Origin of the sequence: Neisseria mucosa (assembly GCF_003044445.1) — a bacterium.
GTDB lineage: Bacteria > Pseudomonadota > Gammaproteobacteria > Burkholderiales > Neisseriaceae > Neisseria > Neisseria mucosa_A.
In genome coordinates, this window is record NZ_POWX01000007.1 from 1 (window position 1) to 57,671 (window position 57,671).

Sequence of the window (57,671 nt, forward strand, 5' to 3'; positions counted from 1 at the left end):
CTGCTGCTTTACCGGCTAATGCGAGATCACCGATGTCTTTATCCAAGCTGGCGATCGCATTGTTGAAGCCTTCGTTAGCTTCTTTTTGCTCTTCAAGTTTGGCAGTATTTTCAGCGATTGCCGCTTTATTGGTGTCGATGTCTTGACGGTTAGCTTCTAAAGCGTCAGCTGCTGCTTTACCGGCTAATGCGAGATCACCGATGTCTTTATCCAAGCTGGCGATCGCATTGTTGAAGCCTTCATTAGCTTCCTCTTGTCCTTTCAAAGAAGCAGTATTTTCAGCGATTGCCGCTTTATTAGCATCAATATCTTTACGATTGTCTTCTACAGCCTCTGCAGCAAGCTGCAAGCCCTTCGCCAAGTCAACGATGCCTTGTTTATTGGCATCAATATCTTTACGGTTGGCGTCCAAAGCTTTAGTCAGACCTACTACGCCTTTACTTGCTTTGTCAGCTTTATCTGCAACTGCGTCAATTTTAGAAGCAGCATCCACTGCTTTATCGGCGGCATCTTTGGCTTCTTTTACTTTGCTGTCAACATTGGCAGAAAGCGCGGTTACTTTGTCTTCGGCGGCTTTAGCAGCGGCTTTGGCATCTGCTGTGTCTTGCGCCAGGCTGTCCACACGGGTGTTTACTGCGGTTACTTCTTCGCCGATTTCGTCAAATTGGTCGGAAATGTCTTTACCCATATCGGCGACTGATTCATTCAGCTTGTTCACACCCGTGGCAACTTCAACAATATGCTTCCTATTGTCGGTAATGGCAGTTTTCAGTTTTTCGATGGTTTCGTCTTGTTCATTCAAAGCTGCGAAAGTGTCGTCCAACAGATCATCCACGCGGGCATCGACATCATTCACGCGGGCATTGACGGCGGTAAGGCGGCCTGCCAAACCCACACCTTTCAGGCTGTCGGCTTCGATATCTTCATTGGTGGCTTTACGGACGGTTTTGTTACCATTGGCATCAGTTGTGATGAAATCCGAACCGGAAGCAAAACCATTAATGGTTTGTTCTAACTCTAAGGTTTTCAAAAGCAGAGCATCGTTATCTTTTTTGAAAGTCAGCTTACCGGTATCTTTATCATATGTTGTGCCTTCGCCGAAGACAGTAAAAAACGCTGCTTGACCTTGATCGTCTTTGCCGCCAACCGCTGCTGCAAAGTTTTGTTCAGCCGCTCCCGCTGCGCCGCTTGCTACGGCTGCCGTAACAGCCATGCTCAATACTTTTACATTGAATTTTTTCATGTTTTTTACCTTTGTATGGTGGGTGTAAGGACGTTGATGCTTTTCCGGCGGCTCCCCGTAAACTGTAAAAGGATTATGCCGTTTCGGGCTGGAACTTAATAATCGCCAAGAAAAGTTTCAATGCATATTGTAAAAGTACGAAATTAAAAATCAAGGCTTGTGTCATTTTTTATGGTGGGAACAGGGGCGCATAGGCCTGTATTCTTCGATTTTTTTGAAATGTATTTTGATGCAATAAATGGCAATAGAATAATAAGCATATGAAATATATGATATTTTAATTTAATTTTTGGGTTTTTTTGATGGGTATTACCCTGTTTGGTAGAAAATATTTTAAATTTCTATTTTTATCAATTTGTGGGGAAAAAGCGACGAACGGTATTTTAATTTGACTATTCGGATGCATTTGGCATTTTGCTACTGCAAGTAAATGTTTTAATTTTTGTAAAGAATTCTCTTGCATATGAGGATGATGTACTTGTTGTCGGCAAGGCTCTGGTATTCTGGCATAAGGCTTAAATAGGTTTCAGACGACCCTTTTGCTTTTTATAGTGGATTAACTTTAAACCAGTACGGCGTTGCCTCGCCTTGCCGTACTATCTATACTGTCTGCGGCTTCGTCGCCTTGTCCTGATTTAAATTTAATCCACTATATTTATAGGAGTCTGCATAGTGATGGCGATATAGCTTGGAAAACTGGGGCTTTATGGATAACGAAAGCTGCGATTTGCTATAAAATTCCTTTTCTATATTCAGATACGGATAAGCTATGGAAACCGCCCTGCTCCTTGCCGGCAAAATCACCGAGCTGACGCTGATTGTCTTGATGGGCATGGCGTTGGTGAAGTTTAAGCTTCTGAATTCCGAACACAGCCGCACGCTCTCCGTCATCGCGCTCTACCTCATCAGCCCGTCGGTAATGATTCACGCCTTCCAAATCGAGAACACGCCTGACATCATTGACGGACTGAAGCTCTCGGTCGCCCTAGCAGTTGTGTTCCACATCCTGCTGATCGCGCTGGGCAGGCTTTTCAAAACCCTGTTCAAGCTCGACACGCTCGAACACGCCGCCACGGTTTACACCAATTCCGGCAACCTCATCATCCCGCTGGTGATGTCGATTTTCGGGCCGCAATGGGTGATTTACACCAGCGGCTTCATCATCGTCCAAATGTTCCTTTTCTGGACACACTTGCGCCTGCTGCTTTGCGGGCGCGGCAATCTGGCGTGGAAAACCGTATTCACCAACATCAACATCCTTTCCATCTTTGTCGGCGTGTTCATGTTCGCCTTCCAAATCAAACTGCCGCACATCATCGACAACACGCTCGCCACCGTCGGCAGCATGATAGGTCCGGTCGCCATGCTCGTTGCCGGAATGCTGATTGCCTCGCTGCCGCTTAAAGAAATCATCCTCTCCAAACGGATTTACCTCGTCGCCCTCCTGCGTCTGATAATTGTCCCGCTGATTCTGCTGGTGTTTGTCAAAGTTTCAGGCATAGCCCACATTGGCGGACACAGCGATACCGTCGTCCTTATCAGCTTCCTCGCCACCGTCAGCCCCGCCGCGTCCACTGTTACCCAAATGGCGATGGTTTACGGTCAGAACGCCCGTAAAGCCAGCGCAATTTACGGCATTACGACGCTGCTGTGCGTCATCACCATGCCGCTGATGATTGCGTTGTATCAAGCGATGGTTTAAAAGGGGAGGGCAAGGCAAGGTCGTCTGAAAGCCTGAATTTGGGCTTTCAGACGACCTTGCCTTTAAAGCAGATATATTGTTGTTTTCCGTATGCCGCAGAATGATGACCTTCGATGCGGCTGCTTCCTGATTACAGCGTTGTCGAATACCGACATCAGACTTGCGAGGGCGATAAGGTATTTTTCGGGTATCGCTTCAAATTTAAAAGGTCGTCTGAAAACCTAAATTCGTGTTTTCAGACGACCTTTGCTATGTATAGTGGATTAACTTTAAACCAGTACGGCGTTGCCTCGCCTTGCCGTACTATCTGTACTGTCTGCGGCTTCGTCGCCTTGTCCTGATTTAAATTTAATCCACTATAAATCACACCTGCTTCTGCGGATGCGCTTCGCCTTATTTCGCCATTTCCGCAAACACTTGGTGCGCGGTGGCGATGGTTTCGTCAATCAGCTCGGGCGTGTGCGCGGCGGAGACGAAGCCTGCTTCGTAGGCGGACGGGCCGAAGGCGGTGTTGCGGTCGAGCATGCCGTGGAAGAAGCGTTTGAAGGCGTTGATATTGGAACGCGCCATGTCGCCGTAGTTTTGCGGGGTGTGTGCGGCGAAATACAGACCGAACATACCGCCCACGCTGTCGGCGGTAAACTCGATGCCGTGCGCTTTGGCGGCGGCGGCAAGCCCGTCGGCGAGGCGGCGGGTCAGGGCGGTCAGGTTTTCGTAGAAGCCTTCGCGCTGGATGATTTCAAGCGTTTTCAAACCGGCGGCGACGGCAATCGGGTTGCCCGACAAAGTGCCTGCCTGATACACGCCGCCCAGCGGGGAAATACATTCCATGATGTCTTTGCGTCCGCCGAACGCGGCAAGCGGCATACCGCCGCCGATGACTTTGCCCATCGTGGTCAGGTCGGGCGTGATGCCGTGCAGCGACTGCGCGCCGCCGAGCGCGACGCGGAAGCCGGTCATCACTTCGTCGTAAATCAACACGGCGCCGTGTTTTTCGGTCAATTCGCGCAGGGCTTTGACGAAGGCTTCGGTCGGTCGGACCAGGTTCATATTGCCGACGAAGGGTTCGAGGATGACGCAGGCGATTTCGTCGCCGTTGCGGGCGAACGCTTCTTCGAGTTGGGCGGTGTTGTTGTATTCGAGGACTAAGGTGTGTTTGGTGAAGTCGGCAGGAACGCCTGCGGACGACGGGTTGCCGAAGGTGAGCAGGCCGCTGCCGGCTTTGACGAGCAGGCTGTCGGAATGACCGTGGTAGCAGCCTTCGAATTTGATGATTTTGTCGCGTCCGGTAAAGCCGCGCGCAAGGCGGATGGCGGTCATGGTTGCTTCGGTACCGGAGCTGACGAGGCGCAGCCGTTCGACCGACGGCATGATTTTGGCGATTTCTTCGGCGATGACGATTTCGCCTTCAGTGGGTGCGCCGAACGACAAACCGCCCAACGCGGCTTCGCGCACGGCTTCGATGACTTCGGGGTGCGCATGTCCGACAATCGCAGGCCCCCAAGAACCGACGTAATCGGTGTAGCGCGTGCCGTTTTCGTCCCAAACATACGCGCCTTCGGCTTTTTTGATGAAGCGCGGTACGCCGCCGACGCTGCCGAATGCGCGGACGGGGGAATTCACGCCGCCGGGGATGATGGCTTTGGCGCGGTCAAACAGGATTTCGTTACGGTTCATAGCGGGTTCTTTCTGAGGTCGTCTGAAAAATAAGCGGTATTTTATCATCAGATTGCCCGCGCCAGCCGTTTCAGACGACCCCGAAAGCCCAAACGGCCACGGCGCAACGCCGTATCTGAAAATGAAAATTGTTCTGTAAAAACAATCACTCTGTTCATATTTGAAGCGTTTGTGCTATAATCCGCACCCATTTATACCATAAAGAAAACATCATGTTACGCGGATTCATTTTAATGCTTACCCTTTTGGTTTCCACCGTCTCCTACGCCGCCCAGCGCAAGCTGCCGAGCGATATGGACGCGGCGGTTTTGAAACAGGTCGAACTGCCTTATCTGAAAGTGAGCCGTGGCGGCTTCTCATGGACGCGCCTCTTGACGCTGGGCATTGCCGACGGCAATTCCGCCAAGCTGCAAATCACCCGTTTCACCAAAATCCACGACGAAAACGACCGCTTCATCCCGATGGGGCGGCTGGCGGGCAAAACCGGCAAAACCATCGCGTTCAAACACAACGACACCAACGCCCTTGTGCGCGAAGTGTGGGTTTTGACCGACGACGAAGCCTCCCGTTTTACCGCGCAAAAAGAAGTCCGCGACGAGATTAAGCAAGACGCGCAATAAGCCGCCGCCTGCCCGTTTCAGACGACCCAAACACACACCGCGTGGTTGGCTGTTGCAGCCGCAGCAGCGCAACCGCGCATTTTTGCGCCCTGACGAATCAGTGTTTCAGACGACCCGCCAAGCCTTCCCCAAGGTCGTCTGAAACCGAGATTTCCATAACAATCAGCCCCGCAATTACGGGCTACCTGAGAAAGACACAAACCATGAAAAAAGTATTTATCCGCACCTTCGGCTGCCAAATGAACGAATACGACAGCGAAAAAATGCTCGCCGTACTCGCCGAGGAAAACGGCGGCATCGAACAAGTGACCGAAGCCGACGAAGCCGACATCATCCTCTTCAACACCTGCTCCGTGCGCGAAAAAGCGCAGGAAAAAGTGTTCTCCGACTTAGGCCGAGTGCGCCCGCTCAAAGAAAAAAATCCCGACCTCATCATCGGCGTTGCCGGCTGCGTCGCCTCCCAAGAAGGCGAAAACATCATCAAACGCGCGCCTTATGTGGACGTCGTCTTCGGCCCGCAAACGCTGCACCGCCTGCCCAAAATGATTGTGGATAAAGAAACCAGCGGCCTGTCGCAAGTCGATATTTCCTTCCCCGAAATCGAAAAATTCGACCACCTGCCGCCTGCCCGCGTCGAAGGCGGCGCAGCATTCGTGTCCATCATGGAAGGCTGTTCCAAATACTGCTCGTTCTGCGTCGTCCCCTACACCCGCGGCGAAGAGTTCTCCCGCCCGCTGAACGACGTCCTGACCGAAATCGCCAACCTTGCCCAGCAAGGCGTTAAAGAAATCAACCTCTTGGGACAAAACGTCAACGCCTATCGCGGCGAAATGGAAGACGGTGAAATCTGCGACTTCGCCACCCTGCTGCGCATCGTCCACGAAATCCCAGGCATCGAGCGTATGCGCTTTACCACCAGCCACCCGCGCGAGTTTACCGACTCGATTATCGAGTGCTACCGCGACCTGCCCAAGCTGGTGTCGCATCTGCACCTGCCGATTCAAAGCGGTTCCGACCGCGTATTGAGCGCGATGAAACGCGGCTACACCGCCTTGGAATACAAATCCATCATCCGCAAACTGCGCGCCATCCGCCCCGACTTGTGCCTGAGCAGCGACTTCATCGTCGGCTTCCCCGGAGAAACCGAGCGCGAGTTCGAGCAGACCCTGAAGCTGGTGAAAGACATCGCCTTCGATTTGAGCTTCGTCTTCATTTACAGCCCGCGCCCCGGCACACCCGCCGCCAACCTGCCGGACGACACCCCGCACGCCGAAAAAGTGCGCCGCCTCGAAGCCCTGAACGAAGTCATCGAAGCCGAAACCGCCCGCATCAACCAAACCATGATCGGCACCGTACAACGCTGTCTGGTCGAAGGCATCTCCAAAAAAGACCCCGACCAGCTCCAAGCCCGTACCGCCAACAACCGAGTGGTCAACTTCACCGGCACGCCCGATATGATCAACCAAATGATCGATTTGGAAATCACCGAAGCCTACACCTTCTCCCTGCGCGGCAAACCGGTCGAAGCGTAAAGCCGTTCAGCCATAGCAAAGGTCGTCTGAAAACCTGTATCTTGGTTTTCAGACGACCTTTTTTCAGACGGCCTGAGAGTCTGTCGATATTCAATAATTTCTGTATCTTTTTGTTCTTAAAGCGGCATCTTCTACGTTGGAAATTCTCGCAAGGTATCCAATCTTGTTGCGGTTTCCAGCTTGATTTTGCCGCTTTTCAAACAAAAATCCACTTTGAAAATCAAATGTCGGCAGCACTTAAGCGTAATGCCGCTCTTCGCCTTTGCCGTCGACATTCTCGGCGCAGCGTTTGCAGATGGTTTCATGTCCTGCGACGGAGCCGATGTCGTGGGTGTAGTGCCAGCAGCGTTCGCATTTTTCGCCGTCGCTGGCTTTGGCGGTAACGGCGAGTTCGCTGCCGGTTTTGACTTCGACTTTGGATACCAAGAGGGCAAAGCGCAATTCTTCGCCCAAGGCGTTCAGGTAGTCGGCGGTGGCTTCCGGCGCGGTGATTTCGGCTTCTGCCTGCAAGGACGAACCGACGGTTTTGTCGGTGCGCAAAGGCTCAATGGCGGCGGTTACGGCTTCGCGGGCTTCGCGGACTGCCGTCCATTTTTTCACCAGTTCGGCTTCGGCTTTTTCGTTGATGGGCGGGAACTCGTGCCAGGTGTGGAAGAGGACGCTGTCTTCTTCGCCGCCGCCGATGATGTCCCACGCTTCTTCGCCGGTGAAACACAAAATCGGTGCAATCAAGAGAACCAGGCTGCGCGTGATGTGGTACAGGGCGGTTTGCGCGCTGCGGCGGGCGTGGCTGTTGGCTTTGGTGGTGTAGAGGCGGTCTTTCAGGATGTCGAGGTAGAACGCGCCCAAGTCTTCCGAACAGAAGGCGACGATGTCTTTCACGGCAAAGTGGAAGGCGTAGCGCGGATAGTAGTCGCCCGCCAGTCGCTCTTGCAGTTGGCGCGCCAACACTAAGGCGTAGCGGTCGATTTCGACCATGTCTGCCTGCGGTACGGTGTGTTCGAACGGGTCGAAATCGCTGAGGTTGGCAAACAGGAAGCTCAAGGTGTTGCGGATGCGGCGGTAGCTTTCGGTGACGCGTTTGAGGATTTCTTTGGAAATCGCCAATTCGCCGCTGTAATCGGTGGATGCCGCCCACAGGCGCAAGATGTCCGCGCCGAACTCGTTATAGACTTCTTGCGGCGCGACGACGTTGCCGATGGATTTCGACATTTTGCGGCCGTTTTGGTCAACTACGAAACCGTGGGTCAGAAGCTGTTTGTACGGGGCGCGTCCCATGGATGAGGCGCAGCCGGTCAGCATGGAGGATTGGAACCAGCCGCGGTGTTGGTCGCTGCCTTCGAGGTAGAGGTCGGCGGGCCAGTCCAATTCTTCGCGTTGTTTCAAGACGGAATAATGGGTCGAGCCAGAGTCGAACCATACGTCCATCGTGTCGGAAAGTTTGTCGTAGTTTTCACAGTCTTCCGCGCTCAGCAATTCGCTTTTATCGAGGGAGAACCATGCTTCGATGCCTTTTTCTTCGATTTTCAGGGCGACTTTTTCCAAAAGCTCGGCGGAGTTCGGATGCAGCTCGCCGGTTTCTTTGTGGACGAAGAAGGTCATCGGCGTGCCCCAGTAGCGTTGGCGCGAAACGACCCAGTCGGGGCGACCTTCGATCATGGCTTCGAGGCGCGCGCGACCCCAAGACGGGAAGAACTCGGTGTCGTCCACGGCTTTGATGGCTTTGTCGCGCAGGGTTTTGCCGTCGCTGCCGGCTTTGTCCATGCCGACAAACCATTGACCTGTCGCGCGGTAAATCAGCGGGGTTTTGTGGCGCCAGCAGTGGGCGTAGCTGTGTTCGATTTTGCTGCTAGCCAAGAGGTTGCCGGTTTTTTCCAGCCATTGCAGGATGACGGGATTCGCCTCCCAAACGCTCATGCCTGCCACGCGCGGCGTTTCGCTGATGTATTTGCCTTCGGCGTTGACGGGGTTGTAAAGCTCGATACCGTATTTGTTGCAGACGGCGTAGTCTTCCAAACCGTGCGCGGGGGCGGTGTGCACCAAGCCCGTACCGGCGTCGGTGGTAACGTGTTCGCCGTTGAGCATGGGAATATCGCGTTCGAGGAACGGATGATTCATGTGCAGGTTTTCCAGCTTGTCGCCGGTGGTTTCTGCCAATACTTTCAGGTCGTCTGAAGTAAAACCGTAGCGTTTGAGCGTGTCTTCCGCCAAATCTTTCGCCAATACCAATTTGCCTTTGGGTGTATCAATCAGTTGGTAAACCACGTCCGCACCCGCAGATACGGCTTGGCTTGCGGGCAGCGTCCAAGGCGTGGTCGTCCAGATGACGGCAAACGCTTTGCCTTCGATGCCTGCCAAACCGAATGCGGCGGCAAGCGCGGCGGTGTCTTTAAACGGATAGCCAACGTCAATCGCATGCGATACTTTGTCTTTGTATTCAACTTCCGCTTCCGCCAGCGAAGAGCCGCAGTCCAAGCAGAATTGAACCGGTTTCGCGCCGCGGTAGAGATAGCCGGATTTGTAGATTTCGCCGAGCATACGCACGGTATCGGCTTCAGTTTTGAAATCCATGGTCAGGTAAGGATTGTCCCAGTCGCCCAACACGCCCAGACGGATGAAGTCTTTTTTCTGACGGGCAATCTGTTCGGCGGCGTATTCGCGGCACAATTCGCGGAAACGCGCTTTGGGCATGTCTTTGCCGTGCAGCTTTTCCACCATCACTTCGATGGGCAGGCCGTGGCAGTCCCAGCCCGGCACATAAGGCGCATCGAAGCCGGCTTGGGTTTTGCTGCGGATAATGATGTCTTTGAGGATTTTGTTGACGGCATGACCGATGTGGATGTCGCCGTTGGCATACGGCGGGCCGTCATGCAGGATGAATTTCGGACGGCCTTTGGCGATTTCGCGCAGTTTTTGATAGCGTTTGTGCTCGTACCAGCTTTTCAGCCACGCAGGCTCGCGCTTGGCGAGGTTGCCGCGCATCGGAAACGGGCTTTCGAGCAGGTTTACGGTTTTGCTGTAATCGGTCATGTTGTGATTCTCTATGGTTTCGGTATTTCGGTTTCAGACGACGTTTCGCTAAGGTCGTCTGAAAAAATGCAAAGGGCTATTGTAGCCGAATTGTATTGTTTTTATAAGGGGTTTGGGTATGCGGGATGGTGGCGGACAAAGAGAAAGGTCGTCTGAAAACTTGTTTTGTCGAAATGTGACCTATCTGTTTTCAGACGACCTTCCTTATACCTGTTTACACGCTTTCTTCACAACAAACCTTCTGCTTTAACCCAAGCCAAAATATCGGCTTCTACGGCTTCAGGCGAACCGGGGTTGTCGATTTTGACGCCGTATTCGTCCGCGCCGAGTTCTTCCAGAATTTCCAGTTGCGAATCCAGCATACCCGCTTTCATGTAATGCCCTTGGCGCGCCATCATGCGCTCGAGGTTGATGGCTTGCGGCGGTGTCAGGTGGATGAAGGCGGTTTTGCCTTGCGCGCCGCGCAGGATGTCGCGGTATTGGCGTTTCAAGGCGGAGCAGGTAACGATGGTGTACGCCGCGCCGCTTTGCGCCTGTTCCGTCATCCAGTAGCGCAGGTTGCAGAGCCACGGATAGCGGTCTTCGTCGGTCAGCGGGATACCCGCGCCCATTTTGTCGCGGTTGGCTTGGGTGTGGAAATCGTCGCCTTCGGCGTAGGGGCATTGGTCGAGGTGTTTTTGCAGGGACAGGGCGGCGGTGGTTTTGCCGCAGCCGCAAACGCCCATCATCACAAAATGCGTCGTCATGTTCTCTTCCTTTGTTTGAGTGGAAAGATATAGTGGATTAACTTTAAACCGGTACGGCATTGCCTCGCCTTACCGTACTGTCTTCGGCTTCGTCGCCTTGTCCTGATTTTTGTTAATCCACTATATAAGTTCGGGCAGACGGTTTAGAGCGTCTCAAAACCGTTTTCAGACGACCTCAAACCACGGCAAACAGCAGCGCCGACACTGAAAAGCCGATGGCTGCAATCAGCGTTTGGTTGACCGTCCATGTTTTCAGCGTGGTCGGTACGTCCATATCCAAAAGGCGGCCGACCAGCCAGAAGCCCGAGTCGTTGAAGTGGCTGCAACCGACCGAGCCTGCCGCGGTTGCCAAAACGACGCAGGCGAGTTGCCAGTCGTTGAACCCTGCGGCGGCAACGGCGGGTGCCATCAATGCGGCGGCGGTCGTCAGCGCGACGGTTGCCGAACCTTGCGCGATACGCAGTGCCAAAGCCACCAAGAAGCAGCCCAGCAATACGGGTATGCCCAAATTCGCCATGCTGTCCGCCAACGCCTGACCGATGCCCGATGCGCGCAACACGCCGCCGAACATTCCGCCCGCGCCGGTAATCAAAATGACCGAACAAACGGGGGCGAGTGCGCCGTCCACCGTTTTTTCCAATGCGCTCGCCTTCACGCCGCGTTTGCTGCCCAAAACATAAAGCGCAACCAAAACCGAAATCAACAGCGCGACCGGAGTCGAGCCGATCATGCGCGCCACTTGCACCCAATGCTCGTCCGCGCTGACGACTTTTTCACTGATTAAGGTGGACAGCCCCGTGTTCATAAAAATCAACAGCATAGGAATCAGCATAATGCCGACTACGGTTGAAGCCTTGGCAGGTGTTTGCGGCTGGTCATTGTCCACCGCGCCGCCGCTGAGCAAATCGGGAACGGGAACGCGGATGGTGCGTCCCAAAATTTGACCCAGCAGATAGCCGCTGACATACCAAGTGAACATGGCGACGGGCAATCCCAAAATCAGCACCTGACCGATGTTCGCCGAATAAAACTCCGAAGCCGCAATCGGGCCGGGGTGGGGCGGCAGGAAAACGTGCATCACCGAAAACGCGCCGATAGACGCCAACGCATAAGGCAATACGTCCTGCTTCATACGCCGAGCCGTCGCAAAGACAATCGGCAGCATCACCACCAATCCCGCATCAAAGAAAATCGGGAAGCCGAAAATCAGCGACGCCACGCCCAAGGCAAACGGCGCGCGTTTTTCGCCAAACATCCGAATCAGCGCATCCGCCAGCGACTGCGCCCCGCCCGAAGTTTCCACCAGCCGCCCGAGCATCGCGCCCAAGCCGACCAGCAAAGCCACGCTGCCGAGCGTGCCGCCGAAGTTTTTCAGCAGAACGTCGTTCACAATCTTATCCATCGGCAAGCCCGTCGCCACAGCCGTCAGCAGGCTCACCGACACCAAGGTCAACAGCGCATGGACACGCAGTTTCACAATCAACAGCAAAATCAGCACAATCGCCATCGCCGCAATACCCAGTAGCCAGCCCGCGCTCAAAGTCTGAGTCCAACCGTCCATTTTGAAGCCTTTCTTTGTAATCAGAATACAAGGTGGTTAAGGTTTTTCAAACGTATCAAATAAACCATAGCACGATTTGCAACGGGGCGGTATGGCGGATTTTCGGATGAGTTTAAGTATTTATTTTTTCAAATGGACTTGAATAATGAGAATAAGTCGGGCGGTGTCATTTACTCTTGGGAAGCGAGGGAAGGTCGTCTGAAAACGTAGTTTGCTTTCATGAGTAAAGGAGGCGGGCGTGGATATTTTCTATTTTTCTAATCTGATATGAATTCAGAATAAGAAAGCAATTTCTTTCTTAAAATACAATGATTTTTTAAAATTTTGATCTGATGGGGCTAACATATTGCAATGCTTGTGGACCGGTATGGCGTGGGCTTTGCCCGCAAAAAAGCCTATGTGGGATTCAAATCATTATGTTCAGTTACTAGATTAACGGCTCTCAAACTTGGCCAAAACAAAAAACGTCGTCTGAAAATTTTCAGACGACGCTTTTATTATTGAATCAAGGCTTATTCGGCGGCAGGTTTTACCGTACTGCGGACATCGCCGCTTTTTTCTTTGTGTTTCAACACTGCGCGGTCGAGTTTGTCCATCAGAACATCGATGGCGGCGTACATATCTTGTTCAACGGCCTCGACGTGTAGGTCTTTGCCCGCCAAATGGATGTCTGCTTCAGCCTGTTGATTGAGTTTTTCCACGGAAAGGGTAATGGTAACGGAAATGGCGTTGGCTGCATGGCGGTTGATGCGTTCCAATTTTTCGGAAACGTAGTTTTTGATGGCTTCGGTAACGTCGAAATTCAGACCGGTGATTTTCAGATTCATAATACAGCTCCTTCGGTGGGTTCAGTCCGTCAGAAACGGAACGGGAAAACTGCGGTTTAAAACTGTCATTCGGTAAGTTTGCGTTTGTGTGCCGGCGGGATGTCGAGCGACTCCCTGTATTTGGCGACGGTGCGGCGGGCGATGTCTATGCCCTGTTGTTTGAGGAGGCGGACAAGGGTTTCGTCGGAATGGGGTTTGCTGCTGTCTTCGTTTTCGATAATCTGCCCCAAAACGGCTTTGATCGCGCCTTGGCTTAAGCCTTCTTTGTCGCCTTCGGAATTGACTGCCTGTGTGAAGAAATAGCGTAACGCAAATAGTCCGCGCGGGCAAGACAAATATTTCTGGTTGGCGGCGCGCGAAATGGTGCTTTCGGCAAGCCCCAATTCGGCGGCTGCGTCTTTCATAAGCATGGGTGCGAGTCCGATTTCGCCGAAAATGAAGAAGTCTTCCTGATTTTTGACGATGTATTCGGCAAGACGGATGACGGTGCTTTTACGCAGTTCGAGAGAGTCGATGCGCTGCTTGGCTTCGTTGATTTTTTCTTTCCACTCGGGTGCGCCGTCTTCTGCGGATTTCATGAGTTCGCAGTATTCGCGGTTGAGTTGCAGCTTGGGCCAGGCGGCTTCGTTGCCGATGACTTTCCAGCCGTCTTTGCCTTCTTTGACCCAAACGTCGGGCTGAATGTAGGCGGTCGGTTCGGAGGAGGCGAAACCGTAGGCGGGGTAGGGGTTGAGCGTGGCGATGATGTCGAGCGCGGCTTCTATGGTTTCGCTGTCGGTTTCGGGAAAGAGTTTGCGGAAGCGGATGATGTTTTGTTTGCGGTTTTTGCCCAAGTCGTGCAGCGAACTTTGGATAAGGTGGGCGGCGGCTTGACGCGCGGGGCTGGCGGGCAGGCGCATGAGTTGGAGCATCAGGGATTCGGTCAGGTCGGCGGCGGCAACGCCCGGCGGGTCGAAGGTCTGCAAAAGGTCGAGGGCGTTTTGCAGTTCGTCTTCGTCCAGCATCCATTCCAAGGGCGTGTTGTCGATAACGTCTTGAATGTTGTCGGTGAAATAGCCTTGGTCGTCAAGGAAGTCGATAAGGATGTGGACGTATGCGGCTTCTTTGTCGGAAAGGGGGTGTTCGCACACTTGGGCGTGCAGGTATTGGTTGAAATCTTCTTCTTTGGCGATGTTGAGCCACGCGTCTTCGGCATCGTCGCTGCCGAGGTGGTTGCTGCGCGGCATGGTGGTGCCGTGATTGAACTCTGCGTCGGCAAATTCGTCGGTTTCGGGACGTTCGAGCAGGGGATTGTCCTGCAACCAGTCTTCGACTTCGCGTTCGAGTTCGATACCGGACATTTGCAGGATGCGCAGGGATTGTTGCAGACGCTGGTTGAGTTGTTGGGTCTGCCTGAGTTTGAGGCCGAGTAAGGTCATGGTGCAATGTATGTTGATTGTTTTTTATATTTCGGACGGCATTTGCCCTCGAGTTTGGTTCGATGGCAAAGAGGTCGTCTGAAAAGGTTTTATGGTGTGTTTGGCGTTTTTGGGAACGCCGTTTTGTTTTTTATTCGATATGTGTATTTCAACACTTTACACTTAATGCGTCAACTCACTTTGGGTGGTTTTATTATTTAAAAAAACCGCACAATTGATTGTGCGGTTTGTCATTGTCAGTATTTGAAATCAGTATTTGAAGTTTTCGCCGAGATAGACGGAGCGGACTTGTTCGTTGTTGACCAAATCGTCGGGCTTGCCGGAGGCGAGGACGGTGCCGTCGCTGATGATGTAGGCTCTGTCGCAGATACTGAGGGTTTCGCGTACGTTGTGGTCGGTAATGAGTACGCCGATGCCGCGCGATTTGAGGAAGTCGATGATTTTTTGGATGTCGATGACGGCAATCGGGTCGACGCCGGCGAAGGGTTCGTCCAAGAGGATGAAGCGCGGCTTCATGGCGAGTACGCGGGCGATTTCGACGCGTCGGCGTTCGCCGCCGGATAGGGAGGGGGCGGGGTTGTGGCGCAGGTGGCCGATGTTGAGGTCGGCAAGCAGTTTTTCGACTTCGCTGTCGATGCGGCTTTTGTCTTTGGTGCTGATTTCTAAAATGGCGCGGATGTTTTGTTCGACGGTCATTTTGCGGAAAATTGAGGCTTCTTGGGGCAGGTAGCCGACGCCGAGGCGGGCGCGTTCGTGTATGGGCAGGTGGCGTAGTTCTTGTCCGTCGAGGGTAACGCTGCCTGCGTCGGCGGCGATGAGTCCGACGATCATGTAGAAGCTGGTGGTTTTGCCTGCGCCGTTGGGGCCGAGCAGGCCGATGACTTCGCCGCTTTCGATTTCGAGGGAGAAGCTTTTGACGACTTGGCGTTTTTTGAAACTTTTTTGCAGGTTTTGAACGACGAGGCGGCTGGTGTTTTCGCTCATAAATGACTCTTGGTTCGGAGGTCGTCTGAAAAGGTATTTGGGGAACTTGCTATGCTGGTTTTCAGACGACCTTTGGTGTTGTCAGATGCGGGTTATTTGGTTTTTTGGGTGCTGGACGGCTGGATGACGACGCTGACCCTGCCTGATTTGGCGGCGGATTTGGCACCTGATTTGGAGCTGCCGTTGATGGTATAGACTTCGGTTTTGGTGTTGTAGGTAATGACTGCGCCTTCGGCAACGTCGCCGCCGCGTTGGACTTTGGCGTTGCCGGTCAGGGTAACGAGGTTGATGGCGGAGGAGTAGGTTACGTTGTTGGCTTGTCCGTTAACCGTGCCTTTGTTGTCGTCGAGCGTCTGGCTGAAGCGGACGGGCGAGCCGCTGGCTTTCATAAACTGTTCGCCTTTGTCGTTGCGGGAGACGTTGACGCTGCCGGCGCGGATGTTGAGCGTGCCTTGTTTGATGATGACGTTGCCGGTAAAGGTGGTACTTTGGTTGTTTTGGTCGAGCGAGCCTTGGTCGGCTTCAATCTGTATCGGCTGCTTGCTGTCGCTTTGCAGGGCGTAGGCGGGGGCGGTGGCGAAAAATGCGGTTAAAACACATGCCTTACATATTTTTTGTATCATAAATCGTGGCTTTCACTCTGGATGGGAAGTTCAACAAACCTTTTTTGTGGTCATACGTCAGACCTTCGGCGCTGCCGCTCGATTCGCCGTATTGGAAGGTAACGGGCGTGTCGGTTTTGGCGTATTGCGATTCGGTGTCGACGTGTAGAAGCTCGGTTTTGACGACGCCCGCCTGCCGCTTGGCATCGGCGGCTTTGGTCAGGACGACGTTGTGTTTGAACAGGAGTTGTTTGGTTTGGGTGTTGTACACGGCTTCGTCGCTGCCGACGTCGTAAAGCCGGCTGCCTTCTTGGAAGAAGACGAGGTGTGGCAGCTCGAAATGTACGTCGGTGCTTTCGGGAAACTGTTTTGCCCCTCTTGCGCTCAGATGCTCTTTCAGACGACCTTGTTCGTCAAATCGCCGCCCGTCTATGCCGTCCATCGTATATTGCGGCTGGTTGGGGTTGAGTTTGACTTCTTCAATGTCGATTTCGCTGATGCGCCCCAGCCATGCCGACAATCCGCCGAGCGCGACCGCCAGCACCAAAGGGAATGCGATTCCGTACCGCCATCTTACTTTCATTTGATGTACTCGTTCAAAGCCGCGCCCAGCGTACCTTTCGCGCGCATAATCAGGTCGCACACTTCGCGCACCGCGCCTGCGCCGCCCGTCTGTTTCGTAATATAGGCGGCGTGTTGCAGCGTAAACCAATGCGCGTCAGGAACGGCAACCGGCAATCCGCAGCGCACCATCACCGGCAAATCGACCACGTCGTCGCCGACAAAGGCGCACTCGGCTTCTTCTACGCCCGCCTGCGCGCGCAATTCTTCATAGGCGGCGCGTTTGTCCGAAATGCCTTTGAAGTAGTAATTTATGCCCAACTGTTTGACGCGGATGCCGACGGAGGGCGCGTCCCGACCTGTGATAATCGCAGTCTGCACGCCGCTTGCCTGAAGCATCTTCAAGCCGTGTCCGTCCAGGGTGTGGAACGATTTGATTTCTTCGCCGTTGTCGCGGATGAAGATGCGGCCGTCGGTCAAAACGCCGTCCACATCCAATATCAGCAGCTTGATATGCGCCGCGCGCTGTTGCAGCTCGGGGTCTAAGGTTTGCATAGTGTTTCCTTGCGGATTGCTAGGTTTCAGACGACCTATTCTAACATAAAGGTCGTCTGAAAAAGGTTAGCCTGTGTTTGTGGGGATTAATGCGGTTTAACGGTCATGTGGCTGCTTTATATAGTGGATTAAATTTAAATCAGGACAAGGCGACGAAGCCGCAGACAGTACAAATAGTACGGCAAGGCGAGGCAACGCCGTACTGGTTTAAATTTAATCCACTATAACTTTATAATATGTGTCTGTTGGGCAAGGGTCGTCTGAAAACCTGAGATTTGGGTTTTCAGACGACCTTTTGATATTGAAATCGAAGTGCGTGAATGTCGCGACACCCTGTTTCAAGAAAACATTAATCGTGTCCGTGCATTTCCAGTTCGCTCAAGCCGGGGAGGTCGGCGAAGCTGCGTTCGCGGACGATTTGGCAGAAGTTGTCGAGATAGCTTTTGTCGGCGTCTTCGGTGCGCGTGGCGGCGTAGAGTTCGCTTTGCAGGCCGTTGGCGGTGATTTGGCGGTGGACGACGTAGCCTTTTTCGAGATAGGGCATGACGGTCCAGTAGGGCAGGGCGGCGATGCCGCGTTTGCTGGCGACGAGTTGGATGATGGCGATGGTCAGTTCGCTGCGGCGGCGCGGCGGGTTAATGCCTTTGGGTAACAATATTTTTTTGGGCAGGTCGAGCATTTCGTCGGGAACGGGATAAGTGATGAGGGTTTCGCCGATGAAGTCTTCTGCTTCCCAAACGGTTTTGGCGGCAAGCGGGTGGTCTTGGGCGCAGATGCCGACCATTTCGTAGGCGAACAGGGGGCGGAAGCTGATGCCGTTTTGTTTTTCGGCTTCGGATACGATGGCGAGATCGGCGCGGTGTTGCAGCAGGAGTCCGACGGGGTCTGCCTGAAAGCCGGAAACGATGTCCAATTCGACTTGCGGCCACATGGGGCGGAATTCGCCCATCGCGGGCATGAGCCAGTCGAAACAGGTGTGGCATTCGACTGCCAGCCGCAACTCGCCTGCTTCGCCTTCGATGATGCGGGCGAGGTCGCGCTCGGCAGCGGAAACTTGCGGGAGGAGTTCGCGTGCGAGCCGCAACAGGCGTTCGCCGGCGGGCGTGAAGCGCAAGGGCGTGGATTTGCGCTCGAACAGGGGCGTGTCGTAATAGTTTTCAAGCGCGCGGATTTGGTGCGAAAGGGCGGATTGAGTCAGGAAGACGCGCTTGGCGGCAAGGGATACGCTGCCGGTTTCTTCGAGTGCCAGCAGGGTTTTAAGATGGCGCAGTTCGATGATGGAATCCATTGGTTTTTACGCTTTCAGACGACCTCTTGAAACGGGCAATATTAAAATATTTCATGCCGGGGTGTAAATGCGGGCGCGTGTTGAACGGTGTGGGGATTGGGACGCGTCAGGGTTTGCGGTTAGAATGTGGGTCCGATTTTGTATGAATATGGTGAATTGACTTGGAGCGGGGATGGTGTTATTTCGCCTTGTCCTGTGAAATTCAATCCGCTATGTGTTGAAAGGAATAATATGGCGAAACGCAATGATATTTTGGCGTGGTGCGATGAGGTGTTGCAGGTCGGCATGTTCAAAGACTATGCGCCCAACGGTTTGCAGGTCGAGGGTAGGGCGGAGGTCGGCAAAATAGCGACATCGGTAACGGCAAGTAAGGCGGCGGTTGATTTCGCTGCAGAGCAGGGCGCGGATATGCTTTTGGTGCATCACGGAATGTTTTGGAAAAGCGAGCCGGTAACGATTACGGGCTGGAAAAAAGCGCGCATCGAAACATTATTGCAACACCAAATCAATATGGTGGGCTACCACCTGCCGCTGGATGCGCACCCTGTGTTGGGCAACAACGCGCAGCTTGCTGAAAAGTTGGGCTGGGAAGTGGAAAAGCAGTTTGGCGAACAGAACTTGTTGAATATAGGTCGTCTGAAAACGCCGCAGACTTTGGCTGAATGGCTGCAACACATTACTACAACCCTGGGGCGGCAGCCCGTAGCCGTCGGCGATATGTCGCGCGAAATCAAACGCATAGCATGGTGTACCGGCGGAGCGCAGGGATTTTTTCAGACGACCATAGACGAAGGTGTCGATGCTTATCTGACCGGAGAAATCTCGGAAGCGCAGTTTCATCTTACCAATGAAACAGGCGTTGCCTTTGTCAGCGCAGGACACCATGCGACGGAACGTTATGGCATCCGTGCCCTGGGCGAAGCCGTAGCCCGGCATTTCGAGTTGGAAATCTGTTATTTCGACGAAGATAATCCCGCCTAAGCCTTGATAATCGTCATGAAAATTTACCTTAATTTAAATAATGCTTTGAGTATCACGGCAAACTAGGTAGAATTACATCGTTTAATGGCTCGGTATTCCCAAAATTTTAGGACGACTGAATAATGGATAATCAAGAAATCAATAGCGGTCGCCGCCGCTTTCTGACGCTGGCTACATGCGGCGCGGGCGGTGTGGCGGCTTTGGGCGTAGCTACGCCTTTCGTGGCAAGCTTTTTCCCGTCGGAAAAAGCCAAGGCCGCAGGTGCTCCCGTCGAAATCGATGTTAGCAAAATCGAATCCGGACAAATGCTGACTGCCGAATGGCAGGGTAAACCGATTTGGGTGGTCAATCGCACAGATCAGCAGCTCAAAGACCTCAAGGCACTCGACGGCGCAGTGAGCGACCCGAAATCAGAAGTCGATCATCAGCCTGAAAACTGCAAAAACGAAACCCGTTCGATTAAGCCGAATATCTTTGTGGCCATCGGTATCTGTACCCACTTGGGCTGCTCGCCGACCTACCGTCCCGACGTTGCCCCTGCCGATTTGGGTGCAGACTGGAAAGGCGGTTTCTTCTGCCCGTGCCACGGTTCGAAATTCGACATGGCAGGCCGAGTGTATAAAGGTGTTCCTGCACCGACCAACCTGGTTGTTCCGCCCTACAAATATCTGAGCGATACGACAGTCTTGGTAGGCGAAGACTAAAAATAAGGAACGATAATTATGGCAAACCAAACCAATAACAAAGCAAAAGCATTGTTAGACTGGACGGACGCTCGTTTCCCTCTGTCTAAAATGTGGAATGAGCATTTGGCTCAATACTACGCGCCGAAGAACTTCAACTTCTGGTACTACTTCGGCTCTTTGGCTCTGCTTGTTCTCGTAATTCAAATCGTCAGCGGTATCTTCCTGACTATGAACTACAAACCGGACGGCAATCTGAATGCCTATCACCTGCCCGCTGCCTTTACCGCAGTAGAGTACATTATGCGCGACGTGTCCGGCGGCTGGATTATCCGCTACATGCACTCTACCGGCGCATCTTTCTTCTTCATCGTCGTGTATCTGCACATGTTCCGCGGTTTGATTTACGGTTCGTACAAAAAACCGCGTGAATTGGTGTGGATTTTCGGTTCCCTGATTTTCTTGGCATTGATGGCAGAAGCGTTTATGGGCTACCTGCTGCCTTGGGGTCAAATGTCCTTCTGGGGCGCACAGGTGATTATTAACCTGTTCTCCGCCATTCCTGTCATTGGTCCTGATTTATCCACTTGGATTCGTGGCGACTTCAATGTTTCCGACGTTACCCTGAACCGCTTCTTCGCGCTGCACGTTATCGCCGTGCCGATAGTGTTGCTCGGTTTGGTCGTGGCGCACATCATCGCCTTGCACGAAGTCGGCTCAAATAACCCTGATGGCGTGGAAATCAAGAAACTCAAAGATGAAAACGGCGTTCCGCTCGACGGCATTCCCTTCCATCCATACTACACCGTCAAAGACATCTTGGGTGTTGTCGTATTCCTGATTGTTTTCTGCTCAGTATTGTTCTTCGCGCCCGAAGGCGGTGGCTACTTCCTTGAAGCCCCGAACTTTGACGCGGCAAATGCGCTGAAAACACCGCCGCACATTGCGCCGGTATGGTACTTCACCCCGTTCTACGCCATTTTGCGTGCGATTCCTTCATTCCTCGGTACTCAGGTTTGGGGTGTAATCGGTATGGGTGCAGCAGTTGTCCTGATTGCCCTGTTGCCTTGGTTGGATAAAGGTGAGGTGAAATCTGTCCGCTACCGTGGTCCGATTTTCAAAACTGCGTTGGTTCTGTTCATCATTGCCTTTATCGGTTTGGGTATTTTGGGTGCGATGGTGGCAACCGATACCCGTACTTTGGTTGCGCGCATCCTGTCCTTCGTTTATTTTGCATTCTTCCTGGGTATGCCGTTCTATACCAAACTGGATACAAACAAACCGGTTCCAGAACGTGTAACCATGAGCACCACTAAACAAAAAATCATGTTCTTTGTTTATGTCGGTATTACCGCAGTAGGTGCTTACCTGTTTGCAACCAATATCTGATGAGGGCAGCGAAAATGAAACATACCCTGAAAAACTGGTTTGCTGCCTTGTTACTGGCAGTGCCTATGAGTGCCGCCGTCGCCAGCGGTGGCGGACACTACGAAAAAGTCGATATTGACCTGCGCGACCAAGTCAGCTTGCAGCGCGGTGCTCAAATTTTCACCAACTACTGCTTATCCTGCCACTCGGCAAGCGGTATGCGTTTCAACCGTCTGAAAGACATCGGTTTGACTGACGAAGAAATCAAGAAAAACTTGATGTTCACGACAGACAACGTCGGTGATGTTATGCTGGCGGCGATGAATCCCAAAGATGCTGCCAAATGGTTTGGTGCGGCTCCGCCTGATCTGACACTGATTGCCCGCTCTAAAGGCGCGGATTATCTGTATGCCTATATGCGCGGCTTCTATAAAGATCCGACCCGTCCGAGCGGCTGGAACAACGTCGTATTCGATAAAGTCGGTATGCCGCACCCATTGTGGGAGCAACAAGGCGTTCAAGCGGTTGAGTTGGATGCCAAAGGTCAACCGGTTATGGTTAAAGACGAGCATGGCGTATCGAAACCCAAACTCTATTGGGAATCTACCGGCGCACACAGCCGTCGTTTGCCAAACGGTAAAGTCATCCAAACAGAGTACGATGCTTATGTACGCGATTTGGTGAACTATTTGGTTTACATGGGCGAACCGGCGCAACTTCAGCGCAAACGTACCGGTTACATCGTGCTGATGTTCTTGTTTGCAGTGATGCTGCCTTTGGCATACTTCCTGAAAAAAGAATATTGGAAAGACGTTCACTAAGTCTTGTAATGAAAAAGGGCAAACCCAATCGGGTTTGCCCTTTTTATGATTAAAGAATTAATATAGTGGATTAACTTTAAACCAGTACGGCGTTGCCTCGCCTTGCCGTACTATCTGTACTTTCTGCGGCTTCGTCGCCTTGTCCTGATTTAAATTTAATCCACTATAGTTTGGACTTCGCACATTTAGGATAATTTCAGACGACCTTTCGACCTTTACCGTGGGGCAGTGATGATGAGTCGGCGGGAAATGGTGGCTGATAATGTTTTTAATGTTTGTCTAAACTGACCATAGAACCTAAGTTAAGTATTCAAGCAATCATCTGTACGGTTCGTCTGATTCAGGTTTGGCACATACATTGCAGTCAGGATTTTGAGTGAAGAGGAATTCTTGCCATTTGCCGGTCAGCGCGTTGTAAGTTTTCAGTTTCCCGTGTACCGGTTCGCCCGCGCCTGTGAGGATTTTCAGGGTTTCTGCGGCTTGGGTGGCGCCGATGATGCCGACCAACGGAGAAAATACGCCGAACAGGGCGCAGGCGCCGTCATCGGCGGTATCTCCGTCAAACAGGCAGGCGTAGCAAGGGCTGTCAGGCAAATCGGGGCGGTACACGGCAATTTGTCCTTCAAAACGCACGGCAGCGCCGGAAACCAGCGGGGTATGGGTGGCGACGGCGGCGCGGTTGATGGCTTGGCGGGTGGGGTAGTTGTCAGTGCAGTCGAGAACGATGTCGGCGGTATGCATGAGCTCGGTCAGGCGGGTTTCGTCCAGTTTTTCGGTCAGTGCGGTAATGTCGCACGCGCTGTTGACGGCTTTCAGACGACCTGTCATCACTTGCGCTTTGGCTTGTCCGATATCGGCTTCGGTGAAGGTGGTTTGGCGTTGGAGGTTGGTATCGTCTATGGTGTCGTGGTCGGCGATGATGAGTTTGCCGACGCCTGATGCGGCAAGATACGGGAGTGCTGCCGCGCCCAGCCCACCACAGCCGACGACGAGGACGCGGGCGGCAAGAATTTTTTCCTGTCCTTCGATACCGATTTCGTCGAGAAGGATGTGGCGGCTGTAACGGAGCAGTTGGTGGTCGTTCATGATGAGGTCGTCTGAAAATGGTTGTATCGGGGAATTTTATAGCAAATGGGATTTGGAAAGATACAGTAGATTTGTGCGGAAACGGAGATTCCTATTAATGGGATTCTATGCCGGCAAACTTTGTTTTTATCAAGAATGGTTATTATTCGAATAAATATTGTCTCTTTTTGTGGTAAATGTTATCGTTAGCACGATTTTCGGTTTGTGTCAGAATTTTATTAAAGTGTTGCCTGATTTATTTTCAGACGACCTTGATTGCCATAACCGCAATTTTGTCCCTTGCCATATCCTGAAAGGATGGGGTATTTAGGATGAGATTGTTTTAAAAGACGCCGAAATTCAAAGTGTCCCCTCATGTTGAAAGAGGGGAAGATGCATTACATTGCCGAATATGGCTATTACCATGTTTTAAATATTTCACATTTTCCCCTTATGTACGTCAAACCTTTATCTTTAAATTTAATCAACTGCTTTGTGCTGGTGGTGCTGTTTGTCGTCAGCCTGTCGGTGGGCGTCGGTGATTTCCGCTGGGCGGATGTGTTTCGCTGGACTTTGTCTGACAGCACCGAATTGATGCTGGTCAGCCGCCTGCCGCGCACGTTTGCGATTGTGCTGACGGGGGCGTCGATGGCGGTGGCGGGGATGATTATGCAGATTTTGATGCGCAACCGTTTTGTTGAGCCGTCTATGGTGGGCGCGAGCCAGAGCGCGGCCTTGGGTGTGTTGGTGATGACGCTGGTGTTTCCGGCTGCCGGGCTGACGGCAAAAATGTCGGTGGCGGCTGCGGCGGCGTTGGCGGGGATGTTGGTGTTTATGATGCTGATACGCCGTTTGCCGCCGACGGCGCAGTTGATGGTGCCGCTGGTGGGGATTATTTTCGGCGGCGTTATCGAGGCGGTGGCGACTTTTATCGCGTATGAGTTTGAGATGATGCAGATGTTGAGCGTGTGGCAGCAGGGCGATTTTTCGGGCGTGCTGTTGGGGCGTTACGAATTGCTGTGGCTGACGGGCGGCTTGGCGTTGGCGGCGTATTTGATTGCCGATCAGCTGACGATTTTGGGCTTGGGCGAGACGGTGAGCGTGAATTTGGGTCTGAACCGGACTGCGGTGTTGTGGGTAGGTTTGGTGATTGTCGCGCTGATTACGTCGCTGGTGTTGGTAACGGTCGGCAATATTCCGTTTATCGGGCTGGTCGTGCCGAACATCATCAGCCGCCTGATGGGTGATAAGCTGCGCCAAAGCCTGCCTGCGGTGGCTTTGCTCGGCGCGTCGTTGGTGCTTTTGTGCGATATTTTGGGGCGCGTGATTGTGTTCCCGTTTGAGATTCCGGTTTCAACCGTGTTCGGTGTGTTGGGTACGGTGTTGTTCTTGTGGATTTTGTTGAGGAAGCCTGCCCATGTCGTCTGAAAACAAGCGTAGTGCGCTTCGCTCAAACAAGGTTGCGTTTATGCAGGGTTCTTCTCGTCCGCTGTGGGCGGCGTTCGTCTTGCTGTTGGCGTGTTGTACGTTATTCCTGACTTTGAACATACAAGGCGATTGGGATTTTGTGTTGCAACTGCGGCTGACTAAACTGGCAGCTTTGCTGTTGGTGGCGTACGCGGTCGGGGTTTCGACCCAGCTTTTCCAAACGCTGACGAACAACCCGATCCTTACGCCTTCGATTTTGGGCTTCGATTCGCTGTATGTGTTTTTGCAAACACTTTTGCTGTTTGCCTTGGGCGGGGTAGGCTATACGTCGCTGCCGCTGACGGGCAAGTTCGGCTTTGAACTGGTGATGATGATGGGCGGCTCACTGCTTTTGTTTTACACACTCATCCGGCAGGGCGGACGCGATTTGTCGCGCATGATTTTGATCGGCGTGATTTTCGGCATTTTGTTCCGCAGCCTCTCTTCGCTGCTGACGCGCATGATTGATCCGGAGGAATTTACGGCGGCGCAGGCGAATATGTTTGCGAACTTCAATACGGTTCACAGCGAGCTTTTGGGTGTAGGCGCGCTGATTCTGCTGGCGAGCGTGGTGGCGGTCTGGCGAGAACGGCACCGTCTGGACGTCCATCTTTTGGGGCGCGACCAAACGATTAATTTGGGCATAAACTACACGCGCAATACTTTGTGGCTGCTGCTTTGGATTGCCGCGCTGGTGGCGACGGCGACGGCGGTGGTCGGACCGGTCAGCTTCTTTGGCCTGCTGGCTGCCGCGCTTGCCAACCATTTTGCCCCGAGCGTGCGCCATAGCGTGCGGCTGCCGATGACGGTGTGCGTCGGCGGTATTTTGTTGGTCGGCGGGCAAACCGTGTTCGAACACCTGCTTGGTATGAAGGCGGTGTTGAGCGTAGTGGTTGAATTTGCCGGCGGGCTGGTGTTTTTATATTTGGTGTTGAAACGCAAGCGCTAGGTCGTCTGAAAACTTTTTGAGCCTGAATTCAGGTGGTAAGTCATCATCTCTAGACTGTATTTTGATTTTTTATGCTCTTTAAATTTAATAGGGGCGTGAAACTAAATATTGAGTTTATACTCATAGTAAACATCACTTGAATTATTATCAGGTATGAGTTATGAGTAAAGTGTTGAAATACCGTCCTGATTTGGACGGGATACGGGCATTGGCCGTTTTATCCGTCATCGTATTTCATATCGATCCCCAATGGCTGCCGGGCGGTTTCTTGGGCGTGGATATGTTTTTCGTGTTGTCGGGCTATTTGATTACGACCATTATCAGCCGCGAGATTCGCGACGGCAGCTTTTCGTTTCTCGAGTTTTACAAACGCCGCGCCAAACGTATCTTGCCCGTCTTTGCCTGCGTATTGCTTTGTACGACGGTCGTTGCCGCTGTCTTCTTCTTGTCTTTCGATTTGCGCCAATACGTTAAATCCGCCGTCTTCGCCTTGCTGTTTGCCGCCAATCTGTTTTTTGCGCGCCGCGGCGGTTATTTTGATGCGGATGCGACAGAAAAGCCGTTGCAGCACATTTGGTCGCTGTCGTTGGAAGAACAGTTTTACTTTATCTTCCCCGCGTTGCTGATTTTGTTTTTCCGTATCAGCAAACGGCGCAATGTGCGGACGTTTATCCTTTTGCTGATTGTCATCAGCCTGTTTTCCGCGCTGTTGCCGACGCTGGGAATGGAAGCGTATTTCCTGCCGCACGTACGCGCTTATGAACTGTTGGTCGGTTCGCTTTTTGCATTTATCCCGCCCGCCGAACAAAACGACAAAGCCAGTACGCCGCTATTCGGATGGCTGATGATGGCGGTCATCGCCGTGACGCTGGTGCTGCCCTACGGCGTCCTGCCTGGTGCGGGAAACATCGAACGGCTGCTTTGCTGTACGGCGGTCGGCGGTTTGATTTACTCGGGCAAATCATTGCAGATGCAGGAAGGTTTCAATACGTCCAAATTGTTGAGCCTCAAGCCTGTGGTGTTTATCGGGTTGATTTCGTATTCGCTGTATTTGTGGCACTGGGTGGTGTTGGCGATGATGCGTTACATCTATATGGACGCGCAGCTTCCGCTCGCCGCATCGGCACTGGCTGTCATCATCATGCTGCTGTTATCGGTGTTGTCTTATTATTTTGTGGAGACACCGGCGCGGAAGGTAAAGAATTTTACGACGGCGAAATTCAAATGGACTATGGCGGCTTATTTCGCGCTGCTGATTCCCGCGACAGCCTACCTGATGACCGCCAAACCCGCCGCGTTTGAAACCACCTTGTACCAGGCTGATGAAAGCAAAATCTGCGCGGACACGCTGACCAAAACCGACTGTGCCGTCGGTACGGCAAACAAAAAGCCTGAAGTTTTGGTCATCGGCGACTCACATGCCGCCCATTTAAGCCCGTTTCTCGACATTGTCGGCAAAAAAGAAGGCTGGTCAGCGGACGTCATTACGTCCAACAGCTGCGCCACCGCGTTCGGATTTACCCTGCCCGACAGCGACCGCCGCGCCGACCGCTGCAATCCGTATAACAGTTTTATCGAACAAAAAACCAAAGACTATCCTGTCATCATCATTTCGCAACGTTGGTTCCTCCATACCGCCAAACCGGAATTTTTGGAAAGGTTCAACACAATGCTGGAGGATTTGGTGAAGGCGGGCAAGAAAGTGTACGTTTTGGCCGATACGCCTATGGACGGACAGCTGCCGTTGCGGCGTTATTACCTGAGACAAAATCTCGGCATCGACATCCATTATGTTTCAGAGGGTAAAAAGGCAGAAATCCGCGATTCCGCCAAGTCGGAAGACGAAGTAGAAAAAATCGTGAAGCAGCACAGAAGCGTACAATGGGTGGACTTTATGCAGTACATCCCCGCGGACAAACTCATAGACGGGCTGCCGGTGTACTTCGATACCAACCACCTCAACCCGTTCGGTTCAAGTAAAATTGCCGAAATGTTTATCAACGATAAACGCACCCTGTTGAAATAAGCACAAAGGTCGTCTGAAAACAGATTCAGACGACCTCTTTAAAGTAAAAGGATACCGTATGACTCAAGAACACTTCCCCGAATTTTTCGAGCAAGCCCCGACGCTGACCGTCCAAGACGCGCTCGCCGAATTTCTCGGCGCGGCAGAGGAGGGCATCATGCAGTATCGCTACGCCGATGCCGTCCGCCTGTGCGGACACTCCTGTCCCACCGTCGCAGGCGCGTACCTCATGACGCTTAAAGGCCTGAAAGCACTTTACGGCAACGACCTGCCGCAGCGCGGTGGAATCGAAGCCGCCATGCAGGGTGCGCGCGACGAAGGCACGGTCGGAGTCACCGCATCCGTTGTCCAACTCTTAACCGGCGCCGCTCCCGAAACCGGCTTCGGCGGTATCGGTCCACAAGGACGCTTTGCCCGTCGAAATCTATTGAGTTTCGATGCCGACATTGAAGGCACGCTGACACTGCGCCGCAAAGACAACGGCAAAACCGTCGCCGTCAGCCTCAATGCCGCCATGCAGCTCTTCGCCCCCGAAATGCGCGACATCATGCCCAAAGCCGTCAGCGGCACCGCCACCACAGAAGAACTCAAACGCTTCGGCGAACTCTGGCAGGCGCGTGTCAAAGCCTTTTTGATTGATTTGGCAGACGATCCCCAATTCGTCATCGTTCGCGAAATCTAAAGCATACAGTTTCAGACGACCTCCCATGTTTGGAGGTCGTCTGAAAAAACAAATCCACACATCAAACTCATCATGATTACCATCCGCAACGTCAGCTTCCACATCGGCGGCAACCCCATTCTTAACAACGTCAGCCTCGACATCCCCGAAGGCGGCATTACCGCGCTCATCGGTCCCAACGGCGCAGGCAAATCCACGCTCCTCTCCTTCATGGCGCGCCTCCGCCCGCTGGAGCAAGGCAGCATCAGCTACGCCGGCAAAGATGTTTCCACCACGCCTACCGCCGAGCTGGCAAAAACGCTCTCCATCCTGACCCAAGAAAACAGCGTCATGAGCCGAATCACAGTTCGCGACCTGCTCATGTTCGGGCGTTATCCCTACCACCAAGGCAGACCGACCCCCGAAGACCTCGCCATCGTCGAAAACGCACTTTCCGAGTTCAAACTGGACAGCTTCGCCAACCGCTACCTGACCGAACTCTCCGGCGGACAACGCCAACGCGCCATGATTGCCATGGTCTTCTGCCAAAGCACCGATTACGTCCTCTTGGACGAACCGCTGAACAACCTCGATATGTACCACGCCCGCGCGCTCATGCAGCTGCTCCAACGGCTGACCCGCGAACACAAACGCACTACCGTCGTCGTCCTGCACGACATCAACCAAGCCGCCGCCTACGCCGACCACGTCATCGCCATGAAAAACGGACAAGTCGCTATGACCGGCACGCCGAACGACATTTTTACCGCTGAAAATATTAAAGATTTGTTTGATATGGATGTGGACGTATTGGACTATCAGGGCAAGAAACTGGTTGTCCATCACGTTTGAGGTGCGGATGCGAAAAGGTCGTCTGAAAAGTTTTCAGACGACCTTTCATCATCAACTCCAACGTAACCCCGTTTTCAGACGACATCAAGCTGCGGCTGAATGTATAGTGGATTAAATTTAAATCAGGACAAGGAGACGAAGCCGCAGACAGTACAAATAGTACGGCAAGGCGAGGCAACGCCGTACTGGTTTAAATTTAATCCACTATAAAGCGTGTTTGATGGGGAATAAGTATGGATGAGTCGGGAAAACTTTAGAACGCATCGGCAAGAATGAATCTTTGTTATTGAAAAACCTACCGGCAGGCTTCAATCAGGAAAAACATGAAGCAGCAAAGGAATGGATTTATCGTTGGCAGCGTTGGACCATTTTGGAAATGGTGTGAGGTATTCTATGAACAACTGGAAGCAGTTTATATTTTTTGTAATATTGGTCATAGCTTGTTATCAATTTCTATATTTCTTATCTGATATATTCCTTCTCGGCTATATCAATAAATACAGTTGGAATTTGAATTTTATTCAGGGGACTTTGAATTTTCTTTCAATATTTCTTCCCTATGTTTTTGTTAGACGAATTTTCAGGAAAGCCAATCAAGAAAAGGAAGATGCAAATAATTGAAGTTCGACTTCATGAATTAAAGCCGGTTTCATATTGAACCGGGAGACTGATGGCGAACCGAAATAATAAGGTTCCTGCCGTTATTCCCGCGCGGGCGGGAATCCATAGGAAATTTTACGAAATAAGCGTTTAAAAACCGTTGCCGGATTCAAAAGCAAATTTCCAGGGCGGGAAGGGCGGCAGGAGGAGCAGTATCTTTTAATCCTCGATGTCCGTTTCTCTCCGCCCCAAAACCATCGCGTCCCCGTAGCTGAAAAAACGGTATTCATGTTCGACCGCATGGCGGTACACCGCGCGGATGTGTTCCATGCCTGAAAACGCGCTGACGAGCATCAGAAGCGTGGATTTGGGCAGGTGGAAATTGGTAATCAGGCGGTCGATGACGCGGAAGCGGTAGCCCGGCGTGATGAAAATATCCGTGTCGCCCTGTCCCGCTTTCAGACGACTTGTCTCGCGCGCGGCGGATTCGAGGGCGCGCATGGAAGTGGTGCCGACTGCCCAAACTTTGTTTCCGCGCGCATGGGCGGCTTCGATGGCGGCGACGGTTTCGGGCGGTACGTCAAACCATTCGCTGTGCATTTTGTGTTCTTCGATTTTGTCCACGCGCACGGGCTGGAACGTTCCCGCACCGACGTGCAGGGTGACTTCCGCCGTTTCCACGCCTTTGGCTTTCAGACGACCTAAAAGCTCGTCTGTAAAGTGCAAACCTGCCGTCGGCGCCGCGACCGCGCCCTGATGTTTGGCATAGACGGTTTGATAGCGCGTATCGTCATCTGCGCCGGCAGCGCGTTCGATATAGGGCGGCAGCGGCAAATGACCGTTTTGCTCCAGCAGCTCGTAAACGGTTTGTTCGCCTTCAAAGCGCAGGCAGAACAGTTCGTCCGCACGCTCCACCATGACGGCACAAATATCGCCTTCGAAAATCAGCTTCGTGCCGGGTTTGGGCGATTTGGACGAGCGGATGTGCGCCAGCGCGGTGTGGTTGTCCAAAACGCGCTCTATTAAGGCCTCGATTTTTCCGCCGCTCTCTTTTTGCCCGAACAGCCGCGCTTTCATGACTTTGGTGTTGTTGAACACCAAAACGTCGCCCGCCTCAATATAATCAGGCAAATCGCCGAATACGCGGTCTTGCAGCGGCATATCGGGCAGCGCGACCAAAAGGCGGCTGCTGCCGCGCACTTCGGGTGGGTGCTGGGCAATTAATCGGTCGGGCAGGGTGAAATCGAAATCGGAAATGTCCATAATCTTAATTTTGATGCTTACAAATGTTGTCAGGCGGTCATTATACGCATTTCCCCGCGGGCTTGGCGTTTCATGCGAAAGGTCGTCTGAAACGCCAAGCCCGCAATATAGTGGATTAACTTTAAATCAGGACAAGGCGACGAAGCCGCAGACAGTACAGATAGTACGGCAAGGCGAGGCAACGCCGTACTGGTTTAAAGTTAATCCACTATATTTTGCGTCCGAACAAGGCAATACGGTATCATTCGTTCTGTTTCAAACGCCACCGCATCAGAGAGAACAACATGAATATCCCCGCCATTTCCGCCGCAATCGAAGCAGTAAAAATCCCCGGCACCGAACGCACGCTCGGCAGCGAAAAAGCCGTCAAACTGTTGGCAGAACGTTCCGACGGCCTCCATATCGGACTGAAATTCGGATTCCCCGTCGGGCATATCGCCGCCGAAATCGCCAACAGCCTGCAAGAAGCCGTCATCGGCATCACGCGCGATGCGCATATCCACCTCAGCATTGACACTGAAATCACAACACACAAAGTACAGCCCGGCGTTGCCACCATCAAAGGCGTCAAAAATATCATTGCCGTTGCATCCGGTAAAGGCGGTGTCGGCAAATCCACCACCACCGCCAATCTCGCCACCGCTATGGCACGCATGGGCGCGCGCGTGGGCGTGCTGGATGCCGACCTCTACGGCCCCAGCCAGCCGACCATGTTGGGCGTGCAAGACCGCAAACCCGACCAACAAAACCAAAAACTGGTTCCCGTCGAAGCCGACAGCGGCATCCAAGTGATGTCCATCGGCTTTTTGGTCGATACCGACCAAGCCGTCGTTTGGCGCGGTCCGATGGTAAGCCAAGCCTTGCAGCAGTTGATGTTCCAAAGCGAGTGGGACGAAGTGGACTACCTTTTCATCGACCTGCCGCCGGGCACAGGCGACATCCAACTTACCCTGTCGCAAAAAATCCCTGTAACCGGCTCGGTCGTCGTTACCACACCGCAAGACATCGCCCTGATTGACGCACGCAAAGCAGTCGATATGTTCCACAAAGTCAATATCCCGATTTTCGGTGTACTGGAAAACATGTCGGTACATATCTGCTCCAACTGCGGTCACGCCGAAGCTATTTTTGGTTCTGAAGGCGGTAAAAACTTAGCAGGTCGCCTGAATGTCCCGCTGCTTGGACAGCTCCCATTAAGCCTGCCCGTGCGCGAAGCAATGGACGGTGGCGCGGCGAAACGGTTGTTTGACGACCATCCTGCCATTGCCAAAATCTACACCGATGCAGCCTTCCAAATCGCTCTGACCATTGCAGACAAAGGCAAAGATTTCAGCAGCCGTTTCCCCAAAATCGTAGTGGAATAACGGGCAGAGGTCGTCTGAAAGCTCTTCAAACGGTTTCAGACGACCTTGTGGTGCTGAAGATTATGCTAAAGCGAATAATTGGAAAATCAAATATTTAAAGATTTAATCTTGTTGTTTTGAGAAAATTGCTTGACACGAAAAGTCTCGCCTTCTATAATGCGCAGCTTATCGGGTCGTTAGCTCAGTCGGTAGAGCAGCGGACTTTTAATCCGTTGGTCGAGCGTTCGAATCGCTCACGACCCACCAAATTTAAAAAGCCTGGACAAATGTCCGGGCTTTTTTATTTGCCGGTATGTTTTGAGATTGTTACAGCCTTGCCCGTTAGATTTTTGATACGGGTTTGTTTGTTAGTCGTCCTATGATCACGAAACTGGTTCGGTTGATTAGCCGATTCAGAATTTGATTGATATAGTGGATTAACTTTAAATCAGGACAAGGCGACGAAGCCGCAGACAGTACAGATAGTACAGCAAGGCGGGGCAACGCCGTACTGGTTTAAAGTTAATCCACTATAAATATAGAAAAGGTCGTCTGAAAACAAAATTTCAGACGACCTTTTTTGCTGCAAGCGATGTGATGCAAGCGGTCGGGCAGGGCTTTGCGCTTATGCCCGCTTATTCGTACTTGGGGTAGAGCGGCATGGTGCCGGCTTCTTCGAAGGTCGAGTGTGCTTTGACTTCTTGGAGGCGGCGGCCGATGCGGCGGGTGACGGCTTCGGCTTCGTTTTGGTGGTCTATGGTCAGGCCGGGAACGGTTTTGCCGAAAAGTTCAGCATCGAGCAGACGCTCGGCGTGAATGCCGGGGCGGTAGTTGTGTCTGACGGCGGGATCGCGTTCTTCAAAGAGGTAACCGACGACGCTGTTGCGGGTCAGTGCAATGCCGAGTGCGGCATCTTCGCCGCCGAAGATTCGGAAGAGTTCGTCTTGCGGAAAGCCGCCGCAGGCGAGAAAGATGCTGCGTCGGAATACGGTGTTGCCGCCGCCGGTCATTTGCAGCCTTTCCCATGCGGTGGGGAATTGCGGGTGGTTGAGGTAGTGTTCGGGAAAGCCGATCGGGCGTAGTTTGAGGCGGACCAGGCTGAGGTAGGAATAGGCTTCCAAACCGAGGTAGGCGGCGTTGAGGACGTTGTTTTCATATACGTCGTCGGCGTCGAGGAAGGCGATGAAATCGGCTTGGCTTTGCATGGCGCCCCAGTTGCGGGCTTTGGCTGCGCCTCCGTTTTCGAGCATGTATTCGCAGCGGACTTTGGGATGGATGGCGGCGAGGTCGCTCATGATGAGGCGTGTGTCGTCGAAGGAGGCATCGTCAACCAGCCAGACGTTTTCGACGGCGGGTTGGGAGACGGCGCTCTCGACAGCCGCTTGAAGGGTGGCGGCGGAGTTGTAGCAGGGGATGATGACGTCTAGTGTGGGTCTCATAATGTGATGCTTTTGGGCGTGTATTGATGTTGAAAGGCTTCTGTGGGCGATGCGGAGGCAGCGGGGTGGTGTTGAAATTCGGGGATAAGCCGAAAGAGTGTTGCGTTAAATGGTGGGAAAGGTCGTCTGAAAACCTGAAGCCTAGGTTTTCAGACGACCTTTTGGTATTGCCTGATGCGGATTACAACACTTTCACGATGCTTTCGCACAGATAGTCAATGTTGTCATCGGTAATACCGGCTACGTTGATGCGGCCGGAGCGCACGGCGTAGATGGCGAACTCGTTTTTCAGGCGGTCGACTTGTTCGGGCGTGAGACCGCTGAAGGAGAACATGCCGTTTTGTTCGATGATGAAGTCGAAGTCTTGATTTGCGCCTTTGGCTTTGAGCAGTTCGACGAATTTTTGGCGCATGGCTTTGATGCGGCCGCGCATTTCGTCGAGTTCGGCAATCCATTGTGCTTTCAAATCCGCGTCTTTCAATACGAGGGCGATGGTGTTCGCGCCGTGGGAGGCGGGGTTGGAGTAGAGGGTGCGGATGATGGTTTTTACTTGGCTGTGGGCGCGGGCGGCGGTGGCTTCGTCTTCTGCGACTAGGGTAAATGCGCCGACGCGTTCGTTGTACATGCCGAAGTTTTTGGAATAGGAGCTGGCGATGAGCAATTCTTTGTTGTATTTCAAGAAGGTGCGCAAGCCGTATGCGTCTTCTTCGAGGCCGTTGCCGAAGCCTTGGTAGGCGAAGTCAAACAGGGGCAACCAGCCTTTTTCGGCAGAAAGTTTGGCGAGGGTTTCCCATTGTTCGGGCGTGGGGTCGATGCCGGTGGGGTTGTGGCAGCAGCCGTGCAAGAGGACGACGTCGCCTTTTTGCGCTTGGCCGAGGTCTTCAATCATGCCGTCCCAGTCCAAGCCGTGTTTGGCGGCGTCGTAGTAACGGTAGGGCTTGTCTTGGATGCCGACGGCTTTGAAGATGGCGTTGTGGTTGGGCCATGTGGGGTTGGAAATCCAGACGGTTTGCGCGTTCAACTGGCGTTTGGCGAACTCGGCGGCAATACGCAATGCGCCTGTGCCGCCGAGGCTTTGGGCGGTTTTGGCGCGGCGGCTGGCGACGATTTCGTGGTCTGCGCCAAAGAGGAGGATTTGGGTTTGTTCGTTGTAGTCGGCAACGCCGTCGATGGTGAGGTAGTTTTTGGTGGTTTCGCTCTCGAGCAGGCGTTTTTCGGCTTCTTTGACGGCTTTGACGATGGGTGTCGCGCCGGATGCGTCTTTATATACGCCGATGCCGAGGTTGACTTTTTCGGGACGGGTTTCGGCTTTGAATGCTTCGCCCAAGCCTAAGATGGGATCTGCGGGGGCGGCTTCGATGTGATTGAAGAACATGATTTCTCGCTTTGCAAAAATGAAGGGACGGGATATTTCCTTTGGGATTTTACGCTGTTTCAGGTCGTCTGAAAATGAATGCGGCAGGTTTTGTCGCAACGGGCTACATCATGCCTTTGATACCGGCGAGGATGATGCCGTAGCGCAGGATTTTTCCGGTCAGGAGCATGAGTGCGGAGGTGTAGGGGTTGAGCCTGAGCCAGCCTGCGGCAATGGGCAGCGCGTCGCCGATAACGGGCAGCCAGGCAAACAAAAGGGGCAGGGTTCCCCAACGTTGGAGTAGGCGCAGGGTCTTTTCAGACGACCTTTTCTTAGACGGAATCAGCCGCCCCATCCAATAGGAAACCATGCTGCCCAAGCCGTTTGCCAGTCCGGCGCACAACCACGCGCCGTATGCCTGTTCGGGATAGTTGTAGATAAACGCGGCGAAGGCGGCTTCGGATGTGCCCGGTAGGATGGTGGCGGAGGTAAAGGCAGAGGCGGCAAGTCCGAGATAGGCGTAAATGAGGGGCATGGCGGAGAAGTTTGCGTCAGGTCAAAGGTCGTCTGAAATAAGATTTTAAGTCGTTTGCGGGCGGGTTTTTTGTAAAATTTGGACGGATTCTGTCTATAAAATGCTTTATCGGACAGAATCTTGCTGAAACTCGATGTAGTCGGCGTGTTTTCAGTGTTTGCAAGAATGACAAAAGCCAGTATGATTCAGCCCGTTATTAACGGATATTAACTGTTTGTACGGTCAATTCCAATAAATCTAAATCGAAAGGCAAATCATGTCTACGCCATCACAACAAAACCATAATTCCGCGCTGGTCGTCCTGACCACGCTCTTCTTCATGATGGGTTTCATCACCTGCATGAACGACATCTTGATTCCGCATCTGAAAGAAATTTTCGATCTGACTTATGTTCAGGCGATGCTGATTCAGTTCTGCTTCTTTACCGCCTATGCCATCATGTCGATTCCGATGGGGCATCTCGTCGGTAAAATCGGCTATAAAAACGGCGTAATCGGCGGCTTCTTGCTGACCGCCGTCGGATGCTTGCTGTTTTATCCTGCTGCGGGCAGCCACTCTTACCCGACTTTCTTGGGCGCGCTCTTCATTCTTGCTTCGGGTGTCACCCTGTTGCAGGTTGCGGGTAACCCGTATGTAACTCTGTTGGCGAAACCGGGCAAAGAATCCGCTACGCTGACTTTGGTGCAGGCGTTCAACTCATTGGGTACGACGATTGCCCCGCAAATCGGCGCGTTCCTGATTCTAGCGGATGCGACGCAGGCAGTCAGCAAAGCCGAACAGATTTCCTCCGTTCAAATTCCTTATTTGGGTCTGGCAGGTCTGTTGATCATCCTTGCCGTCTTCGTGAAAATGATCCGCCTGCCTGACGCGCGTAAAATCGCCGAAGCAGAAAGCGAACACAACCACGACGGCAAACACAGCGTGTGGCAATACAAACACCTCGTTCTCGGTGCGGCAGGTATTTTCTGCTATGTCGGTGCCGAAGTATCCATCGGCTCGCTGATGGTTAACGTCTTGGGCTTCCTGAAAGGATTGGATCACGCTTCTGCCGCGCAATACCTGTCGTTCTACTGGGGTGGTGCCATGGTCGGACGCTTCCTCGGCTCGGCAGTTATGGCGAAAATCGCGCCCAACCGCTACCTTGCCTTCAACGCCACTATCGCTGTTGTCCTGCTCATCATCGCCATGATGACCGGTAAAGGCAATGCCGACGTCGCTATGTGGGCGCTGCTTGCCATCGGCTTCTTCAACTCCATCATGTTCCCGACCATCTTCTCGCTGGCGACCAAAAACCTTGGTAAATTCACCAATGCCGCTTCTGGCGTACTTTGTACTGCCATCGTCGGCGGTGCGATTGTTCCGGTCGTACAAGGTTGGGCGGTCGATACTTACAGCCTGATGTCGTCTTTTGTCGTATCAGCCGTGTGCTACCTCTACATTGTCTTCTTTGCCGTCAAAGGTTATAAAGCCGACGAGTGAGCATTGTCTGAACAGAAGGTCGTCTGAAAACTTGGAAATCAGGTTTTCAGACGACCTTTTTTCTTTGGGACGGACTTTTATAGTGGATTAACTTTAAATCAGGACAAGGCGACGAAGCCGCAGACAGTACAGATAGTACGGAACCGATTCACTTGGTGCTTCAGCACCTTAGAGAATCGTTCTCTTTGAGCTAAGGCGAGGCAACGCCGTACTGGTTTAAAGTTAATCCACTATAAACCTGATCCGATCAAACCAAGGTCGTCTGAAAATACGGCAACAGATTTTAACCGGAGCTTAAGCCCGTTTTCAAAAGACAAAACGCGCCTGCAATACGGCATGACTTACTTATGGCATAATGCTTACCGCAAAAATACAGGAGGTCTTCATGTCGAAAATCATCTTATTACACGGACTGCATATGCACTCTTGGGTGATGAAGCCTTTAGCGGATATGTTGGAGAAACAAGGCTTTGACGTTGCCCTGTTCGGTTATTACAGCGTCTGGCACACCATGCAGCAGCACACGCAGGCGTTGGCAGAGTTTGTTGAAAAACACGAGACGGGCGAGCCTCTGCATTTTGCCGGACACAGTCTGGGCGGGCTGGTATTGCGCCACTTTGCCGCCGCCCATCCTAAAAAAATTACCGGACGCATCGTTACCTTCGGCACGCCGCATCAAGGCAGCCGGGCGGCGCAAAGGGTATTCCGGCTCGGATTGAAAACCCCCGTACTCGGCGGCGCGTATCGCGATGCGCTCGACGGCGGCACGCCCGATTTGCCCGAACATATCGAACTGGGCAGTATCGCCGGCAACAAACCGCTCGGGCTGGGGCGCGTCTTGGGTTTGCACGGCGAACACGACGGCACGGTTTTGGTCAGTGAAACCCGCTGCCCGAATATGCGCGACCACGTTATCTTGCCCGTCAGCCACAGCGGTATGCTGTTCAAACACATTACCGCCGAGCAAACCGCAACATTTTTGCGCGAAGGGCGGTTTAATCATGGTTAAAAAGACAGAAATGATTTGGGCTTAAAAATAATGGAAAGGTCGTCTGAAAACTTGGAAATCAGGTTTTCAGACGACCTTTTTGCAGATGAATTCGCTTGAGCCGATTAACTAATTCATGGTTTATTTTTACGAAAATAAATAGTGTTGACAATTTTTATGGTGATCATTAAGGTACGGATACTTTGATTTGAAGTTTTAAACAGTCCTGCGTGTTGCTGCATACAAAAATTTAAAATCTAATTAAGAGGAAACAAATCCATGGAACAATTATTTATTCCGGGCAGCATTATTGCTGATTATTTTTATCTTGGTCTTTTCCTATTGGTTGCCGCGTCTTTAATTGCGGGCTACGTTGATGCTATTGCGGGAGGAGCCGGGCTGATTTTGATTCCTGCATTTTTGATGGTCGGCTTGCCGCCGCAGGTCGCGTTGGCGCAGGAAAAATTGGTGAGCACCATCGGTACGGTGGCTGCGATTAAAAACTTTATGAAAAGCAGTTCGATTGTATGGCGTATTGTGCCGGTCGGCATCGTTGCGGCTTTAATCGGGGCGTTTGTCGGGGCGAAAGTCATTCTGATTCTGCCGGTGGAAACCATCAATTACATCATTCTTGCGTTTTTACCCATAGGCTTGCTGGCAACTTTGTTCAAAGGCGTTTTGCTGAAAAAAGGCGATGATCGCGGCGAGATAAAAAAATCTGCCGTCGCCGTCTTTTTAACTTGTCTGATTGTTGGTTTTTATGATGGTTTTTTCGGACCGGGAACGGGCAGCATTTTCATCATCGCTTTGTTTGTCATTAATAAATTGTCGTTGTTGCAGGCTTCGGCTACTTCCAAGATTTTCAATTTTGCTTCCAATATCGGGGCATTCGTCGCTTTCTTGATAGCGGGGAAAATGGCGTTCTTAATCGGAATCCCGATGATTTTGGCAAATTTGTTGGGCAACCATTTCGGCAGCCTCCATGCTATCAATTCAGATGGGGAAATCATCCGTAAGGTTTTGGTGGTAACGGTTTTGCTGATTATTGCTTCGATGGCATATAAGGCTTTTTCGGCTTGACGGGCAGTTGTTGATAAAAGGTCGTCTGAAAACTTGGGAATCAGGTTTTCAGACGACCTTTTTAGCTTGTGGCAGATTGGTTTGCTAAGCTACCCGCGCCTTATGCCAACTTGACGGCGAGTTCTGCCAGCCGTTTGCCTTGTGCGAAGGCGATGTCGTTTTCTTCGGCGGTCAGGACGGGTTTGCTGTCGTGTCCGGCGACGTGGGACGCGCCGTAGGGGGTGCCGCCGCTTTGGGTGCTGCTGAGGGCGGATTCGGTGTAGGGGATGCCGCTGATGATCATGCCGTGATGCAGGAGGGGGAGCATCATGGTGAGGAGGGTGGTTTCTTGTCCGCCGTGTTGAGAGGAGGTGCTGGTGAAGACGGTGGCGGGTTTGCCGGCGAGTTCTGCGCCAAGCCACAGGGGGATGGTGCCGTCGATGAAGTATTTCATGGCGGCTGCCATGTTGCCGAAGCGGGTGGGGCTGCCTAGGGCAAGGGCGGCGCAGGTTTTGAGGTCTTCGGCGGTGGCGTAGGGTGCGCCGCTGTCGGGGATGTCTTTTTCGACGGCTTCGCAGACGGTGGAGACTTTGGGGACGGTGCGCAATACGGCTTCGCAGCCTGCAACGCTTTCGATGCCGCGTGCGATTTGGCGGGCGAGGTTGAGGGTGCTGCCGTTTTGGGAGTAGTAGAGGACGAGGATTTTGAGGGGATTTGGGTTCATTTGGGTATTCCGTTACAATGGGGTTGGTTGAAAATCGGTGTTTGGCTGTTGAAGCTGTGTTTTCAGACGACGTGGTGTGTGCTGCGGCGTTTTCTGTTTTTTTATTTTTAATTGGTTATTTTTTCGGGAAAGATTATGCCGTTTTTAAAGTGGTGGCAAGGTTTGTTGGGTAGTAAGGTGTTTGCGTTTGCGTGGTTTGTGGTCCGGCGTTTTGATGAGGAGCGTGTGCCGCAGGCGGCGTCGAGTATGACGTTTACGACGCTTCTGGCTTTGGTGCCGGTGTTGACGGTTATGGTGGCGGTCGCTTCGATTTTTCCTGTGTTCGACCGTTGGTCGGACTCTTTTGTTGCGTTCGTCAATCAGACTATTGTGCCGCAGGGTGCGGACATGGTGTTTGATTATATCAATGCGTTTCGCGATCAGGCGGGAAAGTTGACGGCGATCGGTAGTGTGATGCTGGTGGTGACGTCGCTGATGCTGATTCGGACGATTGACAATACGTTTAACCGGATTTGGCGGGTCAATACGCAGCGGCCTTGGATGATGCAGTTTTTGGTGTATTGGGCGTTGCTGACGTTTGGGCCGCTGTCTTTGGGCGTGGGGATTTCTTTTATGGTCGGGTCGGTGCAGGATTCTGCGCTGGCTTCGTTTGCGCCGCAATGGGTTGTGGGGGTACTGCAAACCTTAGGTACGCTGTTTTTTGCCACGCTTTTGCTGTGGGGGCTGTACCGTTTTGTGCCCAACCGCTTCGTGCCTGCGCGTCATGCGTTTATCGGGGCTTTGGTCACGGCGTTTTGCTTGGAGACGGCGCGTTTCCTGTTTGCTTGGTATATGGGCAATTTCGACGGCTACCGCTCGATTTACGGGGCGTTTGCCGCCGTGCCGTTTTTCTTGGTGTGGCTGAATTTGCTGTGGACGCTGGTGTTGGGCGGCGCGGTGCTGACTTCGTCGCTGTCTTATTGGCAGGGCGATGCGTTCCGCAGGGGCTTCGATGCGCGCGGGCGGTTTGACGATGTGTTGAAAATCCTGCTGCTTTTAGATGCGGCGCAAAAAGAGGGTAAAGCCTTGCCTGTTCAGGAGTTCAGACGACATATCAACATGGGCTACGATGAATTGGGCGAGCTTCTGGAAAAGCTGGCGCGGCACGGTTATATCTACAACGGCCGTCAGGGCTGGGTGTTGAAAACGGGGGCGGATTCGATTGAGTTGAGCGAACTCTTCAAGCTCTTTGTTTACCGTCCGTCGCCTTTGGGAAGGGACCATGTGAACCAAGCCGTCGATGCGGTGATGACGCCGTGTTTGCAGACTTTGAACATGACGCTAGCGGAGTTTGACGCGCAGGCGAAAAACCGGCAGCAGTCTTCTTGAGTATGTTTGAAACGGATAAAAGGTCGTCTGAAAACGGTTTTCAGACGACCTTTTGCTATAATCGGGCTTCATTGTCCCGTTCGGTTTGGAAACTCATGAAAACGCTCGTCCTGCTGTTACTTTCCTTCTCCACGACCACCGCTTTTGCCGCATACGGTTTAGGTTTGGGGCAGGAGCCGAAATATCCCGCCGACTTTCGCGCCTACGAATACGTCAATCCCGACGCGCCCAAAGGCGGCGTGTTTTCCCTGCCGATGCAGGGCGGTTTTGATACGTTCAACCCGTTTACCCTCAAAGGCGACAAAGAAGCCGGCGTCCTCATGCTGACCGTGGACAAGCTCACGGACAACAGTTGGGACGAGCCTTTCTCCATGTACGGGCTGCTGGCGGAAGACTTCTCACTTGCCGAAGACGGGCTGTCGGCAACATTCAAGCTCAACCCGAAAGCCAAATTTCACAACGGCGATCCCGTCCTCGCTAAAGACGTCGTCGCTTCCTTCCGCCTGCTTACCCAAGACAAAGCCGCCAATCCCTCCTACCGCATATACTGGAGCGATGTTGCCAAAGTAGAAACGCCCGACGACAGGACAGTCGTTTTCCGCTTCAAACAGCGCAATGCCGAATTACACATGGTCTTGGGGCAACTGCCTGTATTTTCACATAAAAGCTATCCCGAAGGGCTGGAAAAAGGCGCAAACAAAATGCCCATCGGCTCGGGTCCATACCGCTTCGTCAAAGCAGACATCGGGCGCATGAGCGAATACGCGCGCGACAAAAACTACTGGGCGCAAAACCTCCCGACCCGCAAAGGCAGATATAACTTCGACACCGTCCGCTTCAAATATTTCAAAGACAACAGCGTCCGCCTCGAAGGACTCAAAGCCGGACAATACGACTTCGTTTATGAAAACATCGCCCGAAACTGGGCGCGGGCTTATCCCGGCGAAATGCTCGCCAAACGCGGCTTGGGCAAATACGAATGGGTGCAACAAAGCAATGCCGGCATGCAGGGCTTTGTTATGAATATGCGCCGCGTCCCGTTCAACAACATCCTTGTGCGGCAGGCGATGGTCGAGAGCTTCGATTTTGAAAGCGTCAACGCCCGCATTTTCTACGGCGCATACCGCCGCAGCAACAGCTTCTTCACCAACAGCGAGATGGCGGCGACAGGCAAACCGCAAGGCGCGGAACTGAAACTGCTCCAGTCCCTCGGCAACACTCTCGATCCCGCCGTCCTGAACCAACCCGTCCCCGAACCGCCCCAAACCGACCCGAAGACAGGCATACGCCCCAACCTGCTCAAAGCCCGCGCCCTTTTAGAAAAAGCAGGTTACCGCTATAAAAACGGCAAACTGACCGACAGCCAAGGCAAACCCCTTACCTTCGAGTTCCTGACCGCATCCAAAAACTACGAACGCATTACCGCCAAATGGCAGCGCGACCTCGCCAAAATCGGCGTCACCATGAACATCCGCGTTACCGATCCCGCCTTATACCAAAGGCGGCTCAACGATTTCGACTTCGACATGACCATTACCGTCTATGCCAACAGCGAAAGCCCCGGCAACGAACAATACGATTATTTCGGCTGTGAAGCCGCCAAAATCCCCGGCAGCCAAAACCTCGCCGGCGTGTGCCGCCCCGAAGTCGAAAAATTGCTCAAACATTTCAGCAGCTTTACCAACCGCGAAGAACTGAAAACCACGGTTCAAGCACTAGACCGCACTATCCGCCACCAATACATCATCGTCCCCGCCTGGTACGCCGACCGCTACCGTGTCGTTTACCGCAATAACCTCGGCATCCCGCAACAACTGCCGAAATATTACGACCCGATATCTTTTCCGCTGAGTAGCGGGTGGTGGAAATAGGAGAAGCGGATAAAAGGTCGTCTGAAAACGGATACGGCAGCGACCGCAGCGTGGGTTCTACCCACGAAATAAACGCCAATTCGGCTGTTGTTTGATTTGGTTGTTGGATGATTGGGGTTGTCAGACGGTGGCTTTCGTGGGCAAAGCCCACGCTACTTCGGTTATCCCAAACCTGTTTTGATTGAATAACTGAGGTCGTCTGAAAACGAACATGAACGAGTTTCTCTAAAACCCGAATCTCAACGTTTTCAGACGACCCTATTTTTTACCTGCGACCTGCCCCCTCTCCCGTCCGGCGGGAGAGGGCTGGGGAGAGGGGGGCTCTACGATTTGCACGAATTTGATTTTATTATCTAAACCCACAAAACCACCCCCATCCTAACCTTCCCCCGTCGGACGGGGGAAGGGACAAAGTTGCCGTTGCAGCAATTGTAGCGTGGGCTTTGCCCACGAGATGAAAACCAAAAATGGATGCCCATTCGGCTGTTGTCTAATTTTGATTATTGAATGATAGATTTCGTGGGCAAAGCCCACGCTACTTGGGTTATCACAAATCTACCTTGATTGAATAACAGAGGTCGTCTGAAAACAAACGTGAACGAGTTTCTCTAAAACCCGAATCTCAAAGTTTTCAGACGACCTTATTTTTACCTGTGACCTACCCCCTCTCCCGTCCGGCGGGAGAGGGTTGGGGAGAGGGTGGCTCTGTGGGCTATACGAATTTAATTTGACCTAAACCCACAAAGCCACCCCCATCCTAACCTTCCCCCGCTAGACGGGGGAAGGGATAAGTTGCTGTTGCGGCAACGAGTAGAGTGGGCTTTGCCCACGAGATGAAAACCAAAATGAATGCCCATTCGGCCGTTGTCTAATTTTGATTCTTGAATGATAGATTTCGTGAGCAAAGCCCACGCTACTTGGGTTATCCCAAATCTACCTTGATTGAATAAACGAGGTCGTCTGAAAACAAACGTGAACGAGTTTCTCTAAAACCCGAATCTCAAAGTTTTCAGACGACCTCTTTTTTTACCTGTAACCTACCCCTCTCTCGTCTGGCGGGAGAGGGCTGGGGAGGGGGTGGTTCTGTGGGCTATACGAATTTAATTTGACCTAAATCCACAAAGCCACCCCCATCCTAACCTTCCCCCGCCAGACGAGGGAAGGGACAAAGTTGCCGTTACAGCAACGTGTAGCGTGGGCTTTGCCCACGATGTAAGACGGTAAATACACCTAGCAATCCGTAGTGTGGGTTCTACCCACGAAATAAATGCAAATTTGACTGTTGCTGAATTCGGGTTCTTAGACAATAGGTTCGTGGGCATAGCCCACGCTACCAAATTCGCTTATCCCAAGTTAATTGAATAAAACCCTTATAGATTCAAGAAAAAGGTTGTCTGAAAATCCCAAACCGCTATCACTCAAGCCGTATTCCTGTTTGTTGGGCATACGGCTTTTCGTTTCTGCCGGTTTATTTTTTCTGCCATGCTTGGCGGAGGTATTCGATGTGGTCGGGGAGGGCGTAGAAGGGGGTGTTGCCGTGGTTGGCGTTGGGGTAGAGGGTGAATTGTGCGTCTGCGCCGAGGTGTTGGAGGGTGCCGGTGAGCAGTTTGGCTTGGGCGACCATTTCCCTGCCGATTTGTTCGGGGCGGTTGTTGCGGCCTTCGTGTTCGCCGACGCTGATGCGGACGGCGGTGTCGGCGGGAAGGGCGGACGGGAGGAAGTCGAGGACGCGGCGGTTGTGCCACCAGACGGAGGGGGAGGCGAGCAGGTTGTGTTTGAAGCGGTCGGGGGCGGTGAAGAGGGAATAGAGTCCGAACAATGCGCCGAATGAGTGTCCGAACAGGGCTTGTTCTTTGGGGTTGACGGGGTATTTGGCGGCAAGGGCGGGGGCGAGTTCGCGGTCGAGGAAGGCGGCGAAGCGGTCGGCTTGTCCGTATTGGCGGTGGTCTGCTTCGGTGGCGGTTTCGGGCAGGGGCGGGGTGTAGTCGAGGGCGCGTCGGGTCAGGTCGCGGACTTCGCCGTTGGGGTAGCCGATGCTGACGATGAGGCAGGCGGCGCGGCTTCGGGTCATGGGGTTGATGAGCAGGGATTGTGCCATGCTGAGGGCGGCGGGAAAGAAGGCGTCGCCGTCGAGGATATGGAGGACGGGATAGCCTTGCGGGGGCGGGTTGCCGATAGCGGCGGTTTGGATGCGGTAGCTGCGGCCGGTGTGCTCGGAGCGGATGTGGGTTTCTTCGGCTTGCAGCAGGCGGGCGGCTTGCCAGTGGGTGGTACGTAAGGTCATGGCGGGTTCGGTTTGTGTGGGCTGGTTGTATGTTTTATTGGGTTTGGGGATGTTTCAGACGACCTATGGGCTGCGCCTGCTGTTTTTCTTTATGTATAGTGGATTAACTTTAAACCAGTACGGCGTTGCCTCGCCTTAGCTCAAAGAGAACGATTCTCTAAGGTGCTGAAGCACCAAGTGAATCGGTTCCGTACTATTTGTACTGTCTGCGGCTTCGTCGCCTTGTCCTGATTTTTGTTAATCCACTATAAAACATGAATGATAAAACCGGACAGGTGGTGTTCCCTGCCTGTCCGGTTTGGTCTCCGTAATATGTTGGCTTTCTGGTTTTTTGGTGGCGGTTTGTGTGCCTTTTGCTTTATCGGCTGCGGGTTTCCCGTTAGAAGTCGTAGCGGAGGTTTGCGGTCAGGCTGCGCTCCGAGCCGGGAATGTTGAAGGTGTTCGCGCTGCCGACGCGGGCGTAGTAGTGGCGGTTGAAGATGTTGTCGGCGTTGATTTGCAGCTTCAGCTTAGGCGTGAAGCGGTATGCCGCCATGGCGTCGAATGTGGCGTAGCCGCCTGCGCGCAAGCCTGCCGCCGAGGCGATGCTGCTCATTGCGTTCACGCCGCCGCCTAGGGTCAGCTTGGGTGTAACTTCGTAAGTTGTCCACAGGTTTGCGCTGTGTTTGGGCATCAGCAGGAAGATGCCGTCATCGCGGGGGTTGGCAGCGGTTTTGATTTGGCTGTGCAGATAGCTGTAACCTGCGTGGATTTGCCATTTCGGTGTAATCGCACCGCTGATTTCGGTCTCAACGCCTTCCATCACGCGTTTGCCCAATGCGGCGTAACGGGTGTTGCGGTTGTTCGGGTTCAGCGGTGCGGCGGCGTTTTTGTCTTTCAGGCGGTAGAGGGAGACGCGGGTGTTCAGGCGGTCGTCCATGTAGCTGCCTTTGTAGCCGACTTCAAACTGGTTGCCTTCGCGCGCTTTAAGCAGGTTGCCGTCGGTGCCGAGGCTGGTTTGCGGCGTGTAGAGCTGGGACATGCTCAGGTAGAGGCTGTTGTTGTCGTTCAGGTCGTAAACCGCGCCTGCGTAGCCGGTGAACTTGGTTTTGCTGGCTTTGTGCAACTCGTCGCCTTCGCCCGCTTCGATTTTGTAGTGTCCCAAACGCCAGCCGCCGATGAGCGACAGTCTGTCGACCGGATGGAAGACGGATTTGCCGTAAACGCCGAATTCGTCAAGGTTTTCAGTAGCGACGGTATGGCTGTAACCGCGCGCGCCTTTGCGCGCGTTGGCAATCAAATCAACCTGCGGTATGCTGCGGAACTCGTTTAAAGCCAGGCCACCGCGTGCATATAAAGTAGTACGACCTTGTTCGTTGGTGCTGCGCAAGCGGTTGTAGTCCGCGCCGACGACGAGTTCGTTGGCAGTATTGCCCAAGGCAAACGGACGGCTGTAACTTGCGTCAACTGCGAAGGCTTTTTGTTTGATTTCCGTACCCAAGCCCACCGCGCAGGCTTTGTCATCAGCCGTATTGCAGCCCGGGCGGCCTGCCGGGGTTTTCATGCCCAGCTTGCTGCCGGCAAAGGCATAGTTGGAATCCGCATCGCGGTCGGAATAGCGCATACCGATTTTGCCGTAGCCGCCGTCGTCGAAATAATGTTTCAAATCGGCGAACACGTCATGGCTGTTCATTTTGAATTTGTTCCAATCCGCGCCGACAAAGGTGTGGTTGGGCAGGGACAGCAAATTGCCGCTGCTGCCGACGGGCAAACCGTTGTACGGCGCGAGGTGGCGTTGCTGGTAGAGATAGCCTACGCCCAAAGTCGTGTCGGGATTGATGTCCCAATCCGCCGCCGCGTAGAAGGTTTCGTGGTGGTTGTTTTTCTCCGCCGGACGGGGAGACGCGCCCGAAGTTTGCGCCATCACACGGCCACGCACGCTGCCGTCGGCATTCAGACGACCTGAAACATCCGCCTCGGCTTTATATTGTTTGTGCATACCAAACCCTGCCGCCGCATGACCTTGGAACTCTTTGGTCGGGCGTTTGCGCACCAAATTCACAATACCGCCCATCTCGCCGCTGCTGTCAAACAAGCCGCTCGGCCCGCGCATCACTTCGACGCGGTCGAAAGCAAACAGGTTGGGCAGCGTGCCGTTGATGCTCTGCATCTGCGCAGGCAGGCCGTCGATGTTGTATTCGCTGTATTCGTAGCCGCGCGCATAAACCGACGAGCGTCCGTCGTCATTGCTCAACACGCGCAGACCCGGCGTTTTGCGTGCCAACTGGTCAAAGGTATCGACGTTGCGGTCTTTTACCTGTTGATTGGTAATGATGCTGACGGATTGCGGAATTTCGCGCAAAGAAGCAGGGATTTTTGTGCCGACGGTAGCGGCAAACGAGCTGTAATCGCCATTTTTCTCGGTGGCAATCGCGTTGTACGAACGCTGCCCCTTCACATGGACAGTATCCAGCTCGACCGTTTCAGCGGCAAATACAGTGGAAGATAAAGCGGCCACAACGGCGGCAGCGGTCAGATTGGGACGGAACATCAATTTCTCCGGTGTTACCTATAAATGATAATGGTTGTATTTTATATTTTTGATGTAGCTCGTTGTAGAAAAAAACTATCGTTTTCCCGACAATCTCTTGTGAATATGCGACAAGGTCGTCTGAAAACCTTAATTCCGGTTTTCAGACGACCTTGTCGCAACTGCCTGAATCAGCTTGCCGATTCTACGCCATAAGGTTTGTTTGACGTTTTGATGGTCAGAGTCAATACGGCGGCGATGGCGAGGAAGACGCCGGCGAAGGTCATGGCGTTGGACGGGTTTGCACCGAGGAAGGTGTCATAGATCCAACCGAAGGTAACGGTTTCAATCAGCATCGGAATCACAATCATCATGTTGACGATGCCCATATACACGCCGTAGCGTTCTTTCGGAATGGAGTGTACGACAATCATAAACGGTACGCCCATCATACTTGCCCAGCCGATACCGAAGCCGATCATCGGGGCGAACATCAGGTATTTGTTGGTGATGTGCGGGATGGTCAGGAGGGCGAGCGAAGCCAGGATAACGGCGAAGGCGTGGACATATTTCGCAGCATATTTACGCGCCATCCACATCAGTCCGAAGGCGGAAACGAAGGTTACGACGTTGTAAAAACCGTTGACCAAACCGGTCCATGCCACTGCCTGTTCATACGCGGCCGAGTCGGCAGATGTCGAACCCCAGACGGATTTGACGATACTGTGGGAGATATATTGCCAGTAGATGAAGAGGGCGTACCATTGGAAGAGGTAAACCGAGGCGAGCTGCCACAGTGGGGTGGGCATTTCCTTGATGGCTGTGCCGATGTCTTTGATGGCGTGGACGGGGCCGCTGGGTTGGGCTTTAATTGCCGCCATTTCTTCGGGAGAAGGTTCGTGTTCGGGCGTGGACAATACGGTTACTAAAACAGAGCCGATGGAGCAGACGGCGCCGATATAGAACGAGCCGAATACCCAGTAGGGGATACCTGCTTCAGAGGTTTGTTGCAGCCAGCCGATTTGTTGGAAGATGTAGAGCGATACGTTGGCAAGGGTAATGCCCAAGCCGGTGAACACGGACTGCATCAAAAAGCCGGTCGATTGTTGGTGTTCGGGGACGGTATCGGCGATGAAGGCGCGGAAGGGTTCCATGGCGGTGTTGTTGCTGATGTCCAAGAGCCACAGCAGCAATACGGCAACCCACAATGCGGTAACGTGCGGATAGATGAAGAGGCAGAGGCTGCAACCGATGGCACCGATTAAGAAATACGGGCGGCGGCGTCCCAAGCCGGGAATCCAGGTGCGGTCGCTCATGGCGCCGATAAGGGGCTGAATGAGCAAGCCGGTAATCGGACCTGCCATGTTCAGAATAGGCAGTTGGCCGGGGTCGGCATGTAAGAAACTGAAAATCGGGTTGATGGCGGTTTGCTGCAAACCGAAGCTGTATTGGATGCCGAAGAAGCCGAAGTTCATCAGCATAATCTGGCGAAGCGTCATCGCTACTTGTGGGGAAATCTTCATTTTGAAGCTACTCCTGGACTTTGTAAGAAGAAAACATGGAACAACAAACTGCGGGAAACACTGCATAGTTGAAGCGGTTGAGCCGCTTTCTTTATTCTTTGGCGTATCGTATTGATACGTTGCAAATGGATAGCGTGATGCGTTGTTTGTGTTTTCAGACGACCTTTTATTGTCGTATTGTGTCTGCCTCATGAAGCAGACGTCGTCTGAAAGAATGTTTTACTTCAATGCCGTAACCGACTGCCGCCAAATTGTTTCCCCAACAACCCGAACGGGCAGACGGACGGTTTCTTTGGTCTCGATAATGTCGAACAGGATTTCCGCCGCCAGCGCGCCCATGCGCATATAGGGCAGCTCGGTGCTGGTCAGCGGCGGGAACAGGGTTTCGGCAATCGCGCTGTGGTTGTCGTAACCTGCCACCGATACCTGCTCCGGAACGCGCACGCCGCGCGTCCTCAAAATGCCGTAAACGCGGACTGCCATTTCGTCGTTGCCGCAGCAAATGACCGTCGGCGGGTCGGCAAGCGACAATAATTTCAACACTGCCGCAATCAAAGGCTCGCTGTCGTTGGCAAAATCGGTGATGCCGGTTTGCACCAAGTCGGGATCGAACACCATGTCCGATTCGTCCAATGCGCGACGGTAGCCCGCCAAACGCAGCCGCGTCGCTTCTGCACCCGCCTGCAAAGTAATGTAGGCGATACGACGGTGTCCGTGACGGATGATGTTGCGCACCAAATCGTATTGCCCGCGCTCATCGTCCGGCAAAACCGACGGCGTACCCGCCGCGTCGAAACAGTTGACCAAAACCATCGGGCAGCGGTTGGGCATTTCGGGCAGGACGATTTCGCGGTGCGATTCGGTCACATACAAAATACCTTCCGCGCGGTGTTCCATAAACGTCCTGACCAGAGGATCGATTTGCTCGTAGTGGTTGTCCGTATCCGCAATCATCAGCGTTTTGCCCGCTTCGCGGATTTTCTGCTGTATGCCTTTGATTAAAAACATATCCGGCAGGCCGTGTACCCCACCGTATTCGCCCGTACGCGAGATGGCGCCGGTAATCAGTCCGACCAAGTCCGAGCGGTTCGACCGCATCACCCGCGCCGCCGAAGACGGGATATAACCCAAAGCCGCAATCGCTGTTTCGACTTTTGCGCGGGTTTTATCGCTGACTGGCGCATCGCCGTTGATGACGCGGCTGACCGTTTTGGGTGAGACGCCCGCATAAGCAGCAACATCATAAATTGTAGCCATCTTACGACTCCCGCCTCAGCCCTGTTTCATTTGATTACGAAGCATAGCACACCTGACATCGGTGTCATACCGAAAATTTTAAAAAACCTTGATGAAAATCAATCACATTGCTTGCATATTGCATACAATTCTTAACTAAATTGCTTACCCGTATCCGGCAAACCCGCGCCGTCTTGTTAAACTACATTAAACTACAAAAAAATTATTAAGTAGCGAACCAATCAGCCGCGGTACAATCTATAACTAAATCACATCCCGCCAAATAAGCGGAGCGAACCCAATTCCGAAGGAACCCCGATGACCGCATTTACCGAAGCATGGCAAGCCCTTGAACAACACCGGCTCGACACACAACACCTCCACCTGCGCGACCGCTTCGCCGCCGAACCCGACCGCTTCGGCAATATGCACGAAACCCTCGACGGCCTCCTCTTCGATTACAGCAAAAACCGCCTCGGCGAAGACACTTTGCAACTTTTGTGCCGCCTTGCCGAAGCCTCGCCCCTAGCCGGACAGATGCACGCCATGCAAAACGGCGAAAAAATCAACCTCAGCGAACACCGTGCCGTCCTCCATACCGCCTTGCGCCTGCCGCCCGACGCCGCGCCCGTTTACGTTGACGGCGAAAACATCCTCCCCAAAATCCACCGCGAACTCGACCGCGCCCTCGCCTTCGCCGAATCACTCAACAACGGCAGCCACAGGGGCATCACCGATAAACCCATCACCGACTTCGTCCACATCGGCATAGGCGGCTCCGACCTCGGCCCCAGAATGTGCGTAGAAGCCCTCAAAGCCTACCGCCAAAACATCCGCGTCCACTTCGTCAGCAATTCAGACGACGCCGACATCAGCCGCACACTCGCTCACCTCAAACCCGAAACCACCGTATTCAGCATTGCCAGCAAATCCTTCCGCACACCCGAAACCCTGCTCAACGCCTACGCCGCCCGCGCCTGGTATCGGGACGCAGGTTTGCCCGAATCCGGCATCTACCGCCACTTCTGCGCCATCTCCTCCGACGTTGCCGCAGCCCGAAACTTCGGCATCGCCCCCGACAACGTCTTCGCCATGTTCGACTGGGTCGGCGGACGCTATTCCGTCTGGTCAACCATCGGCCTGCCCGTCATGGTCGCCGTCGGCACAGACCGCTTCCGCGAACTCCTCGCCGGCGCACACGCCATGGACACCCATTTTTTCCAAACCCCCTACCGCCGCAATATCCCCGTCCTCATGGCGCTCATCAGCATCTGGTACAACAACTTCCAGCACGCCGACGGACAAACCGCCGTCCCATACAGCCACAACCTGCGCCACCTCCCCTCGTGGCTCAACCAGCTAGACATGGAAAGCCTCGGCAAAAACCGCACCGCCGACGGCCGTCCCGTTCCCCATACCACCGGCGGTATCGTTTTCGGTGAAGAAGGCGTCAACTGCCAACACGCCTATTTCCAACTCCTCCACCAAGGCACACGGCTCATCCCCTGCGACTTCATCGTCCCCATGACCACCGCCTACGGCATCAACCGCCAACACCGCTTCACTGTCGCCAACGCCTTCGCCCAAGCCGAAGCCCTGATGAAAGGCAAAACCCTCGAAGAAGCCCGCGCCGAACTTGCCGACCTGCCCGAAGCCGAACGCGAACGCCTCGCCCCGCAAAAAGAGTTCCCTGGCAACCGCCCGAGCAACAGCCTCCTCCTCAGCGCCACCGACCCCCGCCGCCTCGGCATGCTCATGGCGGCATACGAACACCGCACCTTCGTCCAAGGCGCGATTTGGGGCATCAACCCCTTCGACCAATGGGGCGTCGAATACGGCAAAGAACTCGCCAAAACCATCGAACCCGAACTCGAACGCGGCAACCCGCAGCACGACAGTTCCACCAACGGCCTCATCGCCTTCTACCGCGCCAGCCAAAACCGATAGGGGTTCAAACATAAAAGGTCGTCTGAAAACCCGATTTTTCAGTTTTCAGACGACCTTTGCGTCTATCGTTTTCGTTGACCGAATCCACGCTACGGCACTTGTGTTGTCAACAAACTTTGTAGCGTGGGCTATGCCCACGAACTACTTAAGATTTCAGACGACCTGTCCGCCAATTATAGTGGATTAAATTTAAACCAGTACGGCGTTGCCTCGCCTTAGCTCAAAGAGAACGATTCTCTAAGGTGCTGAAGCACCAAGTGAACGTACTATCTGTACTGTCTGCGGCTTCGTCGCCTTGTCCTGATTTAAATTTAATCCACTATATCTTCGTGGGTAGAACCCACGCTACGGATGCCGAGACAGTCAAAACCGATAGGCAGTCCAAACATAAGAGGTCGTCTGAAAACTTGATTTCTAGTTTCAGACGACCGTTTTCTACATATTCCCTATCAGAAATATCTGGCTTCACTTCTGTCCGCTTTGTTCCACCTGCCGTTTGAAGCGTGTGCCTGCGGCATGGTAGAAGGGGCGGGGGGAGAATTGGCGGGAGACTTGTGAGGCGAAGATGCAGGCGATGAGCAGCCAGAAGAGGAGGTTTTGTCCGCCGGTCATTTCCATCACCACGACGGCGGAGGTGAGCGGCGATTGGGTGGCGCCGGCGAGGAAGGCTGCCATGCAGATGAGGACGAGGACGTGGGTGCCTTGGGCGAGTCCGGTGAGGACGGCGATGCGTTCGCCCAAAACTGCGCCTATGGTGAGGGAGGGGGTGAAGATGCCGCCGGGCGTGCCTGCCCAGTAGCTCAGGACGGTGGAGAACCATTTGGCGACGGCGAGTCCGGCGGGGGCTTCGTGGATGCCGCGCAGGGCTTGGGCGGCTTCGTGGTAACCTGTGCCGTAGGTTTTGCCTTGGTAAAGTGTGCCGATGGCGGCGAGCAGGATGCCGATGAGGGCGGCGGTAATCAGGGGGTGGCGGCGGATGTGTTCGTGCCATTTTGCGGGTGCGAAGGCGGTGGCGCCGAGATACAGGGTGCGTCCGAACAGTCCGCCTGCGATGCCGCACGCGAGTCCGCAGCCCAATACCCAGCCGAGCATATTGTCGAGCGCGCCGCCGCTGAAGCCTGAAAAATAGGGGTTGTTGCCTTGGATGGCGACTTGGATGAAACCGGCGGCGAGGACGCCGAGTAGGATTTGCCGCTCCCAACGCAGCATGACTTCGCGCCCGAGTTCTTCGATGGCGAAAATCACACCTGCCAGCGGGGCGTTGAACGCGGCAGCAAGCCCGCCTGCCGCGCCTGCGGCGATAAGATCGTTTTCCTGCATGCCGCGAAAGGCGAAGCCGTGTTTTTTGCACCATGCGCCCCACGCGCTCATGACTGCTGCGCCGACTTGGACGGACGGCCCTTCACGCCCGACGGATGCACCTGCGCACATGGCGAGGAAGGTCAGCGGGATTTTGAGGAGGGTTTCGCGGAGGCGGATCAGGCGGGTTTTGTTGGCGCCGTAGGGCAGGGCGAGGCTGGCGAGCACTTGCGGGATGCCGCTGCCGGAGGTGTAGGGGGCGAAACGGCGGGTGATCCAGACGATGAGCGGCAGCCCGAAGGGCAGGGCGACCCAGGCAAACCAAGGATATTTTTGCACCAGCTCCGCGTTCGTTTCCAACGCGAAATCCGCCATCCAAGCAAACAGGAGGGCGGTCAGCGCAACCAGTGCCGAACCTGCCAGCAGGAACAGAAAAGCAATGCTTTTACGCGAGATGCGGCGGGTTTGGCGGATTTTGTGCGTGATGTGGTAGGCGGGCGGTTTGGTCGGCATGGTATGCGGAAGTGTGGAAAAGGTCGTCTGAAAAGGGTTATTGCAGAAGGAAGTTCGCGAATAAGGTAAAAATAGCCCGTAAAGAAGGGCGGCAAGCGGGCTGAAAAACAGTCTGGGTTTTCGCTGATAAAGCCTACGTTACGGTTTTGCGCTTGGTCTAAAGGTCGTCTGAAACGGTTTTCAGACGACCTTTTTTCGTGCTGCCTTAACCTGTATTGCGCAAACCTTGTGCCACGCCGTTGATGGTTAGGTGCACCATCAGGAGGGTGTGCGGGTCGTGCGGGTCTTTGCGCAGGCGTTTGAGCATGGCGACTTGCAGACCGTTGAGCGCGTTCAGGTACGGAATCCGCAGGGCGAGCGAACGGGCGAGGCTGCGGTTGTCGCGCAAGAGTTCGTCGGTTTGCAGAAGGTCGAGCAGGGCTTTGCGGCTGCGTTGGTATTCTTCCTTAATCATGCCGAAGATGACGGCGGCTTTTTCGGGCGATTCGCTCAAGCCGGCGTAGTTTTCGGCGAGGGTGATGTCGGTTTTCGCCATCACTTGTTCCATATTGGAGAGCATGGCTTGGAAGAATGGGTTGTGCTGCGCGTGTTCCTGCAGGGCGGCGAGGGTTTCGGGTTTGCCTTCGCACAGGCTTTCCACCGCGCTGCCGAAACCGTACCACGCGGGCAGCATGAGGCGGTTTTGCATCCATGAGAACACCCACGGTATCGCACGCAAATCTTGTATCCGCGCCAAGGTCTTGCGGCTGGCTGGACGGCTGCCGAGGTTGAGGGTGGCGATTTCCTGTATGGGGCTGGTTTGCAGGAAATAGTCGATGAAGTCGGGGTGGGTAATCAGCTCGCGGTAGTATTTAAACGATACGTCCGACAATGCCTGCATGAGCGCGGGTTCGGGGTCTTTTTGATCGGGCAGCAGGCTGGCTTCGAGCGTTGCGGCGACGAGGGTTTCGAGGTTGCGCACGGCGTTGCCGGGGTCGGCGTATTTGGCGGTGATGACTTCGCCTTGTTCGGTGATGCGGATTTGCCCCGCCACGCTGCCTGCCGGTTGGGCGAGAATGGCTTGGTAAGACGGGCCGCCGCCGCGTCCGACGCTGCCACCGCGACCGTGGAAGAGGCGCATACGGACATCGTATTTTTTGAAGAGTTCGACCAAGCCCAATTCTGCCTGATAGAGGCACCAAGAGCTGGTAACGTAGCCGCCGTCTTTGTTGGAATCGGAATAGCCGAGCATGATTTCTTGAATGTTGTCACGGCTTTGCAGCAGGTCGCGATACCATTCGTTGCTGAACATGGTTTCCATGACGGGGCAGGCATTTTCGAGGGCTTCGATGGTTTCAAATAGGGGGACGATGTTGATGCGGCTTTGCGGTTTGCCGTTTTCGATTGTCAACAGGCCGCTTTCTTTGAGCAGCAGTGCGAGCGCGAGCAGGTCGCTGGGCTGTTCGCAGTTGGAGATGATGCTTTGGGTAACGGCGTTTTCACCGAATTCGTCTTTGATTTTGCGCGCTTCGTTGAAAATTGCCATTTCGCGGCGGGTGTGTTCGCTGTAAGTGATGAACGGGCTGGACAGCGGACGCTGGTGTTTCAACTCGCGCAATAAGACATTTTGTTTTTCCGTTTCGGAAAGGCCGGCGTAGTCTTCCAAGCCGGCGTGTTTGAAGAGTTCGGCGACGACATCGGCGTGTTTTTCCGCGTGTTGGCGCAAGTCGAGCGGCATCATGTGGAAGCCGAACACGGACACGGAACGGATCAGGTCAGCGAGTCTGCCTTCGCCCAAAAGCGCGCTGCCGTTGTCGCGCAGGGAGCGTTGCAGCTTGTGGAGGTCGTCTGAAAACTCTTGCGCGGAGGCGTAAGGCATCATGAAGCCGAATTTGCAGCCCATGCCCAAGCCGAGCGAGCGGGCTTTGCCCATCACGCGCGCCATGATGTAGGCGATGGCGCGGCGGTACGGCTCTTCGGTGCGGGCGATTTCTTCGTCGGGCGATTCGTCAGACAACGCCATCACGTCGTCGTTGACTTTGACGCGGCGGATGGAAAGCGGCAGCTCGCGGTAGAGTTTGTCGAGTTCGCCGCGGTAGAAACGGAACACTGCGTCGGCATGGCGTCCGAAAGCGAAACGCAGGGTTTCGGCGGAGACGAACGGATTACCGTCGCGGTCGCCACCTATCCAGCCGCCGATTTTTAAGATGTCGGGAACGTCAACATCAGGATAGGTCGTCTGAAACTCGCGTTCCATGCTGCGGTAGAGTTTGGGCAGCGCCTCGAAGAAGCTCATCGGGAAGATAGATACGCCGTTGTTGATTTCATCGTTGACGCTGATTTTGTGGTGGCGCGTTTCGCTGGTCTGCCACAAGCCCAACAAAATAGTGTCGATTTCGCGACGCAACTCCGCCAGCGCGTCGGCATGGGTGCAGCGTTCGCGGCGGGGCAGGAGGGCGCGGATGCGGCGGTTGAAGTTCAACACGGTTTGGCGTTGCACTTCGGTCGGGTGCGCGGTCAAAACGGCGGTTACGTTGGTCGTATTCAATTGTTTTTGAACCGCCTTGCCGCCGATTTTCGCCGCTTTGAGTTTGCGTACCGTTTCCGCCAAGCTGCCTTCCGCGCCGCCGTGTCCCGCCTCTTCGTGGATTTGGCGGCGGCGTTCGTGGTGTACGTCTTCGGCGATGTTCAGAATTTGTGCGAACAGGCCGCAGGCAAGCGTCAGGTCGTGGGTTTGCTGTTCGTCCAGTTGCGGCAAAACCTTCTCAATCAAAGCCGCGCTGTCGTCCGAAGTGGACAACAGCTTGACCGTTTCCACTACCAACGGCGAGGCTTCTTCGTGCAGAAGTTTGTATAAAGACTGTTTCAAAAATTCCGCGTCTGCTGCCAGAGCGGCGTCCTTGGGATTGTTCAGGATATGCAGTTGCATGATTTTCTCTCTTTATTTATTTATCTCAAAAACAAACGTAAAACATTGTATAGCAGGTCGTCTGAAACCGCCATCGGAAAAGGTGTTGCAAAACGCCGAAACTTGATGTAACCCGCGTCCGCACAAGTCAAGCCGTTAATTGCTTAACAAAGCCGCCCGTGCATTTCAGTCCGATTATTCTGCCGTTTGTATCCGCAGCATAGTCCGAA

45 protein-coding genes, 1 tRNA gene and 1 pseudogene are annotated in these 57,671 nt (G+C 53.5%); 23 read left to right on the forward strand and 24 right to left on the reverse strand.

All coding sequences use genetic code 11. From position 1 onward, the window contains the following. Positions 1 to 1,243 (reverse strand): annotated as a pseudogene (locus DBY90_RS05475) (outer membrane insertion C- signal); the annotation flags it as partial. A gap of 769 nt (positions 1,244 to 2,012) precedes the next feature. Here DBY90_RS05475 and DBY90_RS05480 point away from each other — a divergent pair. Together DBY90_RS05480 and DBY90_RS13645 are read left to right on the forward strand one after the other, a co-directional pair. Then, positions 2,013 to 2,945 (forward strand): AEC family transporter, encoded by a 933-nt coding sequence (locus tag DBY90_RS05480; RefSeq protein ID WP_070493553.1) that lies wholly within the window; start codon positions 2,013 to 2,015, stop codon positions 2,943 to 2,945. Between the two features lie 113 nt (positions 2,946 to 3,058). Further along, entirely contained in the window at positions 3,059 to 3,286 is a 228-nt protein-coding gene (locus DBY90_RS13645) for a hypothetical protein (RefSeq protein ID WP_411713448.1), read from the forward strand. 52 nt (positions 3,287 to 3,338) lie between these two features. Here DBY90_RS13645 and hemL read toward each other — a convergent pair whose 3' ends face one another. After that, positions 3,339 to 4,622 carry a glutamate-1-semialdehyde 2,1-aminomutase gene (hemL, locus tag DBY90_RS05485; protein ID WP_070493618.1) on the reverse strand — a complete coding sequence of 428 codons (1,284 nt, stop codon included), beginning with the start codon at positions 4,620 to 4,622 and terminating at the stop codon, positions 3,339 to 3,341. A gap of 212 nt (positions 4,623 to 4,834) precedes the next feature. Here hemL and DBY90_RS05490 point away from each other — a divergent pair, with 212 nt between their 5' ends. Next, positions 4,835 to 5,242: a hypothetical protein gene (locus DBY90_RS05490; RefSeq protein ID WP_070493616.1), complete on the forward strand. Its 408-nt coding sequence runs from the start codon at positions 4,835 to 4,837 to the stop codon at positions 5,240 to 5,242. A gap of 203 nt (positions 5,243 to 5,445) precedes the next feature. Next, a complete protein-coding gene (gene miaB, locus DBY90_RS05495) occupies positions 5,446 to 6,774 on the forward strand; it encodes a tRNA (N6-isopentenyl adenosine(37)-C2)-methylthiotransferase MiaB (RefSeq protein ID WP_003743791.1) in 1,329 nt (442 codons plus the stop codon). A gap of 237 nt (positions 6,775 to 7,011) precedes the next feature. Here the strand turns inward: miaB and ileS are convergent, their stop codons facing one another. From ileS to DBY90_RS05550, 10 genes are all read right to left on the reverse strand, one after another. Next, positions 7,012 to 9,804 carry an isoleucine--tRNA ligase gene (gene ileS / locus DBY90_RS05500; protein WP_107986708.1) on the reverse strand — a complete coding sequence of 931 codons (2,793 nt, stop codon included), beginning with the start codon at positions 9,802 to 9,804 and terminating at the stop codon, positions 7,012 to 7,014. Positions 9,805 to 10,031: 227 nt separating this feature from the next. Continuing rightward, positions 10,032 to 10,550 (reverse strand): gluconokinase, GntK/IdnK-type, encoded by a 519-nt coding sequence (locus tag DBY90_RS05510; protein ID WP_070493608.1) that lies wholly within the window; start codon positions 10,548 to 10,550, stop codon positions 10,032 to 10,034. Positions 10,551 to 10,725: 175 nt separating this feature from the next. Next, positions 10,726 to 12,111 (reverse strand): GntP family permease, encoded by a 1,386-nt coding sequence (locus DBY90_RS05515; RefSeq protein ID WP_070493605.1) that lies wholly within the window; start codon positions 12,109 to 12,111, stop codon positions 10,726 to 10,728. Between the two features lie 512 nt (positions 12,112 to 12,623). Then, the gene (hpf, locus tag DBY90_RS05520) at positions 12,624 to 12,938 is read right to left on the reverse strand and encodes a ribosome hibernation-promoting factor, HPF/YfiA family (protein WP_003743812.1); all 315 of its coding nucleotides are present in this window, start codon (positions 12,936 to 12,938) and stop codon (positions 12,624 to 12,626) included. Between the two features lie 65 nt (positions 12,939 to 13,003). Next, the gene (rpoN, locus tag DBY90_RS05525; RefSeq protein WP_070493602.1) at positions 13,004 to 14,356 is read right to left on the reverse strand and encodes an RNA polymerase factor sigma-54; all 1,353 of its coding nucleotides are present in this window, start codon (positions 14,354 to 14,356) and stop codon (positions 13,004 to 13,006) included. A gap of 249 nt (positions 14,357 to 14,605) precedes the next feature. Next, complete coding sequence (gene lptB, locus DBY90_RS05530) at positions 14,606 to 15,340, reverse strand: LPS export ABC transporter ATP-binding protein (RefSeq protein WP_070493599.1); 735 nt, start codon at positions 15,338 to 15,340, stop codon at positions 14,606 to 14,608. A 92-nt stretch (positions 15,341 to 15,432) separates the two neighbouring features. After that, positions 15,433 to 15,963 carry a lipopolysaccharide transport periplasmic protein LptA gene (gene lptA / locus DBY90_RS05535; protein WP_003766057.1) on the reverse strand — a complete coding sequence of 177 codons (531 nt, stop codon included), beginning with the start codon at positions 15,961 to 15,963 and terminating at the stop codon, positions 15,433 to 15,435. Continuing rightward, entirely contained in the window at positions 15,944 to 16,525 is a 582-nt protein-coding gene (gene lptC, locus DBY90_RS05540; RefSeq protein WP_003743817.1) for an LPS export ABC transporter periplasmic protein LptC, read from the reverse strand. Before lptC ends, lptA begins: the two co-directional genes overlap by 20 nt. Continuing rightward, positions 16,522 to 17,058: a KdsC family phosphatase gene (locus DBY90_RS05545; RefSeq protein ID WP_070493596.1), complete on the reverse strand. Its 537-nt coding sequence runs from the start codon at positions 17,056 to 17,058 to the stop codon at positions 16,522 to 16,524. Before DBY90_RS05545 ends, lptC begins: the two co-directional genes overlap by 4 nt. 349 nt (positions 17,059 to 17,407) lie before the next feature. Further along, positions 17,408 to 18,346, reverse strand: a complete 939-nt coding sequence (locus tag DBY90_RS05550) for a LysR family transcriptional regulator (protein WP_070491331.1) — start codon at positions 18,344 to 18,346, stop codon at positions 17,408 to 17,410. A 231-nt stretch (positions 18,347 to 18,577) separates the two neighbouring features. On the opposite strand from DBY90_RS05550, the gene DBY90_RS05555 reads away from it, so the two are divergent. The 4 genes from DBY90_RS05555 (at position 18,578) to DBY90_RS05570 (ending at position 22,199) form a co-directional block, all read left to right on the forward strand. Then, on the forward strand, positions 18,578 to 19,327 hold the full coding sequence (locus DBY90_RS05555; protein ID WP_070491329.1) for a Nif3-like dinuclear metal center hexameric protein: 750 nt from the start codon (positions 18,578 to 18,580) through the stop codon (positions 19,325 to 19,327). Positions 19,328 to 19,449: 122 nt separating this feature from the next. Next, positions 19,450 to 20,031, forward strand: coding sequence for a ubiquinol-cytochrome c reductase iron-sulfur subunit (gene petA, locus DBY90_RS05560; RefSeq protein ID WP_003743824.1), 582 nt, complete (start codon positions 19,450 to 19,452; stop codon positions 20,029 to 20,031). Between the two features lie 18 nt (positions 20,032 to 20,049). After that, complete coding sequence (locus DBY90_RS05565; protein WP_003743825.1) at positions 20,050 to 21,399, forward strand: cytochrome b; 1,350 nt, start codon at positions 20,050 to 20,052, stop codon at positions 21,397 to 21,399. Between the two features lie 14 nt (positions 21,400 to 21,413). After that, complete coding sequence (locus DBY90_RS05570; RefSeq protein WP_199904696.1) at positions 21,414 to 22,199, forward strand: cytochrome c1; 786 nt, start codon at positions 21,414 to 21,416, stop codon at positions 22,197 to 22,199. A gap of 318 nt (positions 22,200 to 22,517) precedes the next feature. Here DBY90_RS05570 and DBY90_RS05575 read toward each other — a convergent pair whose 3' ends face one another. Next, positions 22,518 to 23,285, reverse strand: a complete 768-nt coding sequence (locus tag DBY90_RS05575; protein ID WP_107986712.1) for a HesA/MoeB/ThiF family protein — start codon at positions 23,283 to 23,285, stop codon at positions 22,518 to 22,520. Between the two features lie 432 nt (positions 23,286 to 23,717). Between DBY90_RS05575 and DBY90_RS05580 the strand changes: the two genes are divergently transcribed. From DBY90_RS05580 to DBY90_RS13555, 6 genes are all read left to right on the forward strand, one after another. Further along, entirely contained in the window at positions 23,718 to 24,692 is a 975-nt protein-coding gene (locus tag DBY90_RS05580; protein ID WP_107986735.1) for an ABC transporter permease, read from the forward strand. Then, positions 24,682 to 25,680 carry an iron chelate uptake ABC transporter family permease subunit gene (locus tag DBY90_RS05585; protein ID WP_094113433.1) on the forward strand — a complete coding sequence of 333 codons (999 nt, stop codon included), beginning with the start codon at positions 24,682 to 24,684 and terminating at the stop codon, positions 25,678 to 25,680. The genes DBY90_RS05580 and DBY90_RS05585 overlap by 11 nt, the downstream gene beginning before the upstream one ends. A 160-nt stretch (positions 25,681 to 25,840) precedes the next feature. Then, complete coding sequence (locus tag DBY90_RS05590; RefSeq protein ID WP_107986714.1) at positions 25,841 to 27,706, forward strand: acyltransferase family protein; 1,866 nt, start codon at positions 25,841 to 25,843, stop codon at positions 27,704 to 27,706. Positions 27,707 to 27,764: 58 nt separating this feature from the next. Beyond that, positions 27,765 to 28,388 carry an FmdE family protein gene (locus DBY90_RS05595; RefSeq protein WP_070491319.1) on the forward strand — a complete coding sequence of 208 codons (624 nt, stop codon included), beginning with the start codon at positions 27,765 to 27,767 and terminating at the stop codon, positions 28,386 to 28,388. Positions 28,389 to 28,460: 72 nt separating this feature from the next. Beyond that, positions 28,461 to 29,219, forward strand: a complete 759-nt coding sequence (locus tag DBY90_RS05600) for an iron ABC transporter ATP-binding protein (RefSeq protein WP_070491317.1) — start codon at positions 28,461 to 28,463, stop codon at positions 29,217 to 29,219. 393 nt (positions 29,220 to 29,612) lie between these two features. After that, positions 29,613 to 29,840 (forward strand): hypothetical protein, encoded by a 228-nt coding sequence (locus tag DBY90_RS13555; protein WP_070491333.1) that lies wholly within the window; start codon positions 29,613 to 29,615, stop codon positions 29,838 to 29,840. A 198-nt stretch (positions 29,841 to 30,038) separates the two neighbouring features. Here DBY90_RS13555 and queA read toward each other — a convergent pair whose 3' ends face one another. Next, complete coding sequence (queA, locus tag DBY90_RS05610) at positions 30,039 to 31,082, reverse strand: tRNA preQ1(34) S-adenosylmethionine ribosyltransferase-isomerase QueA (protein WP_070491314.1); 1,044 nt, start codon at positions 31,080 to 31,082, stop codon at positions 30,039 to 30,041. A 284-nt stretch (positions 31,083 to 31,366) separates the two neighbouring features. Between queA and apbC the strand changes: the two genes are divergently transcribed. After that, entirely contained in the window at positions 31,367 to 32,446 is a 1,080-nt protein-coding gene (apbC, locus tag DBY90_RS05620) for an iron-sulfur cluster carrier protein ApbC (protein WP_070491312.1), read from the forward strand. A gap of 170 nt (positions 32,447 to 32,616) precedes the next feature. Beyond that, positions 32,617 to 32,692, forward strand: a tRNA-Lys gene (locus tag DBY90_RS05625). 368 nt (positions 32,693 to 33,060) lie between these two features. Here the strand turns inward: DBY90_RS05625 and DBY90_RS05635 are convergent. The 3 genes from DBY90_RS05635 to DBY90_RS05645 all read right to left on the reverse strand — a co-directional run bounded on the left by DBY90_RS05635 (position 33,061) and on the right by DBY90_RS05645 (position 35,753). After that, the gene (locus DBY90_RS05635) at positions 33,061 to 33,864 is read right to left on the reverse strand and encodes a glycosyltransferase family 2 protein (protein ID WP_070493501.1); all 804 of its coding nucleotides are present in this window, start codon (positions 33,862 to 33,864) and stop codon (positions 33,061 to 33,063) included. Positions 33,865 to 34,045: 181 nt separating this feature from the next. Beyond that, positions 34,046 to 35,239, reverse strand: coding sequence for an amino acid aminotransferase (locus DBY90_RS05640; RefSeq protein WP_049228719.1), 1,194 nt, complete (start codon positions 35,237 to 35,239; stop codon positions 34,046 to 34,048). Positions 35,240 to 35,342: 103 nt separating this feature from the next. Beyond that, complete coding sequence (locus DBY90_RS05645) at positions 35,343 to 35,753, reverse strand: YqaA family protein (RefSeq protein ID WP_016687456.1); 411 nt, start codon at positions 35,751 to 35,753, stop codon at positions 35,343 to 35,345. Positions 35,754 to 36,009: 256 nt separating this feature from the next. Here DBY90_RS05645 and DBY90_RS05650 point away from each other — a divergent pair, with 256 nt between their 5' ends. The 3 genes from DBY90_RS05650 (at position 36,010) to DBY90_RS05665 (ending at position 39,301) form a co-directional block, all read left to right on the forward strand. Further along, a complete protein-coding gene (locus DBY90_RS05650) occupies positions 36,010 to 37,233 on the forward strand; it encodes a sugar MFS transporter (protein ID WP_049228713.1) in 1,224 nt (407 codons plus the stop codon). Between the two features lie 385 nt (positions 37,234 to 37,618). Next, the gene (locus DBY90_RS05660) at positions 37,619 to 38,242 is read left to right on the forward strand and encodes a serine aminopeptidase domain-containing protein (protein WP_049228714.1); all 624 of its coding nucleotides are present in this window, start codon (positions 37,619 to 37,621) and stop codon (positions 38,240 to 38,242) included. Positions 38,243 to 38,500: 258 nt separating this feature from the next. Beyond that, on the forward strand, positions 38,501 to 39,301 hold the full coding sequence (locus DBY90_RS05665; RefSeq protein WP_070492485.1) for a sulfite exporter TauE/SafE family protein: 801 nt from the start codon (positions 38,501 to 38,503) through the stop codon (positions 39,299 to 39,301). Between the two features lie 100 nt (positions 39,302 to 39,401). Here the strand turns inward: DBY90_RS05665 and wrbA are convergent, their stop codons facing one another. Further along, on the reverse strand, positions 39,402 to 40,004 hold the full coding sequence (gene wrbA / locus DBY90_RS05670) for an NAD(P)H:quinone oxidoreductase (protein ID WP_070493782.1): 603 nt from the start codon (positions 40,002 to 40,004) through the stop codon (positions 39,402 to 39,404). A gap of 135 nt (positions 40,005 to 40,139) precedes the next feature. Between wrbA and DBY90_RS05675 the strand changes: the two genes are divergently transcribed. Both DBY90_RS05675 and DBY90_RS05680 read left to right on the forward strand, forming a co-directional pair. Beyond that, a complete protein-coding gene (locus DBY90_RS05675; RefSeq protein WP_107986719.1) occupies positions 40,140 to 41,372 on the forward strand; it encodes a YihY family inner membrane protein in 1,233 nt (410 codons plus the stop codon). A 95-nt stretch (positions 41,373 to 41,467) separates the two neighbouring features. Then, a complete protein-coding gene (locus DBY90_RS05680) occupies positions 41,468 to 43,243 on the forward strand; it encodes an extracellular solute-binding protein (protein ID WP_070493789.1) in 1,776 nt (591 codons plus the stop codon). A 1,468-nt stretch (positions 43,244 to 44,711) separates the two neighbouring features. Here DBY90_RS05680 and DBY90_RS05700 read toward each other — a convergent pair. Continuing rightward, complete coding sequence (locus DBY90_RS05700; protein WP_070493814.1) at positions 44,712 to 45,527, reverse strand: alpha/beta hydrolase; 816 nt, start codon at positions 45,525 to 45,527, stop codon at positions 44,712 to 44,714. Between DBY90_RS05700 and DBY90_RS13135 the strand changes: the two genes are divergently transcribed. Next, entirely contained in the window at positions 45,526 to 45,666 is a 141-nt protein-coding gene (locus DBY90_RS13135; protein ID WP_192831526.1) for a hypothetical protein, read from the forward strand. The two genes, DBY90_RS05700 and DBY90_RS13135, sit on opposite strands and share 2 nt — an antisense overlap. Before the next feature lie 240 nt (positions 45,667 to 45,906). Here DBY90_RS13135 and DBY90_RS05705 read toward each other — a convergent pair whose 3' ends face one another. The 3 genes from DBY90_RS05705 to DBY90_RS05715 all read right to left on the reverse strand — a co-directional run bounded on the left by DBY90_RS05705 (position 45,907) and on the right by DBY90_RS05715 (position 50,816). Continuing rightward, complete coding sequence (locus tag DBY90_RS05705) at positions 45,907 to 48,057, reverse strand: TonB-dependent siderophore receptor (RefSeq protein WP_049229037.1); 2,151 nt, start codon at positions 48,055 to 48,057, stop codon at positions 45,907 to 45,909. Positions 48,058 to 48,227: 170 nt separating this feature from the next. After that, complete coding sequence (locus tag DBY90_RS05710) at positions 48,228 to 49,559, reverse strand: MFS transporter (protein WP_049229036.1); 1,332 nt, start codon at positions 49,557 to 49,559, stop codon at positions 48,228 to 48,230. Positions 49,560 to 49,778: 219 nt separating this feature from the next. Next, positions 49,779 to 50,816, reverse strand: a complete 1,038-nt coding sequence (locus DBY90_RS05715; protein ID WP_049229035.1) for a LacI family DNA-binding transcriptional regulator — start codon at positions 50,814 to 50,816, stop codon at positions 49,779 to 49,781. Between the two features lie 297 nt (positions 50,817 to 51,113). On the opposite strand from DBY90_RS05715, the gene pgi reads away from it, so the two are divergent. Then, the gene (gene pgi, locus DBY90_RS05720; RefSeq protein ID WP_060975444.1) at positions 51,114 to 52,742 is read left to right on the forward strand and encodes a glucose-6-phosphate isomerase; all 1,629 of its coding nucleotides are present in this window, start codon (positions 51,114 to 51,116) and stop codon (positions 52,740 to 52,742) included. A gap of 465 nt (positions 52,743 to 53,207) precedes the next feature. On the opposite strand, the gene DBY90_RS05725 is transcribed toward pgi, so the two are convergent. Then, the gene (locus tag DBY90_RS05725) at positions 53,208 to 54,554 is read right to left on the reverse strand and encodes a chloride channel protein (RefSeq protein WP_107986721.1); all 1,347 of its coding nucleotides are present in this window, start codon (positions 54,552 to 54,554) and stop codon (positions 53,208 to 53,210) included. Positions 54,555 to 54,759: 205 nt separating this feature from the next. Next, positions 54,760 to 57,462, reverse strand: a complete 2,703-nt coding sequence (gene ppc / locus DBY90_RS05730) for a phosphoenolpyruvate carboxylase (RefSeq protein WP_070493826.1) — start codon at positions 57,460 to 57,462, stop codon at positions 54,760 to 54,762. Between the last annotated feature and the right edge of the window lie 209 nt (positions 57,463 to 57,671).

What these genes read in the sequence shown, in the direction of transcription:
- DBY90_RS05565 (WP_003743825.1), top strand. Translation starts at nt 20,050, where the DNA reads ATGGCAAACCAAACCAATAACAAAGCAAAAGCATTGTTAGACTGGACG.
- ppc (WP_070493826.1), bottom strand. Translation starts at nt 57,462, where the DNA reads ATGCAACTGCATATCCTGAACAATCCCAAGGACGCCGCTCTGGCAGCA.
- DBY90_RS05590 (WP_107986714.1), top strand. Translation starts at nt 25,841, where the DNA reads ATGAGTAAAGTGTTGAAATACCGTCCTGATTTGGACGGGATACGGGCA.
- DBY90_RS13645 (WP_411713448.1), top strand. Translation starts at nt 3,059, where the DNA reads ATGCGGCTGCTTCCTGATTACAGCGTTGTCGAATACCGACATCAGACT.
- DBY90_RS05515 (WP_070493605.1), bottom strand. Translation starts at nt 12,111, where the DNA reads ATGGACGGTTGGACTCAGACTTTGAGCGCGGGCTGGCTACTGGGTATT.
- DBY90_RS05635 (WP_070493501.1), bottom strand. Translation starts at nt 33,864, where the DNA reads ATGAGACCCACACTAGACGTCATCATCCCCTGCTACAACTCCGCCGCC.
- DBY90_RS05550 (WP_070491331.1), bottom strand. Translation starts at nt 18,346, where the DNA reads ATGGATTCCATCATCGAACTGCGCCATCTTAAAACCCTGCTGGCACTC.
- ileS (WP_107986708.1), bottom strand. Translation starts at nt 9,804, where the DNA reads ATGACCGATTACAGCAAAACCGTAAACCTGCTCGAAAGCCCGTTTCCG.
- DBY90_RS13555 (WP_070491333.1), top strand. Translation starts at nt 29,613, where the DNA reads ATGAACAACTGGAAGCAGTTTATATTTTTTGTAATATTGGTCATAGCT.
- DBY90_RS05555 (WP_070491329.1), top strand. Translation starts at nt 18,578, where the DNA reads ATGGCGAAACGCAATGATATTTTGGCGTGGTGCGATGAGGTGTTGCAG.
- miaB (WP_003743791.1), top strand. Translation starts at nt 5,446, where the DNA reads ATGAAAAAAGTATTTATCCGCACCTTCGGCTGCCAAATGAACGAATAC.
- petA (WP_003743824.1), top strand. Translation starts at nt 19,450, where the DNA reads ATGGATAATCAAGAAATCAATAGCGGTCGCCGCCGCTTTCTGACGCTG.
- DBY90_RS05705 (WP_049229037.1), bottom strand. Translation starts at nt 48,057, where the DNA reads ATGTTCCGTCCCAATCTGACCGCTGCCGCCGTTGTGGCCGCTTTATCT.
- DBY90_RS05585 (WP_094113433.1), top strand. Translation starts at nt 24,682, where the DNA reads ATGTCGTCTGAAAACAAGCGTAGTGCGCTTCGCTCAAACAAGGTTGCG.
- DBY90_RS05570 (WP_199904696.1), top strand. Translation starts at nt 21,414, where the DNA reads ATGAAACATACCCTGAAAAACTGGTTTGCTGCCTTGTTACTGGCAGTG.
- DBY90_RS05650 (WP_049228713.1), top strand. Translation starts at nt 36,010, where the DNA reads ATGTCTACGCCATCACAACAAAACCATAATTCCGCGCTGGTCGTCCTG.
- hemL (WP_070493618.1), bottom strand. Translation starts at nt 4,622, where the DNA reads ATGAACCGTAACGAAATCCTGTTTGACCGCGCCAAAGCCATCATCCCC.
- DBY90_RS05510 (WP_070493608.1), bottom strand. Translation starts at nt 10,550, where the DNA reads ATGACGACGCATTTTGTGATGATGGGCGTTTGCGGCTGCGGCAAAACC.
- DBY90_RS05665 (WP_070492485.1), top strand. Translation starts at nt 38,501, where the DNA reads ATGGAACAATTATTTATTCCGGGCAGCATTATTGCTGATTATTTTTAT.
- DBY90_RS05640 (WP_049228719.1), bottom strand. Translation starts at nt 35,239, where the DNA reads ATGTTCTTCAATCACATCGAAGCCGCCCCCGCAGATCCCATCTTAGGC.
- DBY90_RS05575 (WP_107986712.1), bottom strand. Translation starts at nt 23,285, where the DNA reads ATGAACGACCACCAACTGCTCCGTTACAGCCGCCACATCCTTCTCGAC.
- hpf (WP_003743812.1), bottom strand. Translation starts at nt 12,938, where the DNA reads ATGAATCTGAAAATCACCGGTCTGAATTTCGACGTTACCGAAGCCATC.
- DBY90_RS05480 (WP_070493553.1), top strand. Translation starts at nt 2,013, where the DNA reads ATGGAAACCGCCCTGCTCCTTGCCGGCAAAATCACCGAGCTGACGCTG.
- apbC (WP_070491312.1), top strand. Translation starts at nt 31,367, where the DNA reads ATGAATATCCCCGCCATTTCCGCCGCAATCGAAGCAGTAAAAATCCCC.
- rpoN (WP_070493602.1), bottom strand. Translation starts at nt 14,356, where the DNA reads ATGACCTTACTCGGCCTCAAACTCAGGCAGACCCAACAACTCAACCAG.
- DBY90_RS05725 (WP_107986721.1), bottom strand. Translation starts at nt 54,554, where the DNA reads ATGCCGACCAAACCGCCCGCCTACCACATCACGCACAAAATCCGCCAA.
- DBY90_RS05545 (WP_070493596.1), bottom strand. Translation starts at nt 17,058, where the DNA reads ATGCAAACCTTAGACCCCGAGCTGCAACAGCGCGCGGCGCATATCAAG.
- DBY90_RS05490 (WP_070493616.1), top strand. Translation starts at nt 4,835, where the DNA reads ATGTTACGCGGATTCATTTTAATGCTTACCCTTTTGGTTTCCACCGTC.
- DBY90_RS05700 (WP_070493814.1), bottom strand. Translation starts at nt 45,527, where the DNA reads ATGACCTTACGTACCACCCACTGGCAAGCCGCCCGCCTGCTGCAAGCC.
- wrbA (WP_070493782.1), bottom strand. Translation starts at nt 40,004, where the DNA reads ATGAACCCAAATCCCCTCAAAATCCTCGTCCTCTACTACTCCCAAAAC.
- DBY90_RS05645 (WP_016687456.1), bottom strand. Translation starts at nt 35,753, where the DNA reads ATGCCCCTCATTTACGCCTATCTCGGACTTGCCGCCTCTGCCTTTACC.
- DBY90_RS05660 (WP_049228714.1), top strand. Translation starts at nt 37,619, where the DNA reads ATGTCGAAAATCATCTTATTACACGGACTGCATATGCACTCTTGGGTG.
- DBY90_RS05580 (WP_107986735.1), top strand. Translation starts at nt 23,718, where the DNA reads ATGTACGTCAAACCTTTATCTTTAAATTTAATCAACTGCTTTGTGCTG.
- DBY90_RS05680 (WP_070493789.1), top strand. Translation starts at nt 41,468, where the DNA reads ATGAAAACGCTCGTCCTGCTGTTACTTTCCTTCTCCACGACCACCGCT.
- lptB (WP_070493599.1), bottom strand. Translation starts at nt 15,340, where the DNA reads ATGAGCGAAAACACCAGCCGCCTCGTCGTTCAAAACCTGCAAAAAAGT.
- queA (WP_070491314.1), bottom strand. Translation starts at nt 31,082, where the DNA reads ATGGACATTTCCGATTTCGATTTCACCCTGCCCGACCGATTAATTGCC.
- DBY90_RS05600 (WP_070491317.1), top strand. Translation starts at nt 28,461, where the DNA reads ATGATTACCATCCGCAACGTCAGCTTCCACATCGGCGGCAACCCCATT.
- DBY90_RS13135 (WP_192831526.1), top strand. Translation starts at nt 45,526, where the DNA reads ATGGCGGGTTCGGTTTGTGTGGGCTGGTTGTATGTTTTATTGGGTTTG.
- lptC (WP_003743817.1), bottom strand. Translation starts at nt 16,525, where the DNA reads ATGAAAGTAAGATGGCGGTACGGAATCGCATTCCCTTTGGTGCTGGCG.
- pgi (WP_060975444.1), top strand. Translation starts at nt 51,114, where the DNA reads ATGACCGCATTTACCGAAGCATGGCAAGCCCTTGAACAACACCGGCTC.
- lptA (WP_003766057.1), bottom strand. Translation starts at nt 15,963, where the DNA reads ATGATACAAAAAATATGTAAGGCATGTGTTTTAACCGCATTTTTCGCC.
- DBY90_RS05595 (WP_070491319.1), top strand. Translation starts at nt 27,765, where the DNA reads ATGACTCAAGAACACTTCCCCGAATTTTTCGAGCAAGCCCCGACGCTG.
- DBY90_RS05715 (WP_049229035.1), bottom strand. Translation starts at nt 50,816, where the DNA reads ATGGCTACAATTTATGATGTTGCTGCTTATGCGGGCGTCTCACCCAAA.
- DBY90_RS05710 (WP_049229036.1), bottom strand. Translation starts at nt 49,559, where the DNA reads ATGAAGATTTCCCCACAAGTAGCGATGACGCTTCGCCAGATTATGCTG.
- DBY90_RS05675 (WP_107986719.1), top strand. Translation starts at nt 40,140, where the DNA reads ATGCCGTTTTTAAAGTGGTGGCAAGGTTTGTTGGGTAGTAAGGTGTTT.